Source organism: Curtobacterium pusillum (assembly GCF_007680845.1).
Lineage (GTDB): Bacteria > Actinomycetota > Actinomycetes > Actinomycetales > Microbacteriaceae > Curtobacterium > Curtobacterium pusillum_B.
This window is the reverse complement of record NZ_VEIY01000010.1, coordinates 54,993-95,955: the sequence shown is the minus strand read 5'-3', so window position 1 is coordinate 95,955 and position 40,963 is coordinate 54,993. Positions and strand designations below refer to the sequence as shown.

At 72.3% G+C, this 40,963-nt stretch carries 43 protein-coding genes; 21 read left to right on the top strand and 22 right to left on the bottom strand.

Annotated features, from left to right (window positions below; all coding sequences use genetic code 11):
• Positions 1–237: 237 nt before the first annotated feature.
• Together FS825_RS17350 and FS825_RS17345 are read right to left on the bottom strand one after the other, a co-directional pair.
• On the bottom strand, positions 238–696 hold the full coding sequence (locus FS825_RS17350) for a DUF4383 domain-containing protein (RefSeq protein WP_144715488.1): 459 nt from the start codon (positions 694–696) through the stop codon (positions 238–240).
• 138 nt (positions 697–834) lie between these two features.
• Positions 835–2,367, bottom strand: a complete 1,533-nt coding sequence (locus FS825_RS17345) for an MFS transporter (protein ID WP_144715486.1) — start codon at positions 2,365–2,367, stop codon at positions 835–837.
• Between the two features lie 134 nt (positions 2,368–2,501).
• Here FS825_RS17345 and FS825_RS17340 point away from each other — a divergent pair, with 134 nt between their 5' ends.
• Positions 2,502–3,389 (top strand): SDR family oxidoreductase, encoded by an 888-nt coding sequence (locus tag FS825_RS17340; protein ID WP_144715484.1) that lies wholly within the window; start codon positions 2,502–2,504, stop codon positions 3,387–3,389.
• 70 nt (positions 3,390–3,459) lie between these two features.
• Here the strand turns inward: FS825_RS17340 and FS825_RS17335 are convergent, their stop codons facing one another.
• On the bottom strand, positions 3,460–3,816 hold the full coding sequence (locus FS825_RS17335; RefSeq protein WP_144715483.1) for a VOC family protein: 357 nt from the start codon (positions 3,814–3,816) through the stop codon (positions 3,460–3,462).
• A 184-nt stretch (positions 3,817–4,000) separates the two neighbouring features.
• On the opposite strand from FS825_RS17335, the gene FS825_RS18795 reads away from it, so the two are divergent.
• Positions 4,001–4,297 carry a Dabb family protein gene (locus FS825_RS18795; RefSeq protein WP_186377316.1) on the top strand — a complete coding sequence of 99 codons (297 nt, stop codon included), beginning with the start codon at positions 4,001–4,003 and terminating at the stop codon, positions 4,295–4,297.
• Here the strand turns inward: FS825_RS18795 and FS825_RS17325 are convergent.
• Positions 4,248–5,144 carry a helix-turn-helix transcriptional regulator gene (locus tag FS825_RS17325; RefSeq protein WP_144715479.1) on the bottom strand — a complete coding sequence of 299 codons (897 nt, stop codon included), beginning with the start codon at positions 5,142–5,144 and terminating at the stop codon, positions 4,248–4,250. The two genes, FS825_RS18795 and FS825_RS17325, sit on opposite strands and share 50 nt — an antisense overlap.
• Positions 5,145–5,230: 86 nt before the next feature.
• Here FS825_RS17325 and FS825_RS17320 point away from each other — a divergent pair, with 86 nt between their 5' ends.
• The gene (locus tag FS825_RS17320) at positions 5,231–6,013 is read left to right on the top strand and encodes an SDR family NAD(P)-dependent oxidoreductase (protein ID WP_144715476.1); all 783 of its coding nucleotides are present in this window, start codon (positions 5,231–5,233) and stop codon (positions 6,011–6,013) included.
• A 17-nt stretch (positions 6,014–6,030) separates the two neighbouring features.
• Here FS825_RS17320 and FS825_RS17315 read toward each other — a convergent pair whose 3' ends face one another.
• Positions 6,031–6,876, bottom strand: coding sequence for a helix-turn-helix transcriptional regulator (locus tag FS825_RS17315; RefSeq protein ID WP_144715474.1), 846 nt, complete (start codon positions 6,874–6,876; stop codon positions 6,031–6,033).
• Between the two features lie 101 nt (positions 6,877–6,977).
• Between FS825_RS17315 and FS825_RS17310 the strand changes: the two genes are divergently transcribed.
• Positions 6,978–7,661 (top strand): SDR family NAD(P)-dependent oxidoreductase, encoded by a 684-nt coding sequence (locus FS825_RS17310; RefSeq protein ID WP_144715472.1) that lies wholly within the window; start codon positions 6,978–6,980, stop codon positions 7,659–7,661.
• Between the two features lie 73 nt (positions 7,662–7,734).
• Positions 7,735–8,382, top strand: coding sequence for a pyroglutamyl-peptidase I (gene pcp / locus FS825_RS17305; RefSeq protein ID WP_144715470.1), 648 nt, complete (start codon positions 7,735–7,737; stop codon positions 8,380–8,382).
• A gap of 27 nt (positions 8,383–8,409) precedes the next feature.
• Here the strand turns inward: pcp and poxB are convergent, their stop codons facing one another.
• Positions 8,410–10,134: a ubiquinone-dependent pyruvate dehydrogenase gene (poxB, locus tag FS825_RS17300; protein ID WP_144715468.1), complete on the bottom strand. Its 1,725-nt coding sequence runs from the start codon at positions 10,132–10,134 to the stop codon at positions 8,410–8,412.
• A 111-nt stretch (positions 10,135–10,245) separates the two neighbouring features.
• Here poxB and FS825_RS17295 point away from each other — a divergent pair, with 111 nt between their 5' ends.
• Positions 10,246–10,998, top strand: a complete 753-nt coding sequence (locus FS825_RS17295; RefSeq protein WP_144715466.1) for a phosphatase PAP2 family protein — start codon at positions 10,246–10,248, stop codon at positions 10,996–10,998.
• On the opposite strand, the gene FS825_RS17290 is transcribed toward FS825_RS17295, so the two are convergent.
• Positions 10,907–12,238 carry a multidrug effflux MFS transporter gene (locus FS825_RS17290; RefSeq protein WP_144715464.1) on the bottom strand — a complete coding sequence of 444 codons (1,332 nt, stop codon included), beginning with the start codon at positions 12,236–12,238 and terminating at the stop codon, positions 10,907–10,909. The two genes, FS825_RS17295 and FS825_RS17290, sit on opposite strands and share 92 nt — an antisense overlap.
• 46 nt (positions 12,239–12,284) lie before the next feature.
• On the opposite strand from FS825_RS17290, the gene FS825_RS17285 reads away from it, so the two are divergent.
• Positions 12,285–12,743: a MarR family winged helix-turn-helix transcriptional regulator gene (locus FS825_RS17285; RefSeq protein ID WP_144715462.1), complete on the top strand. Its 459-nt coding sequence runs from the start codon at positions 12,285–12,287 to the stop codon at positions 12,741–12,743.
• Positions 12,744–12,806: 63 nt separating this feature from the next.
• Here FS825_RS17285 and soxR read toward each other — a convergent pair whose 3' ends face one another.
• Positions 12,807–13,295 carry a redox-sensitive transcriptional activator SoxR gene (gene soxR / locus FS825_RS17280; protein WP_144715460.1) on the bottom strand — a complete coding sequence of 163 codons (489 nt, stop codon included), beginning with the start codon at positions 13,293–13,295 and terminating at the stop codon, positions 12,807–12,809.
• A gap of 69 nt (positions 13,296–13,364) precedes the next feature.
• Entirely contained in the window at positions 13,365–14,393 is a 1,029-nt protein-coding gene (locus tag FS825_RS17275) for an aldo/keto reductase (protein WP_144715458.1), read from the bottom strand.
• Positions 14,394–14,580: 187 nt separating this feature from the next.
• On the opposite strand from FS825_RS17275, the gene FS825_RS17270 reads away from it, so the two are divergent.
• Complete coding sequence (locus FS825_RS17270) at positions 14,581–15,825, top strand: MFS transporter (RefSeq protein ID WP_144715456.1); 1,245 nt, start codon at positions 14,581–14,583, stop codon at positions 15,823–15,825.
• 19 nt (positions 15,826–15,844) lie between these two features.
• Here the strand turns inward: FS825_RS17270 and mnhG are convergent, their stop codons facing one another.
• The 7 genes from mnhG to FS825_RS17235 form a co-directional block, all read right to left on the bottom strand.
• Positions 15,845–16,198: a monovalent cation/H(+) antiporter subunit G gene (gene mnhG / locus FS825_RS17265; protein ID WP_144715454.1), complete on the bottom strand. Its 354-nt coding sequence runs from the start codon at positions 16,196–16,198 to the stop codon at positions 15,845–15,847.
• Positions 16,195–16,533: an MrpF/PhaF family protein gene (locus FS825_RS17260; protein ID WP_144715452.1), complete on the bottom strand. Its 339-nt coding sequence runs from the start codon at positions 16,531–16,533 to the stop codon at positions 16,195–16,197. Before FS825_RS17260 ends, mnhG begins: the two co-directional genes overlap by 4 nt.
• Positions 16,530–17,117: a Na+/H+ antiporter subunit E gene (locus tag FS825_RS17255; protein ID WP_144715450.1), complete on the bottom strand. Its 588-nt coding sequence runs from the start codon at positions 17,115–17,117 to the stop codon at positions 16,530–16,532. The genes FS825_RS17260 and FS825_RS17255 overlap by 4 nt, the downstream gene beginning before the upstream one ends.
• Positions 17,114–18,814: a Na+/H+ antiporter subunit D gene (locus FS825_RS17250; RefSeq protein ID WP_144715448.1), complete on the bottom strand. Its 1,701-nt coding sequence runs from the start codon at positions 18,812–18,814 to the stop codon at positions 17,114–17,116. Before FS825_RS17250 ends, FS825_RS17255 begins: the two co-directional genes overlap by 4 nt.
• Positions 18,811–19,221 (bottom strand): Na(+)/H(+) antiporter subunit C, encoded by a 411-nt coding sequence (locus tag FS825_RS17245; RefSeq protein WP_144715446.1) that lies wholly within the window; start codon positions 19,219–19,221, stop codon positions 18,811–18,813. The genes FS825_RS17250 and FS825_RS17245 overlap by 4 nt, the downstream gene beginning before the upstream one ends.
• Positions 19,218–22,100 (bottom strand): Na+/H+ antiporter subunit A, encoded by a 2,883-nt coding sequence (locus tag FS825_RS17240; RefSeq protein WP_144715444.1) that lies wholly within the window; start codon positions 22,098–22,100, stop codon positions 19,218–19,220. Before FS825_RS17240 ends, FS825_RS17245 begins: the two co-directional genes overlap by 4 nt.
• Before the next feature lie 108 nt (positions 22,101–22,208).
• Positions 22,209–23,153: a quinone oxidoreductase family protein gene (locus tag FS825_RS17235; protein ID WP_144715442.1), complete on the bottom strand. Its 945-nt coding sequence runs from the start codon at positions 23,151–23,153 to the stop codon at positions 22,209–22,211.
• Between the two features lie 71 nt (positions 23,154–23,224).
• Between FS825_RS17235 and FS825_RS17230 the strand changes: the two genes are divergently transcribed.
• Positions 23,225–23,641: a MarR family winged helix-turn-helix transcriptional regulator gene (locus FS825_RS17230; protein WP_222126961.1), complete on the top strand. Its 417-nt coding sequence runs from the start codon at positions 23,225–23,227 to the stop codon at positions 23,639–23,641.
• Positions 23,642–23,774: 133 nt separating this feature from the next.
• On the opposite strand, the gene FS825_RS17225 is transcribed toward FS825_RS17230, so the two are convergent.
• Positions 23,775–24,530, bottom strand: coding sequence for an SDR family NAD(P)-dependent oxidoreductase (locus FS825_RS17225; RefSeq protein ID WP_144715440.1), 756 nt, complete (start codon positions 24,528–24,530; stop codon positions 23,775–23,777).
• A 62-nt stretch (positions 24,531–24,592) separates the two neighbouring features.
• On the opposite strand from FS825_RS17225, the gene FS825_RS17220 reads away from it, so the two are divergent.
• The 5 genes from FS825_RS17220 to FS825_RS19085 all read left to right on the top strand — a co-directional run bounded on the left by FS825_RS17220 (position 24,593) and on the right by FS825_RS19085 (position 29,096).
• A complete protein-coding gene (locus tag FS825_RS17220) occupies positions 24,593–25,315 on the top strand; it encodes an SDR family oxidoreductase (RefSeq protein WP_144715438.1) in 723 nt (240 codons plus the stop codon).
• Positions 25,312–25,989: a FadR/GntR family transcriptional regulator gene (locus FS825_RS17215; RefSeq protein WP_144715437.1), complete on the top strand. Its 678-nt coding sequence runs from the start codon at positions 25,312–25,314 to the stop codon at positions 25,987–25,989. The genes FS825_RS17220 and FS825_RS17215 overlap by 4 nt, the downstream gene beginning before the upstream one ends.
• A gap of 49 nt (positions 25,990–26,038) precedes the next feature.
• Positions 26,039–26,923, top strand: coding sequence for an SMP-30/gluconolactonase/LRE family protein (locus FS825_RS17210; RefSeq protein ID WP_144715435.1), 885 nt, complete (start codon positions 26,039–26,041; stop codon positions 26,921–26,923).
• 7 nt (positions 26,924–26,930) lie between these two features.
• A complete protein-coding gene (gene rlmC, locus FS825_RS17205) occupies positions 26,931–28,088 on the top strand; it encodes a 23S rRNA (uracil(747)-C(5))-methyltransferase RlmC (RefSeq protein WP_144715433.1) in 1,158 nt (385 codons plus the stop codon).
• Positions 28,089–28,421: 333 nt separating this feature from the next.
• Positions 28,422–29,096, top strand: a complete 675-nt coding sequence (locus FS825_RS19085) for a LysM peptidoglycan-binding domain-containing protein (RefSeq protein ID WP_144715431.1) — start codon at positions 28,422–28,424, stop codon at positions 29,094–29,096.
• Positions 29,097–29,185: 89 nt separating this feature from the next.
• On the opposite strand, the gene FS825_RS17195 is transcribed toward FS825_RS19085, so the two are convergent.
• Together FS825_RS17195 and FS825_RS17190 are read right to left on the bottom strand one after the other, a co-directional pair.
• A complete protein-coding gene (locus tag FS825_RS17195; RefSeq protein WP_144715429.1) occupies positions 29,186–30,211 on the bottom strand; it encodes an LCP family protein in 1,026 nt (341 codons plus the stop codon).
• 77 nt (positions 30,212–30,288) lie between these two features.
• Entirely contained in the window at positions 30,289–30,696 is a 408-nt protein-coding gene (locus FS825_RS17190) for a MarR family winged helix-turn-helix transcriptional regulator (protein WP_144715427.1), read from the bottom strand.
• A 76-nt stretch (positions 30,697–30,772) separates the two neighbouring features.
• Here FS825_RS17190 and FS825_RS17185 point away from each other — a divergent pair, with 76 nt between their 5' ends.
• From FS825_RS17185 to FS825_RS17170, 4 genes are all read left to right on the top strand, one after another.
• On the top strand, positions 30,773–32,905 hold the full coding sequence (locus FS825_RS17185; protein WP_144715425.1) for an MMPL family transporter: 2,133 nt from the start codon (positions 30,773–30,775) through the stop codon (positions 32,903–32,905).
• A gap of 12 nt (positions 32,906–32,917) precedes the next feature.
• Entirely contained in the window at positions 32,918–33,568 is a 651-nt protein-coding gene (locus tag FS825_RS17180) for a GntR family transcriptional regulator (RefSeq protein ID WP_144715423.1), read from the top strand.
• Positions 33,569–33,661: 93 nt separating this feature from the next.
• Positions 33,662–35,161 carry an LCP family protein gene (locus FS825_RS17175; protein ID WP_144715421.1) on the top strand — a complete coding sequence of 500 codons (1,500 nt, stop codon included), beginning with the start codon at positions 33,662–33,664 and terminating at the stop codon, positions 35,159–35,161.
• Positions 35,162–35,177: 16 nt separating this feature from the next.
• Positions 35,178–35,960, top strand: a complete 783-nt coding sequence (locus FS825_RS17170; protein WP_144715419.1) for an endonuclease/exonuclease/phosphatase family protein — start codon at positions 35,178–35,180, stop codon at positions 35,958–35,960.
• Between the two features lie 18 nt (positions 35,961–35,978).
• On the opposite strand, the gene FS825_RS17165 is transcribed toward FS825_RS17170, so the two are convergent.
• Positions 35,979–36,719, bottom strand: a complete 741-nt coding sequence (locus tag FS825_RS17165) for a hypothetical protein (protein WP_144715417.1) — start codon at positions 36,717–36,719, stop codon at positions 35,979–35,981.
• Between the two features lie 151 nt (positions 36,720–36,870).
• On the opposite strand from FS825_RS17165, the gene FS825_RS17160 reads away from it, so the two are divergent.
• Entirely contained in the window at positions 36,871–37,782 is a 912-nt protein-coding gene (locus FS825_RS17160) for an SDR family oxidoreductase (protein ID WP_144715415.1), read from the top strand.
• Between the two features lie 68 nt (positions 37,783–37,850).
• On the opposite strand, the gene FS825_RS17155 is transcribed toward FS825_RS17160, so the two are convergent.
• Entirely contained in the window at positions 37,851–38,174 is a 324-nt protein-coding gene (locus FS825_RS17155; RefSeq protein ID WP_144715413.1) for a hypothetical protein, read from the bottom strand.
• Positions 38,175–38,344: 170 nt separating this feature from the next.
• On the opposite strand from FS825_RS17155, the gene FS825_RS17150 reads away from it, so the two are divergent.
• Together FS825_RS17150 and FS825_RS17145 are read left to right on the top strand one after the other, a co-directional pair.
• Positions 38,345–39,019, top strand: coding sequence for a TetR/AcrR family transcriptional regulator (locus FS825_RS17150; protein WP_144715411.1), 675 nt, complete (start codon positions 38,345–38,347; stop codon positions 39,017–39,019).
• A 76-nt stretch (positions 39,020–39,095) separates the two neighbouring features.
• Entirely contained in the window at positions 39,096–39,290 is a 195-nt protein-coding gene (locus FS825_RS17145) for a DUF2795 domain-containing protein (RefSeq protein ID WP_144715409.1), read from the top strand.
• A gap of 144 nt (positions 39,291–39,434) precedes the next feature.
• On the opposite strand, the gene FS825_RS17140 is transcribed toward FS825_RS17145, so the two are convergent.
• The gene (locus tag FS825_RS17140) at positions 39,435–40,943 is read right to left on the bottom strand and encodes a threonine/serine exporter family protein (RefSeq protein ID WP_144715407.1); all 1,509 of its coding nucleotides are present in this window, start codon (positions 40,941–40,943) and stop codon (positions 39,435–39,437) included.
• Positions 40,944–40,963: the final 20 nt, after the last annotated feature.

The window sequence follows — 40,963 nt, the reverse complement described above, 5'->3', positions numbered from 1 at the left end:
GCTCGGCGGTGCGCCCGCGCGCTGACGCGCCCTGCGGCGTCCTCCGCGGCCGCCGCATGCCCTGCCGCTCCGGAACCAGGTTCCGGGCACAGCACCACGAACTCCCGCGGTGCTGTGTCCGGAACCTGGTTCCGAACCCCGCGCGCGCTGACGCCCGCCCGACCACAACGCGAACCGGCCCGAACCACCTGATCGCGTGGTTCGGGCCGGTCCGGCTCGTGCGGAGCTCCGTGCAGGTCAGACGCGCCGTGCGCCCACGCGCGGCAGGAGCAGACCGAGCACGATCATCGCGACCGCGAGGATCAGGTGCAGCACGTTGTCGGCGCTGTTCAGCGGGACGAAGTTCGCCGGGTCGGCCATGCCGGCGGTGAACAGTCCGTAGACGAACAGGACCGCGTAGACGATGCCGCCGACGACGAGGTAGAGCCGGGCACCGCGTGCGCTCCGGGCGGCGAGGAGTCCGACGACGCCGAAGAGCAGGTGGACGATGTTGTGGAGCACCGACACCTGGAAGGTCCCGAGGAGCAGGGCCATCGAGCTGTGGCCCGCCATCGACATCGTGCCCATGTCCATCGTCAGGCCGGGGATGAAGCCGGCGATCCCGACGATGAGGAACACGACCCCGAAGACGAGGGCGCCCTTCTGCGTCCACGTGGACCCGTACCCGATGCGGTTGGTGGCTGCGTTGCTGGTCATGATGCGACCTCTCTGTGCTTCAGGATCGACGCACCCGAGCGCCGACCGGGCGCTCATGACGCCCACAGCACATTCGGAGCCGCTCCCCGGGCGGTTTGCAGCGGCTCCGAACCTGTCCGGTCTGCGCAGCACCCGTGGTCAGTGGCCGCCGCGCTGGTCGACCCGGCGGGGCAGGACGAACACGAGGGCGAACGCCGCCACGGCGAAGACCGCACTGACGAGCATCGCGTGGGCAGCGGCGTCCGTGAAGCCCGTGGCCACGTTCTCCGCGGCCTGCCGCTTGACGGCCGCGATCGCCGCGGCGGAGTGCGAGGTCGGGGCGTCCGGTCGGGCGATGCTCAGCGTGCCGAACAGCACCGAGCCGACGACCGCGATGCCGATCGCCGCGCCGACCCGCTGGATGGCCGCGATGACCGCCGAGCCGGAGCCGGCGTCGCGACGGTCCACCGTCGCGACGATGAACTGCGCGTTCGGTGCGATGAACAGCCCGTTGCCGAGGCCCGCCACGAAGAGCGGCACGAGCAGGTCCCAGCTGGTCAGGTCGGTGCCGGTGGTGTTGAGGAACAGCAGCCACAGCCAGATGAGGCCGATCGACACCAGGGCGGTCCCGACGATCAGCACGTTGCGGCCGAGCCGGACAGCGAGTCGGTTGCTCTGCGAGGACCCGACGATGCTCCCGATCGCGAACGGGATCGTGACCGCCCCGGACGCCAGCGCCGTGTGCGCGAGGCCGGTCTGCCAGAGGAGCGAGATCGTGAAGAAGATGCTCGTGAACGCCGCGAAGTAGACGAGCGCGAGGATCACACCACCGGTGAACTGCGGGTGGCTGAACAGCGACGGTGGCACGAGTGCGCTTCCGCCACGGCGCGTGTAGTGCACCTCCCACAGGCCGAAGACGGCCAGCAACACGGCGCCGCCCACGAGCGTCAGGTAGGTCCAGAGCGGCCACCCCTCCGACTGCCCCTGGATGAGCGGGACCAGCAGCGCCACCAGGCCGCCGGAGACCAGGACGACCCCGATCCAGTCGAGCCCGGCGGCGGGCCGGTCGGCCTCGGGGTCGCGCCGCGGCAGCCAGAGCGCGGCGAGGACGAGTGCGACCACGCCGATCGGCAGGTTCACGTAGAAGACGAACCGCCACCCGTCGGTGTCGCCGAACGCCTGGATGAGCAGCCCGCCGATGATCGGACCGAGGGCCGACGACACACCGATGACGCTGCCCATGATCGCGAACGCCCGGCCGCGGGAGCGGGGCGGGAAGAGCAGCTGGATGAAGGCCGTCACCGCGGGGACGAAGATGCCTCCGGCCAGGCCCTGCACGACGCGGAACGCGACGAGTTGACCGTCGGTCTGGGAGATGCCGCACGCGAACGACGACACCGTGAAGAGGGCGATGCCGGCGAAGAACACCCACTTGTGCCCGATGCGGTCGCCGATGCGGCCGGCCGGGATCAGCGTCAACCCGAACGCCAGCGCGTACCCGGAGATGATCCACGACAGCGTTGCCTCGTCCGCGTCGATCGACGTCCGGATCGTCGGGAGGGCCACGTTCACGATCGTCGTGTCCAGGAGCGCGATGAACATCCCGATGAGCAGGACGACGAGCGCGCGCCAGGCGGACGCCGGCACGGTGGGAGCGGCGGGGCGAGCCCCGGGTTCAGCAGTACTGGTCATGTCGAGGAGACGCCTTCCGGGAACGATGAGCCGACGACGCAGCGTACGCCCTGGCCGCGCCGGACGACCGCCGCCGGCCGGACGACCCCCGCCGGCTGGAGGGGCGCCGAGCGGTCCGCGAGCATCGTGGACCCATGAGCCAGTACGACAAGCACGACCCGAACACCCTCTACCCGAAGCCGCCGTTCCCCGAGCAGGAGCAGTCGCTGCCCGGGGCCGCGTGGAAGATGGACCCGAAGCCCGACCATGGCGAGCAGAGCTACGTCGGCAAGGAGCGCCTCACGGGCTACCGCGGCATCGTCACCGGCGCTGACTCGGGCATCGGCCGCGCCGCCGCGATCGCACTCTCCCGCGAAGGAGCCGACCTCGTCCTCTCCTACCTGCCCGACGAGCAGGAGGACGCGGAAGAGGTCCGCGACCTCCTCGAGTCCGAAGGACGCCGCGCGGTCCTCTTCCCCGGCGACATCTCCGACGAGCAGTACTGCTCGGACCTCGTCCAGAAGGCCGTCGACGAGTTCGGCGGACTCGACACCCTCGTCATGGTCGCCGGGCGGATGGACAGCAACGACGACATCCTCACGCTGTCGACCGAGCACTTCGACTCCACGTTCAAGACGAACATCTACTCGCTCTTCTGGCTGACGAAGGCCGCCGTGCCGCACCTCGAGCCCGGTTCCACGATCGTCACGACCGGCTCGATCCAGGCGTCGACGCCGTCGCCGGACAAGATCGACTACGCGGTGTCGAAGGGCGCGATCAAGCTCTTCACCGAGGCCGTCGCCCAGCAGCTCGCTCCGAAGGGCATCCGCGTGAACTCGGTCGCGCCGGGGCCGGTGTGGACGCCGCTCCAGCCGGGCTCCGACGACGCCGAGACCGTGTCGCACTTCGGCGAGGACTCGCCGTTCGGCCGCCCTGGGCAGCCGGCCGAGCTCGCTGCCGCCTACGTGCACCTGGTCAGCCCGGAGTCGAGCTACCAGTCGGGGTCGACCGTCACGATCGCGGGCGGGACGCCCGCGTTCTAGACGGAACAGCAGACGGACGGGAGGCGCGGTGCCAGCTGGCACCGCGCCTCCCGTCCGTCACGTGGTCGCGTCAGCCCTGCGGCGGCGAGTAGAGCTGCAGGTCGTTCCCCTCGCTGTCGGTGAAGGGGATGATCTTGCCCCACGGGTGCTCGCTGATCTCGCCCTGGAGGTCAGCGCCGCGCGACCGCAGGTCGGCGACCTCGTCCTCGATCGACCCGTCCGGCTGGAACGAGACGACCGCGCCGCCGCCGCTCGACGGGGACGCGGACTCGCGGGCGTTCAGGCCGATGCGCAAGCCGTTCGCGTCGATCTCGCTCCAGTCGTCGGACTCGCTCGTCACGGTCAGGCCCAGCGTGTCGCGGTAGAACGCGACCGCTCGCTGCATGTCGCTCACCGGGACCCAGACCGCTGCCACTCCGCTTGCCATGTTGCCTCCTCGTTCGATGTCGTGCTCACCGACGGTTCGCCGGCGGAGCGACGGTAGGTGGACTCGTTGTGCACGGACACAGGGGCGGTGGTGTCTGCGAACGCGGATGGTCCGCCACTGGCACGATCGGGTGCGGGCTCCGCGCGGGGTCCCGACGCATCGACGCATCGACGAGGAGCAGTTCATGGCAGGCGTGACGCACGTGGTCCTGGTGGCCTGGGAACCCGGCACGGACCGGGCGGCCGAGGCCGACGCGGTCGTGGAGCAGCACCTGGACCGGATCGACGGCGTGGAGTCGGTGCGCTCCGGCACGAGCGTGAGCACCGAGGGGCTCGAGGGCGGGTTCGACTGGATGCTGGTCGTGCGCTTCCGGGACCGGACGGCGCTCGAGGGCTACCTGCCGCACCCCGAGCACCAGCCCGTGGCGTCGTTCATCCAGGGTGCGAGCTCCCGCGTGGTGGTCTTCGACCTCGAAGACTGACGGCGTCAGCGCCGAGCACCCCGAGGAGCGCCAGGGCGTCCGCATCCGGCGACCCGGGTACGGCCGTGTAGAGCACGAGGAACTGGTCCGCATCGGTGAGCGCGAGCGTGTCGCAGTCGACCGTGACCGCCCCGACCGCCGGGTGCCGGAACGTCTTCGTCAGGATCGGCGACGGCTGCACGTCGCGCTGCTCCCACAGCCGGGCGAACTCCGCGTTGCCGGTCAGGAGCTCCTCCACGAGACCCGCTACCCGGTCGTCCAAGGGGTAGCGGGCGAGCGTCGTCCGCAGCTGCATGACGACGTGCCGCTGGAACTCGGCGCCGTCCGAGATGCCGTACGGCGGCACGTGCGACGTCGGGGAGTCGTCTGGCGTGAGGGGGAACGCCTTCCTGGCGAGGTTCCGCCCCGCGGCGTCCTGCTCGTCGAAGTCCTCCATGAGCGAGGCGGCGAGGTCGTTCCAGGCGAGGACCTCGAAGTCCGCGGCCATCACGATCGCGGCGGTCTGCGGGAGGCGCTCGATGACGGCCAGGATGCTCGGACGGACTGCACGTCGGACTGTTCCGACGTGCAGCGGGGCGGTCCCGGCGAGGAGGTGCAGGTGGTCGGACTCGGCGTCGCTCAGCCGGAGGGTGCCCGCGATCCCGGCGAGGACCTCCGCGGACGGGCGTGGAGCTCGTCCCTGCTCGAGGCGGACGTAGTACTCGGTCGAGATGTGCGCGAGGACGGCGACCTCCTCGCGCCGGAGGCCCGGCGTCCGTCGGCGTGGGCCGGACGGCAGCCCGAGGTCCTCCGGCCGGAGCCGTTCGCGCCGGGAGCGGAGGAACGCCGCGAGCTCCTGCTTGTCCATGCCCAGAGTCTGCCCCGGCCCGGCGGACGGATCCTGGTACGGGGTGTACCTGGCTGCGGTGCCGACCACGGCGGGACGCTTCCCGCATGACGAACGAGAACCCCACCAACCCCATCGGCCTGCTCACCGGCAAGGTCGTCCTCATCACCGGCGCCAGCCGTGGCATCGGTGCTGCGGCCGCACGGCTGTTCGCCCGGGAGGGCGCGGCGGTCGTCCTCGCGGCACGCAGCACCACAGCGCTCGACACGGTCGTCGACGACGTCCGGACCGCCGGTGGCACGGCCGATGCCGTCGTCCTCGACCTCGCCGACCCGACCAGCATCCGTGCCGCCGTGGACCGGGTCGACCAGCTGCACGGAAGGCTCGACGGCGCGTTCAACAACGGCGCGGCGATCCAGCAGCCCGGGCCGCTCGACACCACGAGCGACGAGGACCTGGAGAACCAGTTCGCGGTGAACTTCCGCGGGCACTGGGTCGCGATGACCGCCGAGGCTGCGCTCATGCGGCGAACCGGTCCCGGTGCGATCGTCAACACCTCGAGCATCGGCAGTCGCCGGGCCAACCCCGCGCTGCCCGCCTACGGGGCGATGAAGCGGGCGCTGAACAGCATCACCGAGACGGCCGCAGTGACGTGGGCACCCGAGGGCATCCGGGTGAACGGGATCACCCCGGGCGGCACGGCGACCGAGATGATCGAGGCATGGGAGACGGCGACGCCGGGCATCACCGAGCAGATCAACGCGTCCGTGCCGCTCGGCAGGATGGCGCGGCCGGAGGAGGTCGCCGAGGTTGCTGCGTGGCTGCTCAGCGACCGTGCCTCCATGGTGACCGGCGCGATCGTCCCCGTCGACGGGGGTGCCGGCGCCTGACCCGACGGTGACGGGGGTCAGCTGACGAGCGACTGGGTCCCGAGGACGATCGCGAGCGCCAGCCGCTCGGCATCCTCGGACCCCGGCTCCGCGGTGTACGCCAGCACCGTCAGGTCGTCCGTGGCGATCTGCAGCGTGTCGCAGTCGAGCGCGATCCGGCCGACGGCGGGGTGGTCGACGAGCTTGCGCCGCCCCGGGTCCCGCGGCACGACGCCGTCGCCCGACTCCCACAGTTCGACGAACCGCGGACTGGCGGCCCGGAGGTCCCGCACGAGCTGCCGGAGCCCGCGGTCGAGCGGGTAGCGGGCGACGGTGAGTCGGAGCGCCGCGACGATGGTCGTCTCGAACGCCCGCTGCTCGTCATCGGTGTGCACCGCCCGACTGCCGGGACCGACCAGGTGCCGCCACGCGGTGTTCCGCTCGTGCCCCCGGAGCGCTCCGACCGGTCCCATGAGCGCGTCGTACGGGGCGTTCGCGGTGAGGATCGTCCCAGCGGCGTCGAGCACCGCGACCGGGGTGTCCGCCAGCCGGTCGAGGAGCCGTTGCACGCTCGGCGGGATCCGCGACGGCACGACGTCCGGGCCCGGGACGACGTGCCCTGCGAGCCGGAAGAGCAGCGCGCGCTCGCTGTCGGCGACCCGGAGTGAGCGCGCCAGCGCTTCGACGACCTGGGCGGACGGCGAGGTCGCCCGCCCCTGTTCGAGCCGCGTCAGGTAGTCGGCGGAGATGCCGGCGAGGGCGGCGAGCTCCTCCCGGCGGAGTCCGCTGGCGCGGCGGCGGCTCCCCGCGACGACCCCGACGGTGTCCGGCGCGACGTGGTCGCGGAGGCGCCGGAGCGTGCTGCCGAACTCGGTGTGTTCCACCGTTCCAGTCTGCGGCTCGGGCGGTGCGGTGTCCTGGGTCCGTCAGTCCTACGACAGCCGGACGACTGCCCGTCCGAGCCGGTCCGATCGAGGCTTGCCGCATGACAACGACACTCATCACCGGGGCCACACGGGGCCTCGGCAAGGAAACCGCCCGCCAGCTCGTCGCCGCCGGGCACACCGTCTGGATCGGCGCGCGGGACCTCGACACCGGCCGGTCCGTCGCCGCGGAGGTCGGCGCCCGAGCCGTCCAGCTCGACGTCACGGACGACGAGTCGGTCACCGCGGCGTTCGCGCAGCTCGACGCCGCGGGCGGCATCGACGTCCTGGTGAACAACGCCGGCATCGGGAAGGTCGCGCTGAACGGACCGGAGGCGCTCGAGGTCTTCGACACGAACGCGGTCAGCGTGGTGCGCACCACCGAGGCCGCGCTGCCCCTGCTCCGTCGGTCTTCCGCCCCGATCGTGGTGAACATCTCGAGTGCACTCGGCTCGTTCGCCGCGAACCACGACCAGGAGAAGCCGGCCTCGCAGTACCAGGCGATCGTCTACGGAGCGAGCAAGGCGGCCGTCTCGATGCTGACGGTGCAGTACGCCCGCGCCGTGCCGGAGGTGCACTTCGTCGCCGTCGAACCCGGCTACACCGCCACGGAGTTCGGCGGGGTGCCGAACCCGCACGGTCGTCCGGTGGAGGTCAGCGCCGCGACCGTCGCGGCCGCCGCGTCGGCCGGTGCGGACGGGCCGACCGGCGTCTTCCTGGAGGACGGCCAGCCGCTCGGATGGTGACCATACGACGAACGGGAGGCGCGGTGCGGGCCCGCACCGCGCCTCCCGTCCGTCGTCTCCGTACGATGGAACCGTGGCTGCCGCGACCGAACCGACCGTCCTGCTGACCGCCTTCGAGCCCTTCGGCGGTGACGCGGTGAACCCGTCGTGGCTCGCCGCCCGGCGGCTCGTCGAGACGTGGGACGGACCGGCGACGCTGGTCGTCGAGCAGCTCCCGGTCGTGTTCGCCGAGGAACGGTCGCGGCTCGCGGCGGTGATCGCGAAGCACCGCCCGTCCGTCGTCGTCGCGACGGGTCTCGCTGCCGGACGCTCCGCGGTCACCCCGGAGCGCGTCGCGATCAACGTGATGGACGCCCGGATCCCGGACAACTCCGGAGCGCAGCCGGTGGACGAACCGATCGACCCGAACGGCGCCCCGGCCGCCTTCACCGGGCTGCCGATCAAGCGCATCGTGCGCGACGTCCGGGCGGCGGGCGTCCCCGCGGCCGTCTCGAACACCGCCGGGACGTTCACGTGCAACCAGGTGTTCTACGAGCTCATGTCCTTCGCGGGCCGTGAGGGGTTCCGTGCCGGGTTCGTGCACGTCCCCGCGACGCCGGACATCGCGGGTGACGGGCCGTCGCTCGAACTGGAGCAGATCGTCACCGCGCTCGACGCCGTGGTGCGGGCGTCCCTCGACCCCGCGCCGGACATCCTCGAGCAGGGCGGCGCCGAGTCCTGAGCCCGCCGACCCCGCGCCGCCCCGCCGTCAGATGAACTGGCGGAAGTTGGTCGACGCGAGGTCGAGCAGCTCGTCGCCACGACCGGACAGGACCGTGCGGATCGCGTAGAGCGTGAAGCCCTTCGCCTGCTCGGCGGTCACGGCGGGCGGCATCGACAGCTCCTGGCGGTTCGCCTGCACCGAGACGAGCGCGGGCCCGTCGTGCGCGAGAGCCGCGGCGAGGGCGTCCTCGAGCTGGTCGGACCGGTCCACCCGGAAGCCGGCGATGCCGATCGCCTCGGCGACCGCGGCGAAGTCCGGGTTCTGCAGCTCGGTGCCGTAGTTGACGAAGCCCGCGGCCTTCATCTCGAGCTCGACGAAGTTCAGCGACGAGTTGTCGAACACGACGATCTTCACCGGGAGCTTGTTCTGCACGATGGTGATGAGCTCGCCGAGCAGCATCGTCAACCCACCGTCGCCGGCCATCGCGATGACCTGCCGGTCCGGGAACGCCGCCTGCGCACCGATCGCCTGCGGCACCGCGTTCGCCATCGTCCCGTGCACGAACGACCCGATCAGCCGCCGGTCCCCGTTCATCGTGAGGTAGCGGGAGGCCCAGACCACGGGGGAGCCGACGTCCGGGATGAACACGGCGTCCTGGTCGGCGAGCCGGTCGAGCACGCGGGTGACGTACTGCGGGTGGAGCGGCTTGCGCCCGCCGGCGGGAACGGCGAGGTCGTCGAGCTTCGCCCGGGTCTTGGCGTAGTGCTTCCGGGCGTCCTCGAGGTGCTTCGTCGGGTGCGATCCGGTCAGGAGCGGGATGAGCGCGAGGGCGGTGTCCTTGACCGTGCCGACGAGTCCGATGTCCACGGGGTGTCGCCGGCCGAGCTGCGAGCCGCGGACGTCGACCTGCACGTGCTTCGCCTTCGCGGGGAAGAACTGCTGGTACGGGAAGTCGGTGCCGAGCATGAGGACCACGTCGGCGTCCTCCATCGCCCGGTAGCCGGACGCGAAGCCGAGGAGCCCGGTCATGCCGACGTCGTACGGGTTGTCCCACTCGATGTGCTCCTTGCCGCGGAGGGCGTGCACGATCGGGGCCTGCAGCCGCTCGGCGAGCGCGACGACCTCGTCGTGGGCCCCGGCGACGCCGGCTCCCGCGAGGATCGTGACCCTGTCGGCGCCGTTGAGGAGCTCGGCGGTCCGCTGCAGCTCGGCCTCGGACGGGATGATCCGCGGCGCCGTGCGCTCGATGCGGGTGACACGGGGGGCGACTGCATCGGCGAGCAGCACGTCGCCGGGGATGACGAGCACCGCGACCCCGCGCTTCTCGATCGCCTCGCGCATCGCGATCTCGAGCAGGCGCGGCATCTGGCTCGGGTCGGCCACGTACTCGACGTAGACCGAGCACTCGCGGAAGAGCTCCTGCGGGTGGGTCTCCTGGAAGTAGCCGGAGCCGATCTCGGCGGTGGGGATGTGCGCGGCGATGGCGAGGACGGGCACGCGGGAGCGGTTGGCGTCGTAGAGACCGTTGATGAGGTGCAGGTTGCCGGGCCCGCAGCTGCCGGCGCAGACGGCGAGTTCCCCGGTCAGCTCGGCCTCGGCGGAGGCGGCGAACGCGGCGGCCTCCTCGTGGCGGACGTGCTCCCAACGGATCGTCCCGTCCTTCCGGAGCGCGTCGGTGAACCCGTTGAGGGAGTCACCCGGCAGGCCGTAAACCCGCTGGACGTGGTTCTCGCGGAGGGCAGCGACGATGTTCTCGGCAACGGTTGTCATGCATCCACTTCTAGTCCTGACGCCCGGTCCCTGCCGTTCGCTGAACGTCCTCTGATCGACGGCGGTGGAACTCCGGGGCAGCGGGGCGCGGGCACCTGCGACGATGGTCGGATGTCCGACGCAGCGCTCCGCCCCCGCCGACGGTCCTCCGGCGTCGACGGGATCCTCGACCGGAGCCCGTACCCGCTCGCCTCGGTGGCGATCGCGGTGGCCGCCGTGATCGTCCTCACGATCGTCGGGTTCACGCTCGGCACCGTCGACCTCGGGCTGTCGAAGGCGCTCAACCAGCTGCACACCGGTGCGCTCGGGGCGTTCACCACCGCGGTCTACCACGTCATCAGCCCCGGACCGGCGATCGGCATCACCGTCGTGGTCGTCGCCGTGATCTGGTGGCGGGCACGAGACCTCCGACCGGCGTTGGCGTTCGGCGGCACGATCGCGATCACCTGGGTGCCCTCGGCCGTGGTGAAGGAGATCGTGCACCGCGCCCGCCCCGACGTCAGCGTGCTGCCGCACCCGTTCCCGGTGCAGCCGGACCCGGGGTACCCGAGCGGGCACACCGTCTACATCACGGCGTTCGTGATCGCGCTCGTCTGGCTCCTCCGGGACACCCGGTGGCACCGGCTCGTGCTGACGCTCGGGGTCGTGGCGATCGTCGTCGTGTTCTTCGCCGTGTCGATCGACGCCGTGCACTACCCGACCGACGCGGCGGCCTCGATCCTGTGGTCGCTCGCCGTGGCACCGGGCGTCCGGGTGGTGTGGGTCGACTGGCTCATGCCGAAGGTCCCGTTCCTGCGGCCTCGCGAGCAGCAGCCCCGCGACCGGTCCCGCGACCTGCCCCGCGACCTGCCCCGCCCCCGGTAGCCGTCCGCCCACGCGCCAGGACGAGCGCGACCACCGCGACCACCGCGGCCGCGAGCATGACGACCGCGAGCGGCACCGCCGTCCCCTCGCCACCGATGCTCACGAGCGGTGACACGAGCGCGGCGAGCCCGAACTGCAGCGCACCGAGCACGGCCGAGGCACTGCCCGCCGCGGCCGGCACCGCACCGAGCGCCATCGCCGTCGCGTTCCCGAGCACCAGGCCGAGGGATCCCACGGCGGTGAACAGCGGCACGGCGAGCCAGAACACCGGCGCCCCCGTCGCCACGAGCAGCGCGAAGGCCACTGTCGAGGCGAGCACGAGGACGATCCCCGCCGTGAGCACACCGGTCACCGACCGGGTCACGGTGAGCTTCGCGGACAGGATGCTCACGCCCATCAGCGCCAGGGCGTTCAGCCCGAAGGCCAGGCCGTAGCCGACGGTGCCGAGGCCGAGCATGCCCTGGTACAGGAACGGCGACGCCGAGATGTACGCCATCATCACCGCGAACGCGAAGCCGAACACGGCGGTGTACCCGACGAAGGTCCGGGAGCGGAGCGCACGCAGCGGCGAGCCGGTCGTCCCGGCTGCCCGGCGTTCGGCGCGCAGGGCGTCGCGGCGTGCGCGGAGGTGGGTCTCGCGGACGACGACGACCACGGCGACGAGCATGAGCACCGACAGCCCGAGGACGATCGCGAGCAGCCCGCGCCAGCCGATCGGTCCGGTCAGCAGTCCGCCGAGCAGCGGGGCGACGACCGGGGCGACCCCGCCGACGATCATCATGAGCGAGAACGCCCGCGCCGCCGCCTTCCCGGTCGCGAGGTCGGAGATCACCGCGCGTCCGATCACCATGCCGGCCGCGCCGCCGAGGCCCTGCAGCAGCCGCGCGACCACCAGCACGCCGACGTTCGGCGCGAGGACGGCCGCTGCGCTCGCGAGCACGCAGAGTGCCGCACCCGCGAGCAGCGGCGGCACGCGGCCGAAGCGGTCCGAGAGCGGTCCGAACACCAGCTGGCCCGCCGTCACCCCGACCAGGAAGGCGGTCAGGGTGAGCTGCACGGTGGTCGCCGAGGCCTGCAGCTCGGTGGTCATCTGCGGGAAGGCCGGCAGGTAGAGGTCGGTCGCGAACGGTGCGACGGCGCTGAGGAGGCCGAGGACGAGCAGCAGCGCGGTGCTGATGCCCTGGTTCGTGGTCGGTGCGGCCGCGGTGTGTGCGCGGATGGTCCCGGTGTCGGTCGTCATGATTATGAAATCATAACTCATTGTTCGACCGCGCTACAGTGCTGCCATGTCCCCGGTGTCCGACGACCTCCTCGCCGAGCTCGCCGACGTGGTGCTCCGCATCTCCCGCGAGATCGACCCGAACGGCGCCGGGACGCTCGACATCGTGCCGCTCACCGGCACCGAGGCGCTCGTCATGCGCTGGGTCGACCGGAACCCGGGCCAGACCCCGAGTGCGGTGGCCGAGGCGACCGCGCTCAAGCGGAGCAACCTCAGCGTCGCCCTGCGGTCCCTCGTGGCGAAGGGGATGGTCGAACGTCGGCCGGATCCGGAGGACGCCAGGACCGTGCACCTCCACCCGACCGAGCTCGCCGAGCAGAGCATCGAACGGCTCCACGCGCACTGGGCCGGGATGCTGCGGCAGGCGCTCGGGAACGGGGCCGGCCGCATCGCCGACACCGACGTCACGACGACGTTCGCCACGCTGACGCGCGTCGACGACGCCCTGCGCGACGCGACGCGCTGACCGTCACGCGACCGGTCATCGGACGGGAGGCGCGGGTCGGGGCCGCACCGCGCCTCCAGGCCGTCAGCTGGTCGGGTCGGGCGCCTCGTCCGCGATCGGGAGCAACCGTCGGGCCCCGTGCCCCTCGGCGCCCAACTGGTCGCCCGGGTTCATCACCAGGCACGCGTTCAGCGAGACGCAGCCGCAGCCGATGCACTGCGTCATCTCCTCCTGCAGGCGCTCGAGCTCCAGCTGCCGCGCACGGAGCCGCGCGCGCCACCGCTCGTTCAGCCGGTTCCAGTCCCGCAGCGACGGCATCCGGTCGGTCGGCAGGGTCTCGAACTGCTCCGCGACCTCGCTGAGGGGGATGCCGAGCCGCTTGGCGACCTGGATGATGGCGATCCGCCGCTCGACGTGCCGTGGGTACAGCCGCGTGCCGCCCGCGGTCCGTTCGGGGTGGATCAGGCCCTTGCGCTCGTAGAAGTGCAGGGCGGACGCCGCCACGCCGGTCCGCGCGACGACCTCGCCGATCGTGAGGAGGTCGGTCGGGCTCGGGCGGCTGATCTCGACCATGGTCGAGATCCTACGGCCGCGGTCAGACGGCGGCGACGATCCTGCTCGTGTCGGGGCGCTGCTCGTCCGTCAGTGCGCGAGCACCCGGCCGCGCAGCCGCTCCGGCGTGAGGCCGGGCAGTGCTACCCCGGTGTCCCGCTCGAGCACGTGCGTCCCCGGCGGCACGATCGCGTCGATCGCGTCGAGCACCTCGTCGTCGAGCGCGACCTCGGCCGCCTGCGCGTACGCGTCCACGTGCGAGAGGGTCCGCGGGCCGACCACCACCGAGGACACGTCCGGGTGCGTCAGGGCGAAGCCGACCGCCAGCTCGAGGAGCGTCAGCCCGGCGTCGTCGGCGAGCCGGCCGAGCCGGTCGGCGACCTCGAGCTTCCGACGGTTCGCGGGCGCACCGATGTCGTACGCGTGCGGCTGCTCCACGACCCGCGGCGACCGGGGTTGGACGGTGCCGTCGCGGTACGCGCCCGCGAGCCAACCGCCCGCGAGCGGCGCCGCCGCGAGGACGCCGAGGCCGAACCGGCGAGCGACCGGGAAGGTGCTCCGCTCGGCCGTCCTGGTGAGGATCGAGTACGGCGCGTGCGTCGCCGTCGCGCTCTTGCCGCCCGAACGCAGCCACTGCGCCTCGACGATCTCCTCGGACGGGAAGCCCGGGATCCCGAACGCACGGATCTTCCCCTGCGTGACGAGGTCGGCCAGGGCGTCGAGCGTCTCGTCGAGGGACGTCGCCGGGTCCGGGTGCGCGGGCTGGTACAGGTCGATGACGTCCGTGCCGAGCCGCTCCAGGCTCCGCTCGACGGCGCGGAACATCCACCGCCGGCCGTTGCCGTGGTGCGCCGGGTCCCGGTCGACCGGGTCGCCGAACCGCACCGCGACGAACACGTCGTCCCGCCGGTCCCCGAGCGCCGCCCCGAGGACGCTCTCGGCGAGCCCGGCGCCGTCGGCGTCGGAGACGTCCACCGCGGTGACACCGCGTCCGAGCGCCTCGTGGACGAGCCGCACGGCATCGTCGGCGTCCCGCTCCGCCACGGCCGTGAGTGCCCGGGTCCCGAGGGTCAGCGCGCTGACGGGAGCACCCGTCCGCCCCATGCGTCGCTGTTCCATGCGCGCCACGATATGGCGGCCGTCCGGGCCACGGGGCCGGGTGACGAACCGTTACCCCTGGTAGCCTGCTGGCGCACCATCCACACGCAGTGTGTATCTACCGGCCGCCGGCTCCCCGGCGGACAACGGCGGCACCCGATGGGTCCGCCCCCCAGCTCCCGGGCGGGCCGAGAAGGCACACCCCCAAATGCTCCACACCAGCTCCACCGCACCGAAGCCCGCGACGACCGACGACCGGTCCCTGGTCGCACACGCCGGGCGGTGGTACTTCCCGGTGGCGTTCGTCGCCCGGCTCCCGTTCGCGATGATGGTCGTCGGCGTGCTCACGCTCGTCGTCGCCGCCCGCGACTCCGTCGCGCTCGGCGGCGTGAACTCCGCGTCGGTCGGCATCGGCGCCGCCGTCTTCGGGCCGATGGTCGGCGCGGCGGCGGACCGGTTCGGCCAGCGGCGGGTGCTCGTGCCGGTCGGCCTCGTCAACGCGGCGCTCCTCGGTGTGTTCCCGCTCGTGGTCACCGGAAGCGCTCCGGACTCCGCCGTGCTGGCCCTCGCGTTCTGCATCGGGGCGTCGGCACCCCAGGTGGCCCCGATGTCCCGGACGCGGCTCGTCGCGATCATCGGGCAGCGGATGGCGCCTCGACGACGCGACAAGGTCCTCAGCGGCACCATGGCCTACGAGTCCGCCGCGGACGAGACGGTGTTCATCATCGGCCCGTTCCTGGTCGGACTCCTCGCGACCGCGATCGCCCCGTGGGTCGCGGTCGCCGGCGCCTCGGCCCTCACGTTCGTGTTCGTCACGGCGTTCGCCCTGCACCCCACCGGCAAGCTCGTGCTCGGCCGGCACGAGGAGCTCGTGCAGGCGCCCGCCCGGGAACTCCTCCGGCCCCGGCTCGTCGTCGTGGTCGTCGGGATCCTCGGCGTCGGGCTCTTCTTCGGGTCCACGCTCACCGCGCTCACCGCGTTCATGGAGTCGCACGGCGAGCCCGCGCAGGCCGGGTTGCTGTACGGGCTGATGGGGATCGGGTCTGCCGGACTCGCGCTCGGGTCGGCGGTCTTCCCGCGCGGGTTCACGCTGGGGTGGCGGTGGCTGGTGTTCGGCGTCGTGCTGCTCGGCGGCGCCGTCGCGTTCTCGCAGGTGCAGTCGGTCCTCGCCGCGGGCGTCGTCCTCGCCGTGCTGGGCATCGGGATCGGGCCGACCCTGGTCGCGCAGTACAGTCTCGGCTCGGAGCGGTCGCCCGTCGGGCGTTCGGCGACCACCATGACGATCCTCGGTTCCGCGGTGATCGTCGGGCAGTCGATCGCGTCGGCGATCGCCGGTGACGTGGCCGAGCAGCACGGGGTGGGTGCCGCGATGCTGCTGCCCGCCGTGTCGGCCGCGGTCGTCGTGCTCGCCGCCGTGGCGAACCTGGCGCTGGGTCGGCGCGCGGCGCGCTGACCGGGGTCGGCGCTCGGGCCTACTCGGTGTCGTCGACGAGCAGGTCCTCGTGGCGGTGGTCGTCCGAGCGGAGGCCCGCGCGGGCGATCATGTGCGTCGACACCGGCACCAGGAACAGCTGGAACACCATGATCGGCAGCACCACCCACAGCGCCGTCCACGTCCACACCGCGACGACGATCGCGGCGAGGGCGAACGCCAGACCGAGCACCTGCGGCTTCGCCATGGCGTGCAGGCGGACGAGCGGGTCGGGGAACCGGACGATCCCCACCCCGGCGCCGAGCGACAGCACCGACCCGACGAGCAGCAGGCCGAGGGCGATCCACGCGCGGACCCCGGCGCCGTCGACGAACCCCTGGATGACGTCGGTCATCGTCGTTCCTCCTCGGCGTGCTCGGGCGTGGTCGCGGTGAGGCCCTCGTCCGACGGGTCCGAGGACGGCGTGACGGCCCGGGCGACGGCGATCGTGGCGAAGACGCTCGTCGCGGCGATCACCACGAGGACGGGCACCGCGGTGAGGTCCTGCCGGACCACCATGGCTGCCGCGATCACCACGAGCGCGGTCGTGAGGACCATGTCCGACCCGATCATCCGGTCGAGGATCGTCGGACCGCGCACGATCCGGAACACGGCGAGGGCGAGGGTGGCGCCGAGGAGCGCCAGCACGAGGGCGATCCCGACGCCCATCACGACGACTGCGGCACTCATCGGCTGACCTCCGGCAGGGGTTCGGACAGTTCGGAGACGTCCTGCTTCGACCCGAGTGCGCGGATGACCAGCGTCTCGATCCCCAGGGCTTCGCGTCGGGCGGCCTCGACCTGCTCGACCCGTTCGGTGTCGAGCACGTGCAGGAGCAGGCGCCGACGGCGGAGGTCGACGTCCGCCACGTACGACCCCGGCACGAGCGAGATCGCGAGCGTCGCCAGGGTGAAGGTCATCTCGGACGTCGAGTGCAGCTGCACGAGCGTGATCGAGCTGCGCCGCACCCCTCGTGGCCGCAGCGCGACCCAGGCCACCCGGAACGACGCCAGCACCACGAGCCCGGACCAGACGACCAGGAACCAGGCGGAGTGCGGGATCGAGAAGCGTGCCGAGAGCGGGACCGGCGGGAGCGGCAGCGCCTGCGTGACGAGGAGCGCGACGACGATCCCGCAGAGCAGGGTCAGCGGCGTCCACGACCCCCAGAGCAGCGCCCAGAGGACGGTGAGCCCGGCGACGAGCGGGACGTCGTAGCGCCAGGCGACGGCGATCCGGCGGGCGTTCGTGAACCGCCGCGTGCTGTCGGCGCTCACCGGGTGCCTCCGAGGACGGCCTGGACGTAGCGGTCGGGGGACTCGAGCGACTCGGCCGCGCGGGTCGCGTAGCCGTAGAGCGGCCCGGCGACGACGGTCAGGGCGACGGACCCGAGGACCGCGACCGTCGTCACGCCGATGAGCATGCGCGGCAGCCCGACGCGCGAGGGTGCCGCACCGGCACCGTCCTGCGCGGCCGTCGGCGCAGTGGTCGGTCGGGAGGGGCGGCTGACGTGCGGTGCGTCGGTGACCGTCACCGAGCCGGCCGGGTGGTACGCCTCGCCGCTCGCCTCCGACACGGTCAGCGGGGCCGGCTCCGGCGCCCGCAGGTGCGCGTGCGGCTCGGCGACGCTCACGTGCGGAGCGGCCGCCTCCGCGGTGGGCTTCGGACGCCAGAAGGCCGCGTCCCACACGCGCATCAGCGCGTAGAGCGTGAGGAGGCTCGTCACGACCCCTGCGCCGATCGTCACGTACGCCAGCGGGGAGCCGTCGATGGCGGCGGCGCGGAACAGCCCGAGCTTCCCGATGAACCCGGAGAACGGGGGGATGCCGCCGAGGTTGAACGCGGGGATCAGGTAGAGGGCCGCCAGGAGCGGAGCGGCCTTGAGCAAGCCGCCGAGCGACCGCGTCGAGGTGGTCCCGCCCACCCGTTCCATCAGGCCCGAGACCAGGAACAGCGTGGTCTGCACGACGATGTGGTGCACCGTGTAGAACACGGCGGCGGCGGTGCCGGCGACCGACCCGAGGCCGACGCCCATGACCATGAACCCGATGTGGCTGATGAGCGTGAAGGACAGCAGCCGTTTCACGTCGGTCTGCGACACCGCGCCGAGCACCCCCACGACCATCGTCAGGATCGCCACGACGAGGAGCACCGTGTTGAGCTGCGGCCGGGGGAAGATGATCGTCTCGAGCCGGATGATCGCGTAGATGCCGACCTTCGTCAGCAGGCCCGCGAAGACCGCGGTGACCGGGGCCGGTGCCGTCGGGTAGGAGTCCGGCAGCCAGAACGCCAGCGGGAACACGGCCGCCTTGATGCCGAAGCCGATGAGCAGCATGGTGTGGAGGAGCAGTTGCACGTGCTCCGGCAGACCCGCCATCCGCTCGCTGATCTGCGCGATGTTCACCGTGCCGGTCGCGCCGTAGACGAGCCCGATCGCGGCGAGGAAGATCGCCGACGCGATGAGGCTGGTCACGATGTACGTCGTGCCGGCCCGGACGCGCTGCTCGCTGCCGCCGAGCGTGATGAGCACGTAGCTCGCCACGAGGAGCATCTCGAACGCCACGTAGAGGTTGAACAGGTCACCCGCGATGAACGAGTCGAGCACGCCCGCCGCCAGCACGAGGTAGGTCGGGTAGAAGATCGTCACCGGGGCTTCGCCGTCGTCGGCCGCGAGCCCCTGTCCGATCGAGAACAGCAGGACGACGAGGAGCACGCTCGCGCTCACCGTGAGCAGCAGGGCGCTCAAGCGGTCCACCACGAGGGAGATGCCGTACGGGGCGTCCCATCCGCCGACCTGCACCACGATCGCGCCGTGCTGGTCCACGAGCACCATGAGGGTCGCGGCGACGGCCAGGGCGACGACGAGCACCACGACGGTGATCGCCCGCTGGAGCTTCTGGTGGTTGAGGAGTCCGAGCGCGACGGCGGCACCGAGCAGCGGGACGAGGACGAGGAGCGGGACGAGCCAGGTCATCGGGTCGCCTCCTGTTCGGCGTCGGTGGTGGTCTCCGGGTCCTCGTCGGCGGCCTCGTCGCGTTCGCGGCCGATCGCGACGTCCGCCTCGTCCACCTCGACCTCGTCGGCTCGGGACAGCTTCCAGGAGCGGTGGATGAGGGCGAGCAGGAACGCGCTGACCGCGAAGGTGATCACGATGGCGGTGAGGGCGAACGCCTGCGGCAGCGGGTCGGCGATGCCCTTCGACGTCGTGCCGATCGGCGGGTCGCCCGCGGCACCCGACATCGTCAGGAGCAGCAGGTTGAGGGCGTTGCCGAGCAGCAGGAACCCGAGCAGCATCCGGGTCAGGGAGCGTTCGAGCAGCAGGTACACCCCGCAGGAGAACAGCACCGCCATCGCGATGACGAGCACGAGGGTGACGGTCACGTGGCGCTCCCTTCCGGGGTCGGGGCCGGTGTCGAGGTCGAGCTGGTGGCGTCCTCGAGGCGCTGCCGGTCGACCTCGGCGCCGAGGCTGCGGAGGACGTCGAGCACGAGCCCGACGACCACGAGGTACACCCCGATGTCGAAGAACGTCGCGGTGACGAACTCGACGTGGCCGAGCACCGGGACGGTCGCCTCGAAGAACTCCGAGTACAGGGCCTCCTTGCCGAAGAGCATCGGCACCAGCGCCGTGATCGCCGCGGTCGCGACGCCGAGTCCGAGCAGCCGACCGGCACGGACCGGTGCGGCGGCGCCGAGCTCGGCCGGGCCGCCGGCCAGGTACCGGGCCGCGAGCGCGATGCCCGCGACGAGCCCGCCGGCGAATCCACCGCCTGCGGCGTTGTGGCCCGCGAACAACAGGTACACGGAGAGCACGATCAGGCCGTGGAAGAGCAGTCGCACGACGACGTCGAGGAGCGCCGAACGGCCGGTCGGGATCGCGGCGCTCGTCGGCAGCCAGGCGCGGGGCTCGCCGTCGGGGCGGTGCTTGTCGCTCGTCACGGTCGACGGGAGGTCGCGGAGCCGGGGGAGCGTGTCCTCCCGCGAGTTCACGAAGATGAGGCTCGCGACGCCCGTCGCGGCGGCCACCACGACGGTGAGCTCGCCGAGGGTGTCCCAGCCGCGCAGGTCGACGAGCGCCACGTTCACCACGTTGAGACCGTGCCCGAACGAGCTGGTCAGGGCGGGCAGGTCCGGCCAGAGGGGCTCAGCGGTGCGGGCCGACGCGGCGACGACCACCACGATCGCGAGGGTCAGCCCGGCGAGCCCGGCGAACAGCGCCCGGACGATGCGGAAGCGCGAGGGGTTCGCCGTGGCGATCCGCGGGGGGAGCCGGCGGAGCACGAGCACGAACGCGATGAGCGTGACGGTCTCCACGACGAGCTGGGTCAGCGCGAGGTCGACGGCACCGTGCAGGACGAAGAGCACCGACATGCCGTATCCGGTGACGCCGACCAGGACGGCGGCGGCGAACCGGGTCTTCGCGGTGAGGACCGCGATCGCGGCGAACGACATGACGACCACGACGGGGATCTGGCCCCACGAGTCGGCGAACCGGACGTGGAAGGCCCACGGCCCGCCGATCACCAGGTTCACGATCGCCCCGGCGACGAACACCGACAGGATCACGGTGAGGTAGTAGGGGAGCGACCCGCGCTGCACGCCGGCGGTGAGCCCGGTCGCGACGCGGTCGAGGCCGCGCATGAGGTGGCGGTAGACGCTCGACGCGCTGGGTGTGCCCGCGAGTCGGTGCTGCAGCGCCTCGACCGGGCGGCGCAGGGCGAACAGGGCGAGGCCGCCGACGAGCGTCACGCCGGAGATCCCGAGCGCCGGCTCGAGACCGTGCCAGAGCGCGAGGTGCGGGACCGGCGCGGAGCCGGACGACGCCGCGGCCGCTGCCGGTTCGAGGCCGTGCGCGACCACGGGGGTGAGGACCCCGAGTGCGAGGCCGGCGAACGCGAGGACCGTCGGGACGACACCGAGCCCGTGCAGGGCGTGCGGCTGGGTGTCGGGGACGCCGGGCTTCCGGGCGAACGCGCCCCAGAGGAACCGGAGCGAGTACGCCACGGTGAGCACCGAGCCGATGGTGACCCCGACGAGGGCGGTCCAGGCCCAACCGGCGTCCGGCCCGTGCAGCGCCTCGATGAAGCCGGTGAGCACGGCTTCCTTCGCGACGAAGCCGATGGTCGGCGGGATGCCCGCCATCGACAGCAGCGCGAGCACGGCGACGACGGTGAGCCACGGCATCTTCCGGCCGAGGCCGCTCAGCCGTGCGAGGTCGCGGGTGCCGGTCACGTGGTCGATCGACCCGACGACCAGGAACAGGGTCGACTTGAAGGCGGCGTGCGCCACGAGCAGGGCCACGCCGCCGAGGGCGATCTCTGGCGTTCCCCACCCCGCGGCGAGCACGAGGAACCCGAGCTGCGCGACCGTGCCGTAGGCGAGCAGGAGCTTGATGTCGGTCTGCCGGAGCGCCCGGTACCCGCCGATGAGCATGCCGAGGACGCCGAGGACCGTGATCGTCTCGCGCCACCCGTCGAGCAGGGCGAACGCGGGAGCGAGCCGGGCGACGAGGTAGATGCCGGCCTTGACCATCGCCGCGGCGTGCAGGTAGGCGCTCACCGGCGTGGGGGCGGCCATCGCGGCAGGCAGCCAGAAGTGGAAGGGGACGATCGCGGACTTCGTCAGCGCCCCGAGCAGGACGAGCACGACGGAGACGGAGGCGACCGTGCCCGACGGCGGATCGGCGATGATGCCGGACAGCGAGGTCGTGCCCGCGGCGACCGAGAGCACCACGAGTCCGGCGAGCATCGCCAGGCCGCCGGCGGTGGTGACGACGAGCGCCTGCATCGCCGCCGCACGACTGGCCCGCTTCATCGAGTCGTGGCCGATGAGCAGGTACGAGAAGACCGTGGTCGCTTCCCACAGGACGAACAGCACGATGACGTCGTCGGCCACCACGAGCCCGTACATCGACCCGGCGAACGCGGTGAGCACGCCGGCGAACCGTCCGAGCCCCGGTTCGTCCTGCTCGAAGTACGACGCGCAGTAGACGAGCACGAGCGCGCCGACCACCGAGACGACGAGGGCGAGCACCCACGACAGGGCGTCCATCCGCAGGGCGATCGCGAGGTCGAGCTGCGGCACCCACTCGGTTCGTTCGGTCACGCCGCCGTGCAGTGCCGTCCCGGTCTGGGCGACGGTGAGCACCGCCGCCGCTGCTGGTGCGAGGGCCGCCACGAAGAAGACGCGGCGGCCGAGGACGGGGGTCAGGGCGGGGACGATCAGGGCGACGACCGCGAACGCGACGAGGACGGTGACCATCGGACACCTCCTCGGGGTCGGGCTGCAGTCCGGCTCACTGGGCCCTCACAGCCTACGGAGCGCGGGATGTGGGGACCCTGAGTGGACGGACAGGAAGCCGATCGAGGATCAGACTCCGAGCACCACTCTGCTCGTGGCCGTGCCGTCGTGTCCGGCCCACGCGGCCTCGACGTCCGCCATCGGCACGGCCGTCGCGTCGATCCGGACGGTCCCGTCGGCGATCGCGGCGACGATGCCGGGCAGTTCCGCGACGAACGCGGCCCGACCGACCGAGCCCTGCCCGCTCCCGACGATCGTGAGGCCGGACGCGCGCAGTGCGGCGGACGGGATCCGCGCCTCCTGACCGGCGGTGGAACCGATCGCGATCCAGTCGAGTCGGCGTCCGCGATCGGGGCGGGCCGTGACGAGCGCGGCCATCACGTCAGCGGCGGGCTGGCCCCACACGTAGTCGATGACGACGTCCGCTCCGGCCGCGGCCGCGCCGACGGAGCTCGGGTCGTCGAGGGGCACGACCACGTCCGCTCCGAGGTCGGTCAACGCCGTGAGCTTCCGGGGGTCGCGACCGCTCGCGACCACGTGGGCGGCGCCGAGGTGCTTCGCGACCTGGACGGCCGCGCGGCCGGACGCGCCGGTCGCGCCGAGGACGAGCACGCGGCTGCCGGGCTGGAACGCGATGCGGCGTCGGAGGGCGACCCAGGACGACATGACGGGGTTGGCGCCGGCGGCGACGGCGATCGGATCGGCGCCGTCCGGGAGCACGACGCTCGCCCGCGGGTCGACCGCGACCCGCTCGGCCATCGAGCCGCGGGTGTCGCTGGCGACCGCGAAGTAGCGGAGGGTCCCGTCCGGGAAGCGTCCGACACCGTCGACACCGGGCACGAGGGGCAGCGCGCCCTCGCTCGTGTAGTGCGACCCGTCGGCCTGGGAACGGACGCGGGGGTGGAGTCCGGCGGCGACGACGTCGACGACGACCTCCTCGTCGGTGGGGGTCGGGTCCTCGAAGGACTGCCAGGTGGGGGCAGTGCCGAAGGTGGTGACGACCGCTGCGTGCATGTGCGCTCCTGAAGGTTCGTGTTGCGAACAAAGTAGTTCGCAGTACGAAGTTCGTCAAGTAGGATCGTGCCGTGCAGGAGACGACGGAGGACGACCGGCTCGTCGATGCCCTCGGGCACGCGGCGTTCCGGACCATGGGCGCGCTCACGGACCTCGCGGCGGACGCCGGGCTGTCCTTGACGCAGCTGCGCGTGCTCGCGATCCTGCGTGACCGGCGGCTGCGGATCGGTGACCTGGCGGAGTACCTCGGGCTCGAGAAGTCGACGATGACCGGGCTCGTCGCGCGGGCCTCCGCGAAGGGGCTGCTCGCGCGGGAGCCGGACCCCGACGACGCCCGCGCCGTCGAGGTGGTGCTGACCGAAGCCGGGCACGAGGTCGCCCGCTCGCTCGAGGCCGCGATGCGCGACGCACTGCTGCCCCTGACGGTGCGGTTGCCGGCGGCTAAGCGGCGCGAGCTCCGTGTGCTGCTGGAGCGCATGCTGCGCTGAGCGGCCTGGAGGCGCGGGTCGCCCCCGCCCCGTCCGCTCGGAACCACGTTCCCGACGTCGAACCGCGTGGTCGCCCTGGTTCGATGTCGTTCCCGTGGTTCGACGCCCGCGCCGCGCGGCCGCGCCGCGCGCGTCAGCGCCCGTGCGCCCGGGCCGGGATCTGCGTCGCCAACTTGCCGCCGGAGACGTCGAGGAGCGTCCCGGTGATGTAGCCCGCGGCGTCGCTCGCGACGAACACGAGCAGGTCCGCGACGTCGTCGGGCGTCTCCCACCGCCGGAGCGACAGCGTGTCGAGGAGCCGGTCCTGCGCCTCGGCCGGCATCGTCGCGAACCCGTTCATCGCCGTCGGCACCATGCCCGGCGCGTACGCGTTGACGGTGATGTCCCACGGCCCGAGCTCCGACGCGAGGACCCGGGTGAAGGCGACGACGGCCGACTTCGACGCCGCGTAGGCAGCGCTGCCGACACTCGGGACGATCGCCGCGAACGACGCCGCGTTGATGATCCGTCCCCGCCCGGCGGCCTGCATCACCGGAGCCACGGCCTGGCTCATGAGGAACGCCCCACCGAGGTTGACGTCCATGCAGCGGCGCCAGGCCTCCCACTCGAGTTCGGCGACCGTGCCCTCGACATTGATGCCGGCGTTGTTCACGAGCACGTCGATCGTGCCGTGCCGCTCGACGACGGTGACCACGGCGGCCCGCACGGAGTCGGGGTCGGCGACGTTGCACACGACCCGGTCGACGTCGTCGGGCGTCGCGTCGTCGAACGCGAGGTCGAGCGCGACGACCCGGCAGCCCTCGGCGTGGAATCGTGCCGCGATCGTCCGGCCGATGCCGCGCGCGGCCCCGGTCACGACGACCACGCGGTCGGTCAGGTCGAGGTGCATCGTCGCTCCCGTCGTCGGGCGGTCGTGGTCCGGCCGCACGTCAATAGGCATACTATTCCGCCATGACCGACGAGCGAGTCCTCTGGATCACCGGCGGCGGGAGCGGCATGGGTGCCGCGTCCGCCCGCGCGGCCGCTGCCGACGGGTGGACGGTCGTGCTGAGTGGCCGCCGCACCGACCGCCTCGAGGAGGTCGCGAGCGCGATCCGCGCCGCCGGCGGGACCGCGGACGTGCAACCGCTCGACGCAGCGGACCCGGATGCGGTGGCGGCTGCCCGGGACGCGGTGCTCGAGCGGCACGGGCGCCTCGACGCCCTCGTGCTCGCCGCAGGGCTGAACGCGCCGGAGCGTCGGTGGGACGACCAGGACCTCGGCACCTTCCGGTCGATCGTGGACACGAACCTGACCGCCGTGGTGACCGTCGTCGACGCCGCGCTCCCGGCGCTCCGGGCGTCCGGCGGCGTCGTGGTGGTCGTCTCCTCGTACGCGGGGTGGTCCTTCCAACCGGGCGCGGGGGTCGCCTACTCGGCGTCGAAGACCGCGCTCGGTTCCGTCGTCCGGACGCTCAACCAGCAGGAGGCCGCGCACGGGGTCCGCGCCACGCACCTCTGCCCCGGCGACGTCGCGACCGACTTCCTCGACCAGCGCCCGACGGTGCCCGATGCCGAGGCGCGCGCGGTCATGCTCCAGCCGGCGGACGTCGCCCGCACCGTGTCCTTCGTGCTCGAGGCGCCGTCGCACGTGCGGATCGACGAGCTCGTGGTGTCGCCGGTGTCGCAGCGGTGATCTTCGACCGGGTGCTCGACGAGCTCGGCGCCGCGATCGTCGACCGCACCCTGCCGCCGGGACACACCGAGAGCATCGACGGGTTCGTGGCCCGCACCGGGGCGAGCCGGAGCATCGTGCGCGAGGCTGTCCGCGTCCTCGTCGGGCTCGGCCTCCTCAGCGCCGGCCGTCGGGTCGGCCTCCGGGTGCTGCCCGAGGCCTCGTGGGACGTGCTCGACCCGCGGGTGATCGGTTGGCGCACGGCGGGACCGGACCGCGAGGTCGCGCTCGCGGAGCTGCGCGCGCTCCGCCGTGCGGTCGAACCGGCCGCGGCAGCGGCCGCAGCGGCCCGCGTGGCCGACGCACCGCGTGCGCCGGACGGTCCCTCCGTCGCCGGACTGGAGGCGCTCCTCGCCGTCGCCGACCGTCTCGCCACCGCCACCGGTCCGGACGACGCCGCCACGTTCCTCCAGAGCGACCGTGACCTGCACCGACTCGTCCTGGAGCTGTCCGGGAACGCGATGTACCGGCGGCTGCACCGCGTGGTGGCGCGCGCACTCGACGAGCGGGCCGGCATCGGCCCGGACGCGCACGACGTGGGACTGCACGTGGCACTCGTCCGTGCGGTCGCCAATGGCCAGCCCGACGCAGCCGCCGACGCGATGCGGGAGATCATCACGCGGACCGCCGACTGAGGCGGCGTCGGTCCTACGCTGGGCACGACGCCCGTTCGAAGGAGAACACATGTCGTTCACCGACCTCGTCCCCGACCCCGACGCGCTCGAGCAGATCGCCGCCGGCAGCACCTGGGCGGAGGGCCCGTGCTGGATCCCCGCGACGCGGACGCTCCGGTGGTCTGACATCCCCGGTGACCGCATCCTGCAGTGGCACGCGGACACGGGCGCCGTCGACACCTACGCCGACGGCGTGGAGTTCACGAACGGCCGCACCCTCGACCGGGACGGCAGCGTGGTGCAGTGCTCGCACGGACTCCGCCGGGTGGAGCGGGACCGGGACGGCGTGGTCTCGCCGGTCGTCGACGCGTTCGACGGCGTCCGGTTCAACTCGCCGAACGACGTCGTGGTCGCGCGCGACGGCAGCGTGTGGTTCACGGACCCGGCGTACGGGATCACCCAGCCGCGCGAGGGGCACCCCGGCGAGCGGGAGTACGGCGACCACTGGGTCTTCCGGTGCGGACCCGACGGTGAGGGGCTCCGTCCGGTGGCCGTGGACCTCGACGAACCGAACGGCCTGGCGTTCGACCCGACCGAGGCGGTCCTGTACATCGCGAGCTCGTCGGGCGAGGAGCCCGTGATCCGCGCGTACGACCGGGTCGACGGCCCACTCGGGGACCGACTGAAGAACGGCCGGGTGTTCGCCCGGCTCGAACCCGGCGAGGGCGCCCCGGACGGGATCCGCGTGGACGTGCACGGCAACGTCTGGTCCTCGTCGCACCGCGGCGTCGTCGTGTTCGACCCCGCCGGCGTGCGACTCGGCGAGATCGCCGTGCCGGAGACGGTCGCGAACCTGTGCTTCGGCGGCGACGACGGCACGACGCTCTTCTTGGCGGCCACGACGTCCGTGTACCGGATCGCGACGACGACGACGGACGCCGCTGCCGTATCCTGACCGGGCCATGCAGTGCGACTACTTCGACCGCGGGGTGTGTCGCTCGTGCACGCTCATGGGGCAGCCGTACGCCGATCAGGTCCTCGACAAGGAACTCCGGACGCGCGAGCTGCTGCACGGCGCGACGGAGGCTGCGTTCGACGCGACGGGGACCCCGGTCGAGTGGCTCCCGGCGATCACCAGCCCCGAGTCGGCGTACCGGAACAAGGCGAAGATGGTCGTCGGCGGCACCGTGCAGCGCCCCACCGTCGGGATCCTGGACCACCGGCAGCGCGGCGTCGACCTGCGGCACTGCGGCATCTGCACGCCGGGGATCCAGCGGGCGCTGCCGATCCTCGCGGACTTCATCGCCGCCGTCGGGCTCATCCCGTACGACGTCGCCGCCCGTCGGGGTGAGCTGAAGTTCGTGCTCGTCACGGAGTCGCCGGACGGGGAGCTCATGGTGCGGTTCGTCCTCCGGTCCGAGGGGCAGCTCCCGCTCCTCCGACGGTCCCTCGGCGCGCTGCGGTCGGTGCTCCCCGGGGCGGTCGTCGTCACCGCGAACCTGTTGCCCGAGCACAAGGCGCTGACCGAGGGTGACCGCGAGGTGGTGCTCACCGAGCAGGAGACCCTGTCGATGCGGCTCGGCGACGTCACGATGCACCTCCGGCCGCAGAGCTTCTTCCAGACCAACACGCACGTCGCGACCCAGCTGTACGCGCAGGCCGCTGCGTGGATCGACGAGGTGTCCCCGGCGTCGATGTGGGACCTGTACTGCGGCGTCGGCGGGTTCGCCCTGCACGCGGCGCGACCCGGCCGCGCGGTGACGGGGATCGAGACCAGTCGCGAGGCGATCCGGTCCGCGAAGCAGTCCGCACGTGACGCCGGCCTCGACGGTGTGCGGTTCGCCGCGGACGACGCGACCGAGCACGCGCTGCGGTCCCGCCCGGAACTGCTGCCGGAGCTCGTCGTGGTGAACCCGCCGCGGCGGGGGATCGGCGAGACGCTGTCCACCTGGCTCGAGGAGTCCGACGTCCAGCACGTCGTCTACTCGAGCTGCAACCCGGTGACCCTCGCGAAGGACCTCGAGCGCATGCCGTCGCTCCGCCTCCGGCGCGCCCGCGTGCTCGACATGTTCCCGCAGACGGGGCACCTCGAAGCCGTCACCCTCCTGTCGCGGGGCTGACGGCGGTCGTCCGGGAGGCGCACCCCGCCGCCGCCTCGCACCCCCGGACCGCCATTGCCAGGGGATTGCCAAGGAGGCGCCTGCGGGTTCGCCCCGATCGCCATGCTGCCGGGCATCGATGCGTACAGGTTCGAGCGTCCAGCGCATAGCACTGACGGGTAGAACCGTTGGTCTCGGTTTGATAACGGTGAAGAGTTTCCTATGGTGGCCGACCGAGGCGCCCCGGCACGAGACCACTGCCCCCGGAGGCGCACCCCCACGACTCGACCCTGACCGGTCGGGACGGGCAGCGGCCGTCGATCTCCGACGTGTGGTCCCGGTGGAGCACCAGACATGAAGAAGCTTTCTCGTACCCGTACCATCGTCGGCGGCCTCGCGTTCGCCGGCATCGCCGCGACCGGAGTCGGCCTCGCGGCAGCCCCCGCGAACGCAGCATCCGGCTCGACCTGGGACGCCCTCGCGCAGTGCGAGTCCGGCGGCAACTGGGCGATCAACACCGGCAACGGCTACTACGGCGGCCTGCAGTTCACCCTCGGCACCTGGCAGGCCAACGGCGGCGCCGGCAACCCGGCCTCCGCGAGCCGCGGTGCGCAGATCGCCGTCGCCGAGCGCGTGCTCGCGTCCCAGGGCTGGGGTGCGTGGCCCGCTTGCTCCGCGAAGCTCGGCCTGAGCGGCACCGCCGGTGCCGCCCCGCAGGCGGCCGCTCCGGCACCCGTCCAGCAGGCTGCGCCCGAGCAGGCCGCCCCGCAGGCCGCTGCCCCGCAGCAGTCGGCCACCCAGGCCGCCGCTCCGCAGGCCGCGCCCGCAGCCCCGGCCGCTCCGGCGAAGCCCGCGGCCGTCAAGACCAGCGGCAAGACGTACACGATCGTGTCGGGCGAGACGCTCGACAGCATCGCGACGAAGCTGAAGATCGACGGCGGTTGGAACAAGCTCTGGGCAGCGAACACGTCGACCATCGACGACGCGAACCTGGTGTACGCCGGCCAGAAGCTGCAGCTCCCGGCCTGATCGCACCGTCAGGACGCCCCCGCGACCGATCGTCTCCGTGACCGAGCGTGACCGTGGACGATCGTCCCGGGGGCGTCCTGCTGTCCGGGCTACTGCGGGTTGTCCCGCAACCACCGTGCCAGGTCGTTCGACCGGAGCGCCTGCGAGAGCGACTGCACCGCGAGCGTGTTCACCGCGACGTAGGACTGGCCGTCCGCCGACGTGCCCCCGCCGGCGGTCGGCATCGTGAAGGTCCGGAGATCCGACGAACGGACGTCGCGGAGGGACCAGCCGAGCCCGACGAGGGTCCGGAAGGTGAGTCCCCCGTCCACGGCGAGATGGGCTCTCGTCGCCGTGACGAAGTCCTGGATCCGGCCCGGGCTGGTGAGGGTGCCCCTCGAGAGCAGTCCGTCGACGACGCCGCGCATGAACGCCTGCTGGTTGACCACGCGGGTGTGGTCGGCGTCGGCGAACGCGTACCGTTCGCGGACGAACGCCAGGGCGGAGTCGCCGTCGAGGCGGTTCGGGCCGGCGCGGTACTCGTGCCCGCCGGCGGAGAACGCCTGGCGGGAGTCGACGGTCACCCCGCCGAGGGCGTCGGTCATGTCCGCGAACCCGCGGAAGTCGATCTCCGCGACGTGGTCGATGCGGACGTCGAGGAGCTGTTCGACGGTCTGCACGGTCAGCGGCACGCCACCCCAGGAGTACGCGGCGTTGATCTTGGCGGTGCCGTGGCCGGGGACCGCGACCCACGAGTCGCGCATGATCGACATGAGGTACACGGCCTGCCGGTCGGCCGGCAGGTGCGCGAGCATCAGGGTGTCCGCGCGGCCGCCGGACGTCCGGTCGCCGTCGGGGTCGAGGCGCCCGCGCGAGTCCGACCCGATGAGCAGGATGTTCCGGGCCCCGTCGGACGGTGCCGGGCGGGATCCGTTCGGGAACGGGTCGGCGATGACGTCCTTGCCCGCGTCGAAGCTCCGGGCGAGGCCGCCGACGAAGACCCCGGCGACGACGGCGATCACGGCGGCGATGCCGATCAGGCCGCCGAGGGTGCCGACGAGGGCGACGAGGAACGGGCGCTTCCGCCGCTTCGCTGTGGACTCGGCGGCCCGGAGGGCGGCGCGGCGTTCGGACATCGGCACTCCTGCGGATCGGGTCGGTCCTGGCACCGACTGATCGAGTGTACCGTATCTGGAATATCAGGTGGTGGAACTCACCGGCGCCGGGTCCGGTCGAGGAGCGCGGTGAGGGCACCGCGCAGGGCAGGGTCGTCCGGCAGGACGTCGCGCTCGATGTGCCGTGCGGTCTCCCACGCCTGCCGGCCGTGATCCGTCACGGTGACGACCCGCCGGCGACGGTCCTCGGGGTGTGGCGAGCGCTCGACGAGCCCGTCCCGTTCCATGCGCTCGAGCGTCCGGGACATCGTCTGCGGTTGGACACGGGCCGTCCGCGCCAGGGTGTCGGCGCCGGTCGGGCCGGTCCGGATGAGGATGTCGATCGCGATGAGCGCAGCGTGCGGGAGTCCGATCGCGCGGAGTCGCTCGTCCCAGTCCCGCTCGACCGCGCGGGCCGCCGCCGAGAGGAGTCGGCCGAGGGGCCATCCGTCGGGGGCGTCGTCCATGCCTGCGAGTCTACGGAGGCCCTTCCCTCAATCCGTCTAGTAATCAGCATGCTGATCATCGGAGTACGATCGACCCGTGTCCCGATCCCTCCGCATCGTCGTCCCCGCGCTCGTCATCGTGGTCTGGCTCGCGATCGCCTCGGTGGGCGGTCCGTTCTTCGGCAAGATCTCCGAGGTCTCGACCACCGACCAGACCTCGTTCCTGCCGGCATCGGCCGACGCGACGAAGGTGCAGGAGCGTGCCGCGGAGTTCCGCCAGGCCTCCGGAGCCCCGGCGATCGTCGTGCTGTCCCGCGACACCGGCCTCACCGCGGCCGACCAGGACGCCGCGACGGCCCTCGCCGAACAGCTCGGGAAGCGCGACGACGTGCAGGGCGTCAGTCCCACCATCACGAGCGACGACGGGGAAGCGGTGGAGATCGTCGCGACGCTCACGAAGGACGCGGACACCGGCGACGCGGTCGAGGCCGTCCGCGCGGCCGTCGACGACGCCCTGCCGTCCGGTCTGCACGGGTACGTCACGGGTCCCGCGGGGTTCACCGCCGACCTGACGGAGGCCTTCGCCGGCATCGACGGGATCCTGCTCGGGGTGGCGCTCGCCGCGGTGTTCGTGATCCTCATCGTCGTCTACCGGTCACCGCTGCTGCCGATCCTCGTGCTGGGCACCGCGACGTTCGCCCTCTGTGCCTCGATCCTCGTCGTCTGGTGGCTCGCCAAGGCCGACATCGTCACCGTGAACGGGCAGGTGCAGGGCATCCTGTCGATCCTCGTCATCGGCGCCGCGACCGACTACGCGCTCCTCTACACGGCACGCTTCCGGGAGGCGCTCCGCGACCACCGCAGCGGGTGGGACGCCACGACGGCCGCACTCCGGGGCAGTCTCGAGCCGATCCTCGCGTCCGGTGGGACGGTCATCGTCGGCGTGCTCTGCCTCCTGCTCTCCGACCTCAACTCGAACAAGGCGCTCGGGCCCGTCGCGGCCATCGGCATCGCGTTCAGCCTGCTGTCCGCGCTGACCCTGCTGCCCGCGCTGCTGCTCGCGTTCCGCCGCGCGGCGTTCTGGCCGCTCCGCCCGCAGTACGGCACCCCGCACCCAGACCTCACCGGTCCCGACGCCCGCGGGGTCTGGGCGCGAGTCGGTCGGCTCGTGGCCAGGCGCTCCCGGGTCGTCTGGATCGTGTGCACCGTGGGGCTCCTCGCGATGGGCAGCGGGCTCATCGGGCTCAAGGCCGACGGCGTCCCGCAGAGCGACCTCGTCATCGGGGCGTCCCAGGCCCGCGACGGTCAGGACGTGCTGGCCGACCACTTCCCGGGCGGATCCGGCAGCCCGGCGGAGGTCATCGGGTCGGCCTCGAAGACCGCCGACCTCGCCGACGCGATCACCGCGGTCCACGGCGTGGACAGCGTCGTGGTGGCGGCGAAGGACTCGCCGTCCGGCACCACGCCCGTGCCGGGAACGGGAACCGGAGCGAGTGCCGGCGCAGCGGGCTGGGACCCGACCGTGTCGCACGGCGACGTCCTGCTCGAGGCCACCCTCTCCGACCCGGCCGACTCCGACGCCGCGGAGCAGACCGTCCGCGAGCTCCGGACCGCCGTCGAACGGGTCGACCCGGACGCGATCGTCGGCGGTGCGACCGCGACGGCCGTGGACACGAACGACACGGGCATCCGCGACCGCACGCTCATCATCCCCGTCGTGCTCGCCGTCATCCTGCTGATCCTCATGCTGCTGCTCCGGAGCATCGTCGCCCCCCTCGTGCTCATCGGCAGCGTGATCGTGTCGTTCGCCGCGGCACTCGGCGTCGGCGCGCTCGTCTTCGACCACGTGTTCCACTTCCCCGGAGCGGACCCCTCGGTCCCGCTCTACTCGTTCGTCTTCCTCGTGGCGCTCGGCGTGGACTACAACATCTTCCTCATGACCCGCGTGCGCGAGGAAGCGCTCCGGCACGGTCCGCGCGAGGGCGTTCTCCGCGGCCTCGGGGTGACCGGCGGGGTGATCACGTCGGCCGGGGTGGTCCTGGCGGCGACGTTCGCCGCGCTCGGGGTCATCCCGATCCTGTTCCTCGTGCAGATCGCGTTCGTCGTGGCGTTCGGCGTCCTGCTCGACACGATCGTCGTCCGGTCGCTGCTCGTGCCCGCGCTGGCGTACGACCTCGGCCGACGAGCGTGGTGGCCGTCGCGCCTGTCGCGTCCGTCCCATCACATGTGACACGCTGGTGCCATGCCAGTTCCTTCGACCCAGCCCGCAGCCGAGCGGAAGCTCCTCCGTGACACCGTGCAGGACAAGATCCGGGACGCCATCATGGACGGCACGCTCGAGCCGGGCGAGCGACTCAACGACGACGACCTGATCGCCTGGCTCGGTGTCTCCCGGACCCCGATCCGCGAAGCCCTCGCCGAGCTGTCCCGTGCGGGCCTCATCGAGATGGCGCCGAACCGGTACACCCGCGTCGCCGCCCCGACGAAGGACGAGCTGCTCGACGCGTACCGCACGCTCGGCGTGATCTACGGCGGTGTGGCCCGGCTCGCCACGCCGCGCTTCACCGACGCGCAGCGCAAGAAGGTGCTGAAGACGCTCGACGACGTCACGGCGCAGGTCGAGCGCGAGCACCAGGGCGAGGTCGCCCAGAACGGCGCGAGCATCTACGCGATGTGGGCCGACCACTGCGGGAACGCGTCCCTCGAGCAGCTGTGCAAGTCGACGACCGACGGCCTCGCCTTCAAGCTCCGCGTGCCGGAGCTCGCCGAGCTCGTCCCGGCCGACGTCATCCTGCCCGAGCTCGAGAAGCTCAAGGACGCCGTGCGCGCGAAGGACCCGATCGCCGCCGAGCTCGCCATGGAGGCGATCCACCTGCTCCCGTCGCGCGACTAGCGCCGGCGACGCGCAGGGGCTCGTCGGCGGAATCGCGGAGACCTGCCAGGGCCGTTCCACGCGCCCTGCAGACGTGCCCGTTATGGTTTCCGGGTGACCAACGAGCCCGAGCAGACGATCGGCCGCGGACGACGCGGCTCCACGCCGCCGCGCCACGGCCGCCAGAAGCGGCGTGCCGGGGTGGTCCTCCCCGCCGTCGCCGGTGTCCTCACGATGGGGCTGCTGCTGAGCGGCGGGTACGCCGCGTACGCGTACGGCTCCCTGTCGAACGGCGTCACCAAGATCAACGCGATCACCGGCCACACGGCGAAGAAGGACGACGTCGACGGCCAGGCGCAGAACATCCTGCTCGTCGGCGACGACCACCGGCCGGACAACGCGACGCCGGAGCAGATGGCCGAGCTCAGCACCCAGTCGGACGGCGGTGCGACGAACACCGACACGATGATCGTGCTGCACATCAACGCCGACGGCTCGCAGGCCACGATGATCTCCTTCCCCCGCGACTCGTACGTCGACATCCCGAACGTCGGCAAGGGCAAGCTCAACAGCGCGTTCTACTACGGCACCTTGAACGGCGGCGGGGACACCGGCGGCGCGAAGCTGCTCATCCAGACGATCCAGAACCTCAGCGGGTTGACGATCGACCACTACGTCCGGGTCTCGCTGCTCGGCTTCTACCAGGTCGTCAAGGAACTCGGACCGGTCGACGTCTGCCTCAACAACGCGGTCAACGACTCGTACTCCGGCGTCAACCTGCCGAAGGGCAACTCCTCGCTCGACGCGAAGCAGGCGCTGTCGTTCGTCCGGCAGCGGCACGGACTGCCCAACGGCGACCTCGACCGCAACGTCCGGCAGCAGTACTTCCTGTCGCAGGAAGCCAGGAAGGTCCTGTCGGCCGGCACCCTGCTCAACCCGATCAAGCTCGGCAACATCCTCAAGGCAGTCGGCGGGTCCATCCAGACCGACACCGACCTCGTGAACCTCGCGACGCAGATGCGGAACCTGCGCCCGGGCAACATCCAGTCCGCGACGATCCCCACCCTCGGGACCCCGACCATCACGGTGAACGGCTCGCCGCTGTCGATCGTCCAGGTCGACACCGTCGGGCTGCCCGCCTTCGTGCAGGGGCTCGTCGGCGAACCCGAGGAGTACAGCAAGGCCGGGCGCGCACAGCCCGCGAGCACCTCGGTCACCGTGCTCAACGGCAGCGGCGTGACCGGAGCGGCCAGTGCGGCCGGGTCGGTCCTCACCGCACGCGGCTTCCAGGTCGGCGCCCCCGGCTCGTCCGACCTCACGAAGACCACCCAGGTGCAGTACCCGGCCGGCATGGAGAAGCAGGCGAAGGCCGTGGCCGCCGTCGTGCCGGGATCCGTCGCCGTGCGCACCGCCGCGGTGACAGGCGTGACGCTCGTCCTCGGGTCCGACGGCAAGACCGCGACCCCCGTGCCGGCCGCCGGTGGCACTGCCTCCACGCCCGCGACGGGCTCCGGGTCCTCCGGTTCGTCCGCGTCGAAGCCCGCTGCGTCGGAGCCGAAGCCCACGTCGACGGACGTGAAGAGCTACGGCAAGGAAGGCGTCTGCATCAACTAGTCGGTAGGTTCGACGGGTGAGCAACGCAGCGCGTCCGATCACCCTGATGACCTACAACGTGAAGAACCCGGACCCGGCGCACGACTGGCCGGCTCGGCTGCCCGTGTTGCTCGACGTGATCCGGCGGCACGACCCGGACGTGCTCTGTGTGCAGGAGGCGTTCGCGCACCAGATGGACGACCTCCGCGCCGGTCTGCCCGACCACGGCGACCTCGGCCAGGGGCGCGAGGGCGGCACCGCGGGCGAGCACGCCGCGGTGTTCTTCCGACGCAGTCGGGTGCGCCCCGTGGACGACGGCACCTTCTGGCTGTCGGACACCCCGGACGAGCCCGTCTCGAACACCTGGGCGAGCGTGTTCCCCCGTGTCGCGAACCACGCGCGCTTCGTCGACGTCGAGGGCGAGGCCTTCACGCTCCTCACCACGCACCTCGACCACGAACCGGGGCCGCACGGCGACGAGGTCCGGGCGAAGAGCGCGGCGCTCATCGCCGAGCGGCTGAGCGCGACTGACGGACCGGTCGTCGTCGCGGGGGACTGGAACGAGGCCGCCGGTGCGGGCGAGGCCACCCGGGTGCTCACGGCCGCGGGCTTCGCGGACGCCTGGGTGCTCGGCGGCGACCAGGACGACCGGACGGCCACCTTCAACGACTGGGCACCGCCGGTCGACTCGGGCGAGCGCATCGACTGGGTCTTCACCAAGGGGATCGCCGGGGTGAACCGGGTCGTCATCGACCACGACGGACCGGAGACCTGGTTCGCGAGCGACCACTTCCCGGTGGTGGCGACGCTGCGGATCTGAGCCCGCGCGCGCCGGGGGTCAGCAGCTGCGCTGGGCGTGCACCGGCATCGGGGAGCCGAGCACCGTGACCGTCGTGTCGTCGGTCAGGGCGGAGACACCGTTCGTGCCGGAGTCGTCGTCGTCCGCGGCGTCGCGGTCGTCGGCCGGCGCCCACCCCGACTCCAGCAGGAGCTGCCAGGCCTTCGCGTCGTCGGAGCCGAACGACACACGCTCGGACTTCGGGGCGTCGGCGATCTCGTCGGAGAGGTCGTCGCCGACCTGGACGCCGTCCGGACCGGTCAGCTCGACGTCGCCGCCGAACCGGGACGACACGGCATCACGGAGGACGCGGATCTCGACCGCGTTGCCGGCCGGCGCCGGGGTCGTCAGTGCTGCCACGCGGACCGCACCGCCCCACGTGTAGGTCGTGCCGGACGGGAAGCACGCGCCGCCGTCGCCCTCGGCCGTCTGCGTCCGTGACGGGGTGCCGAGCAGTCGGTTGAGGAGGCTCACCGTCGTGCGGGAGTCGCGCATCGACGCTTCGACGACGGTCTTCGACCCGCGGCGGAACACGAGCGACTCGGCGTCGAGTTCGATCGAGTCGACCCGCTTGAGCTTCGCGGTGGTGACCCGCGCGGCGTCGTGCGCGGAGGACTCCGGCGCGACCTCGGCCGCTGCGGCCGACAGGGCACCGGAGCCGGTCGTGCCGTCCACGACGACCGACCCCGCCGCGAAGGCGAGGGCTGCGGCGCTCAACGCCAGCACGGTCCGGAAGGTCACCAGTCGACGGTACGACCCCCGGCCGGCCTGGACGACGGGTGTTACCGAATCGGAGCCTGGTCGTCACCGGACCGTGACATTCAGCCGGAGTGCGCGGCGGGGGACACGCGTCTGGACGACCCGGGAAGCAGGCGTGCGTACCGTCGGGGCCATGACGGACCAGCAGATCGACCAGTACAGCATGCAGGACCCGACGAAGATGTACGCCGACAAGAAGCCCGACGAGCAGTACCTCGACGGAGCGGGCACCGACGCGGAGATGGCGGAGAACGTCCCGGCCGACCACGGCGAGGACACCTACCGCGGCTCGGGTCGGCTCGAGGGGCGCAAGGCGCTCGTCACGGGCGGCGACTCCGGGATCGGCGCCGCCGTCGCGATCGCCTTCGCCCGCGAGGGTGCCGACGTCGCGATCGCCTACCTGCCCGAGGAGCAGGAGGACGCCGACCGCATCGTCGGACTCATCGAGGCGGCCGGACGCAAGGCCGTGACGCTCCCCGGTGACATCACGTCGCTCGAGGTCTGCGAGCAGCTCGTCGCGGACGCGGTCGAGCAGCTCGGTGGGCTCGACATCCTCGTGAACAACGCGGGCAAGCAGCAGAACGTCGACGACATCACGAAGATCTCGGACGAGGAGTTCGACGAGACGTTCAAGACGAACGCCTACGCGACCTTCCGCATCACGAAGGCCGCCGTGCCGCACCTGCAGCCGGGCTCGACGATCATCAACACCACGTCGATCCAGGCGTACGCACCGTCGCCGCACCTCGTGCACTACGCCGCGACGAAGGCGACCGTGAACAACCTCGCGAAGGGCCTCGCCGCGCAGCTCGCGCCGAAGGGCATCCGCGTGAACGCCGTGGCGCCGGGGCCGATCTGGACCCCGCTGCAGCCCGCGGGTGGGCAGCCGCCCGAGGCGCTGCCGTCCGCCGGCGAGCAGACCTACCTCGGTCGCTGGGGTCAGCCCGCCGAGCTCGCGCCGGCGTACGTGTTCCTGGCCAGCGGCGAGTCGTCGTACGTGGTGGGGGAGACCCTGCACGTCGACGGCGGCATGCCGACGCCGTAGCGGCGACCGGGAGGACGACGGGAGGCGCGGTGCCGGCTGGCACCGCGCCTCCCGTCCGTCACGTCACGTCAGCAGGGCGCGCTGCAGGTCCTCGCCATCCGCTCGAGCAGCTCGCGGGCGGACAACGCGGCGGCGAGCTCGACCTCGACCGGGTTGATGCCGACCGCACGCTCGAACTCGCGCCGCCTGGCCTGGTCGGCGACCGGCACCTCGGGGCGCTGGGGCAGCACGGCGATCGCCCGGGCGGCGGCGTCGAACGCACCCACCGGGCGACCGAGTTGCTCCCACATCGTGCGGACGTCGTGCGCGACCTGGTCGGCATCGCCGCCGAACTCGAAGCCAGCGGACGCCATGGTCGCCAGTCCCTGCGCGGTGGAGTCGTTCGGGGTCATGACGGCATCGTCACACGGATCGCCGCGAACGTGCTGCGAGCAGTGCGCTTGTCCCCCGACATGCCGACACCCGGATCGGGGATTCTGGTGTCCCCCGATATCGGTTTGGATGGACGTGCCCCGAGCCGGGGTGACACGGACAGGACGTCCGGGGACCGACGGAGGGCACGATGCTCGAACACACCAGCGCCGACACGCAGGCGGCTGCCGCAGCAGCGGCGACCCTGCACCTGCGGATCACGATCGTCGGCGCGACCGTCGACCTGCTCCGCGACGTCCCCTTCCACGAGGCCGACGCCGTGCTGGTCGCCGAGCGGATCGGCATCCCCGTCGAGGAACTGCGGCAGCACTTCCCCTCGTGGGACGGACTCGTGCTCGCCGCGGTCGACCGGTGGAACGGCGGCCGCATGGACGAGGTCACGCGCGAGGTCGGTGACGGCTCGACGGTCCAGCTCCTCCGGGCGATCGTCGCCTCGAACGCGCAGGACCCCGCGCTGATGCGACTCCTCGTGGCGCTGCTGTCCGTCGCCGGCAACCCGCAGCACCCCATGGCGACGTACCTCCGGTCCCGCTACCAGCTCTTCTACGCCCAGATCCGGCGCGGGCTCGAGCACGACGTCGCCGTCGGCCGGGCGCCGCACACGATGGACCCGCGCCGCGGCGCCGAGCAGCTCATCGCGCTGTACGAGGGGCTCCAGCTCCAGGCGCTCCTGCGGTCGGACCTCGACCTCGTCCCGGCCTTCGACCGCGCCGTCGCACGGCTCGAGCGCGGCTGGATGGAGCGCTACGAGCCGCAGGCCGCGCGCCGGCTCTCCACCTGGACCGACGGCGGCTGGGAGATCTGAGCCGCTGAACGCGGTGGCCGGACCGGCTCCGAGGGGAGGCCGCGTACGCGTGGGGTCCCCGATGGAAGGAACCGTCATGGCATCAGCGAACCCGATCCAGGTCCAGAAGTACCTCAGCGGCATCGAGTACCCGGCATCGAAGGACGACATCGTCGCGACCGCCGAGAAGGAGGGCGCGGAGGGTGACGTCCTGGACGCCCTGAAGCGGATCCCGGACGGCGAGTACGACGCGCCGACCGCGGTGTCCAGCGCCGTCTCCGACGCGGGCTGACCCGCGCGACGCCGAGACGCGGGGGCGCGTCGCCGAGTCTCGGGTAGGCGTCGCCGAGTCTCGGGCTGAGCGACGGTTCTCGCGGCGACGAGCGCGAGCGATGTCGCCCACGCCGAGACTCGGGTCGGGGCCGCCCGCCGCCGCTCAGCTCGAGCGCGGAGCGCGCGGCACCGTGCCGTTCCCCGGGTCGTAGCCCGAGTCGCGGATCACCCGGATCGCGGTGGTGTCGTTGTGCACCGAGTGCACGACGACCCGCCGGGACCGCCGGAGTGCCCGCCGTGCGCCCGGCGTCGCCACGAGTCCGCCGAGCACGAGTCCCGCTCCGATGGCGAGCGCGACGGACACCGCCGCGACGAAGTCCAGTGCGGCGCTCGACGACCCGGACATGAAGTTGAGCAGCGCGTTCGAGACCGCCACACCCGGCAGGAGCGCCCCGCAGAACGCCGGCACCGAGATGGCCGCGACCGCGGTCCGCATCCGTGCCGCTGCGACGGTCGCGAGGACGCCGAGCAGCACGGCGGCGATGAACGTCGCGCCGAGGAGCGGGATCCCCAACTCGCGGAGCCCCCGGAGCGCGGCACCGGCGGCCACCGAGAAGACCACGGCGACCGGGATCACGCGGGCGCTCGCCTGCTGCACGAAGCAGTTCGCCGCCGCGGAGACGACGGTCAGCAGGAGTGACGCCCAGAGCGGCAGGGTCTGCAGGGCGATCCCCGACGGGTCGACCTCGATGTGGAGCCACTTCGTCGCCGCGATCCCCGCCGGGACCCCGACGACGATCGCCGCGATCACGAGCCCGATGTAGAAGGCGCGGGCGACGGCCATCGCCCGGAAGCCGGAGATCGCGTCCTGCGCCCACGTGACGAGCGACGGGTGGGGCAGGAGGAGCACCACGAGGGCGGCGACCATCGTGGCGGCTTGCCCGGGGTGCAGGACGCCCGCCCAGATCGCCAGCGTGCCGAGCGCCGACGCGACCGCCCCCTGCGCCCCCGAGACGAAGAACTGCGGGAAGCCACGTCCGGTCAGCCACCGGCCGGAGACGATGATCCCGAGCATGAGCACGAAGGCCCCGAGTCCGGCCCGCCAGCCGCCACCGGCCTGCACCGCGATCGAGATCCCGAGGATCGACAGTCCGACGTCGGCGGTCCAGCGCGGCCACCGACTCGGGAGTCGGAGGACCGCGACGAGGGCGCTCACGGCGCTCGTCAGGTCGCGTTCGTCGTGCACGAGGTCGTCGACGATCTGGTTCGCCCTCGCGAGGCGGTCCAGGTCGGACCCGTCCGACTGCACGGATCGGATCTTGACGAGCGGCGGGGTGTCGGCCGGCGCGTACTGGATCGTCACCGAGCTGCCCGAGAAGTCGAGCTCGAGCGGCGCCAGGTTCCACTTGGTCGACACCGCGACCACGGCCGTCTCGACGCTGCGGGTGTCGGCGCCGGAGGCGAGCATCACCTCGGCCAGGTCGAGGCAGAAGTCGACGATCTGCACGGGCGAGTACTGCTCGCGCGGGCGGGTGTCGGGCGCGACGTCCTCGTAGAGGGTGCCGCGGAGCCGTGCCCGGGCGTCCCGGATGTCGTGCTGCGCGAGGCTCCGGACGCGTGGCCGGGGTGGACGCCCGGGTCTCGGGGAACCGGGGAGGAACTGCTCGGCCATCCGTCCATCGTGCCAGTCAC

Coding starts and splice junctions, on each gene's coding strand:
- FS825_RS17260 (WP_144715452.1), bottom strand. CDS start 16,533: ATGAGTGCCGCAGTCGTCGTGATGGGCGTCGGGATCGCCCTCGTGCTG.
- FS825_RS17310 (WP_144715472.1), top strand. CDS start 6,978: ATGACAACGACACTCATCACCGGGGCCACACGGGGCCTCGGCAAGGAA.
- FS825_RS17220 (WP_144715438.1), top strand. CDS start 24,593: ATGACCGACGAGCGAGTCCTCTGGATCACCGGCGGCGGGAGCGGCATG.
- FS825_RS17160 (WP_144715415.1), top strand. CDS start 36,871: ATGACGGACCAGCAGATCGACCAGTACAGCATGCAGGACCCGACGAAG.
- FS825_RS17145 (WP_144715409.1), top strand. CDS start 39,096: ATGGCATCAGCGAACCCGATCCAGGTCCAGAAGTACCTCAGCGGCATC.
- FS825_RS17155 (WP_144715413.1), bottom strand. CDS start 38,174: ATGACCCCGAACGACTCCACCGCGCAGGGACTGGCGACCATGGCGTCC.
- FS825_RS17210 (WP_144715435.1), top strand. CDS start 26,039: ATGTCGTTCACCGACCTCGTCCCCGACCCCGACGCGCTCGAGCAGATC.
- FS825_RS17140 (WP_144715407.1), bottom strand. CDS start 40,943: ATGGCCGAGCAGTTCCTCCCCGGTTCCCCGAGACCCGGGCGTCCACCC.
- FS825_RS17325 (WP_144715479.1), bottom strand. CDS start 5,144: ATGGACAAGCAGGAGCTCGCGGCGTTCCTCCGCTCCCGGCGCGAACGG.
- FS825_RS17270 (WP_144715456.1), top strand. CDS start 14,581: ATGCTCCACACCAGCTCCACCGCACCGAAGCCCGCGACGACCGACGAC.
- FS825_RS19085 (WP_144715431.1), top strand. CDS start 28,422: ATGAAGAAGCTTTCTCGTACCCGTACCATCGTCGGCGGCCTCGCGTTC.
- mnhG (WP_144715454.1), bottom strand. CDS start 16,198: ATGACCGACGTCATCCAGGGGTTCGTCGACGGCGCCGGGGTCCGCGCG.
- FS825_RS17290 (WP_144715464.1), bottom strand. CDS start 12,238: ATGACGACCGACACCGGGACCATCCGCGCACACACCGCGGCCGCACCG.
- FS825_RS17320 (WP_144715476.1), top strand. CDS start 5,231: ATGACGAACGAGAACCCCACCAACCCCATCGGCCTGCTCACCGGCAAG.
- FS825_RS17295 (WP_144715466.1), top strand. CDS start 10,246: ATGTCCGACGCAGCGCTCCGCCCCCGCCGACGGTCCTCCGGCGTCGAC.
- rlmC (WP_144715433.1), top strand. CDS start 26,931: ATGCAGTGCGACTACTTCGACCGCGGGGTGTGTCGCTCGTGCACGCTC.
- soxR (WP_144715460.1), bottom strand. CDS start 13,295: ATGGTCGAGATCAGCCGCCCGAGCCCGACCGACCTCCTCACGATCGGC.
- FS825_RS17190 (WP_144715427.1), bottom strand. CDS start 30,696: ATGGACGACGCCCCCGACGGATGGCCCCTCGGCCGACTCCTCTCGGCG.
- FS825_RS17335 (WP_144715483.1), bottom strand. CDS start 3,816: ATGGCAAGCGGAGTGGCAGCGGTCTGGGTCCCGGTGAGCGACATGCAG.
- FS825_RS17350 (WP_144715488.1), bottom strand. CDS start 696: ATGACCAGCAACGCAGCCACCAACCGCATCGGGTACGGGTCCACGTGG.
- FS825_RS17195 (WP_144715429.1), bottom strand. CDS start 30,211: ATGTCCGAACGCCGCGCCGCCCTCCGGGCCGCCGAGTCCACAGCGAAG.
- FS825_RS17275 (WP_144715458.1), bottom strand. CDS start 14,393: ATGGAACAGCGACGCATGGGGCGGACGGGTGCTCCCGTCAGCGCGCTG.
- FS825_RS17285 (WP_144715462.1), top strand. CDS start 12,285: ATGTCCCCGGTGTCCGACGACCTCCTCGCCGAGCTCGCCGACGTGGTG.
- FS825_RS17345 (WP_144715486.1), bottom strand. CDS start 2,367: ATGACCAGTACTGCTGAACCCGGGGCTCGCCCCGCCGCTCCCACCGTG.
- FS825_RS17235 (WP_144715442.1), bottom strand. CDS start 23,153: ATGCACGCAGCGGTCGTCACCACCTTCGGCACTGCCCCCACCTGGCAG.
- FS825_RS17240 (WP_144715444.1), bottom strand. CDS start 22,100: ATGGTCACCGTCCTCGTCGCGTTCGCGGTCGTCGCCCTGATCGTCCCC.
- FS825_RS17225 (WP_144715440.1), bottom strand. CDS start 24,530: ATGCACCTCGACCTGACCGACCGCGTGGTCGTCGTGACCGGGGCCGCG.
- FS825_RS17150 (WP_144715411.1), top strand. CDS start 38,345: ATGCTCGAACACACCAGCGCCGACACGCAGGCGGCTGCCGCAGCAGCG.
- FS825_RS17250 (WP_144715448.1), bottom strand. CDS start 18,814: ATGACCTGGCTCGTCCCGCTCCTCGTCCTCGTCCCGCTGCTCGGTGCC.
- FS825_RS18795 (WP_186377316.1), top strand. CDS start 4,001: ATGGCAGGCGTGACGCACGTGGTCCTGGTGGCCTGGGAACCCGGCACG.
- FS825_RS17180 (WP_144715423.1), top strand. CDS start 32,918: ATGCCAGTTCCTTCGACCCAGCCCGCAGCCGAGCGGAAGCTCCTCCGT.
- poxB (WP_144715468.1), bottom strand. CDS start 10,134: ATGACAACCGTTGCCGAGAACATCGTCGCTGCCCTCCGCGAGAACCAC.
- FS825_RS17340 (WP_144715484.1), top strand. CDS start 2,502: ATGAGCCAGTACGACAAGCACGACCCGAACACCCTCTACCCGAAGCCG.